A 57671-nucleotide genomic window follows, 5' to 3' on the forward strand; every position below is an offset into this window, starting at 1 on the left:
AGAAATAGAAACAACAAACTCTTGCGCTGTGGATGGGCCAGTGTCGTTGGTTAAAATGTTCCCTGATGGATTAACACCATTCACTAAGACAGTGTTGGTGTTTAAGTTGTCACCTTGTTCTACGGCTACGATAGTATCCGTTACACCCGTTGAATCATTTACCCCTGCACCATAAACATTGATAATCAGCTCTGCTTGGCTAGTTTCTCCAGCACTATCTCGCATGGTGTAGGTGAAGATATCCTGCACAACTTCGCCTTCCGCAATAGCGCTATTATCAGCATTTGGGGTGTATGTATATGAACCATCAGCACTCAAGAATAATTGCCCATGAGCCCCTTGGTAAAGAACATCGGGAGTTCCCTCGCCACCTGAAAATGTAAATGTTGTTCCATTAACGCTTGTGATCTGGTCACTACTAAGCGTGATACTGCTAACCAATCCCGAACTATAGGTAACATCTGTAACCGTAGTACCTGTTGGTACACCTTCGGCAATCACAGTCATTCCTATTCCGATGGTTCCGGTTAGATTAGAAAGTTCAGTTAATACAGTACCACCGGTTGTTGCACTTGATTGCAACATGGCTTGTGCACCTTGTGAGGAGTTTTCAATGCTCTTGGTCGAGTCTTCGAACGATACATACTGGTGAGTTTCCAAAAACGAAACAGGATCGTTGATTGCAACATATCCACTTCCATCCCAGTAGTAGTTGGGGATATGGCTTAAAGGAATACTGTAACCGTTAACAATAGTGACTGGGGAAGACGTTGCGTAGACTTGGGTGAACGTGCCACCATTATCTGCCGAGTAATACAAAGCATTGTATGAGACATTACCGCCGACATCAGTTAAATCTACATATAACTCATCACCATTCGTCACTTTATTAGCGAGAGACTGACCATTAGCGGAGCTAAATGTGAGTTGATAGCTACCGGTGTTTACCGTCACTACGCCAACTGCAGCTGTGCCTTGTGAAGAAAGTCCATCAATGCTTAAAACATCATGACTATCAACATCGTTATCATTATTTAATACATTTCCAGTAGCGTTATATCCACTGTAGTCAAAACCGGAACCCACAGTAGTAGTAGATTCCTTAGCACTATTGAAATCATCATTGGAGACTGGTGCATCATTACTACCTTGGATGTTAATCGTCAATCTGGCCGTCGCGAAGCCGCCCTTACCATCTGCTACGGTATAGGTAAATGTATCGGTGGCAGTTCCAGTTAATAACGCATCTACACTACTATTACTATTTTCGACAACGTAAGTGTAGTATCCATCTTGGTTGATATTTAAAGTACCGAACTGACCTATAATAACCGTAGTGCCGTTACTGCCGACGATGGTAGAACCGCCACGACCTGCAACAGACACATCCGTCACAATCAGGCTATCGTTATTCCCGTCAGTATCATTCGTTAGCACGTTGCCAGTTGCATTAACCGTAGGTGTTATCACTCTTACTGGAGTATCGTCCAGGTCTGTACCCAATTCTACAGCCATCGAGTTATTATCGTCATTTGCAGTAGGAACGATGTTTGCGGTTTGCTTATCGACTAACTCATTTAGCGCTGAATCCACTCGATCTGATGATGATTTAACATCCACCACACTGTATATGCCGGCTTCCGCACCAGTAGCAACAGTCAAATCGGTTTTAGTTAATCCATCAAAGTAGGCTTGGTCGACAACAAGAATGAAGCCTAGGTTATCACTCGAATCACTATCGCCGTCTTGGTTTCCGTCGGCTTGAGCGGTTTCAAAATCCACAAAATCTGTATCTGTCCAGAAATAGAAGGCCTTGACTTCGCCCTGAACTTTCAACGGACGACTAATCCAACCGTAGTAATCCGTTCCTCCGATATTAATACCTATAGCTGAAACGTCATTACCACTAAAATAATGGCTGTTGTAGTTAGAGTCGTCTACAGTAACAGGCCCTAAACCATTTGCGTAAGTTTCATCTGAGATAATAATGGTATGAGAAGACTGCTCTTTCTCTGCCCAGTTCTCAGTGTTATTTGCGATACCATCGCCGTTAATATCCCGCAACATTGCATAGGCATTTACGAAATCATATCTGGCCCATTCAACATCAATGTTTTCACCATTAACCGTCAAAACACCGTGGTCGTCATCGCTCGCAGCCTGGCCATCAGAAACAGTGTTATTAGTACCAAAAACCACGTCAGCAAAATGTTGCCCTTCATCACCGGCCGTGTCGTCACCATTATTGATAAGGCTATCCAGTGCATGGCCGAACTCTTCTACAAGCACCCTAGACGCTACATCAGCCCCAAATTGCAACAAATAGGATTCATTTAAATAAATGGTTGGCTGACCATTAGTACCGTTAGCACTAAATGCGCCTAGAGAGCCACCAAATGTCTGATTATCAAGTAGCTCCACCTTAACGTTGATTTCATTTGAAAAAATGCCCTGTCTAACCGCCTCTAAAGACTGTAGCCAAGCCATATCAATCTGTTCTTTTCCGCCATTGAATATCGAAAACAATTGCTCTACGGAAGCGGTTTCGAGAAAGGTTCTTATCTGTTCCGATGCCAGTTCAGTAGCCTGATTTGTAGACTCATGAGCTACCGCTGGTTCAAAAAAGCTGCTATCCATATCTTGCACAGATAAATCGATATCGTGAGACGACGTATCAGCATCACTCATCACATCCGCAGAGGTAGCAACAGCAGCACCATCGAACATAAAACGCTGCTCTAACTTCATCAATTCAGTTTCAGAAGAAAACTCTTGGGGAAATAAGGGTTGAGTCATTTTGATACTCCTCAGACTACTGACTGAAATTTGATGACGGCGAAGGGGCTTTGATATTGATTCGACCACTCATGCCGGGAAGAAGCTCTTTATGCGTGTCATTAAGAAGCGCGAACACTTTTATTGACTGACTGAGCGCATCAACTTTGCCAGATGTATAACCAATATTGGCTTGATAGATTTTCTTTGTATCAATCACGTAAATAGAGAGTGGATAACCTATTTTCAACCATGAAAGCCATGAAGAAGGAACGATAAACTCAACCATAACCGATTGATTATTTTGAATTTCAATTAATGGCTTGCCTGTTTCGACAAATTCATTTTCATTAACGAATTTATCAGAGATTGTTCCATCATAAGGCGCCGTAATCGTACAATTGCCAACAACCGCATCTAAAAGCTCGACTTGTGCCTTAGCTTTTTCAACTTCAAGCCTGCTATTTTCTAATTCCACAGTTCCCACAGCATCCATTTCCGCCATGCGTTTCGTTCCATTGAATTTGTTCTCAGCAATCTGAGTTTCTATTCGTGCTTGGCTTAAGCGAGCGTTTTCAGCGTCACACTTAAATTCAATGAGCTTCTGACCTGCGTGAACCAGAGTGCCCTCTCTCACTAACAACGAGAGAATCTTCCCTGTCATTTCTGCGCTCAATGTAGCGTGATGACTTGCTGTTATTTGTGCTCGCAACTCTTCGATTTCCAAAGAAGAATTAAGCTCTTCTGCAAAAGCTAAGCTATTGATAAATAGGCAAGCTAAACCACAAAAATGCTTGATATTGATGTCCATTTCACACCTAAACATCAGGTTCAACAGGCAGTTGGATACCATTAATATCCTGGGCAAGCCATTGCTTGATAATGGCGCCCAACTGCTCGAGATCCATATCATCTACACTATTGATTAGTGGTTCATGTCCAATACTAGAATCTAACAAGCCTACAGCCTCTGCGTACTTTGACATTGCTTCATAACGTCTTAATTCACTTAAAATAGTCGTAACATTTGCCGAAATTCGTCGCTGCTGCCCAGCCATATTGCCTTCAGTCTTACTGATTGCAATTTGCTCTAACTGATTATCAACGTTAAACAAATCGTCAGACCGCTGATATTGAAGCAGTGCATTCGTATATTGATGAACGGCTAAATGCACCTTAGCGATAGTGGTCATCTGAAGCGCGGCGCGTTTTAACTGTTCGATAGATTCAGTCTTTTCGGCCACCTCTTTCTTTGAAGAGTACGACAGCAAATTCATTAAATTAAAGCTCAGAGAAGTACCGGCTGAATTCCACGCATGATTTACCATGTAATAATCATTGTCATAATGAGTGCCCACCTTAAAGGTCAAGTTAGGGAACATTTTTAACAGCGTCTTGCGCGTTTCTAACGCAGCAATTCTCACATTAAAATACTGTTCTCTTAAGTCAGTGTTGTTAAATAGCGCATATTGCTCCAGCAATGCTACATCCACAGACAGAGGTGTAAACTCTTCAGATACTTCAGAAAGTTGGAACTCTGTGCCAGGCAAAACTCCCATCAATTTCGATAGTTCTATTTTTGCACCAGACAAATCTCGGTTAATACTCTCAAGTAAACGCAGATTTTCGAGAAGATTACGTTGATATCGCAAAGATTCTTCTGGAGAGGTTATTTTTTCAGATACCAAACTTCTGGATTTATCGAGCGCGGTCTCTGCTTCAGAGATTGCAACCGACACTTTGCTCGACAACTTCTGATTAGCCAACGCTTTCCAATAAGCAACACGCACATTTTGAATCAATAAATGCATTGCCCGTCGACGCTCTTCATTAGCAACCAGTAATCGATCAGCATTTTGCTTTGACGTGTAATAGCTCGCCCCAAAATCCAGTAGACTCCAAGACAGACCTAAATCATAAGTATTATGTTTGGGGTCAATAGATACATTTGTTTCTCTGTCACGATCGATGGCATATGGCGTGCTGTAATCAGCTTCATAACGACTAGAAAAATTATTTCGCCAATCATATCCAGCTTCAGCTAAGAGTTTAGGCAGCATGTCAAACTTGCCTGCTGCTAACTCACTCGAAGCAATCGATTGTTTGAACACCAAAACCCTTTGTTCCAAATTATTTTTTAACGCTCTTGAGATCGCTTCCGATAAAGAGATTGGCTGTGTAATTGGCTGACTAGCTGCAAGAATCATCGCTCTATCAGCTTGATATCCTTGTTCTAAATCTCTAAAAGACAAATCGTTAGGTGTGATCGTGCATCCTGAAATGCACAGTGCGGCTAAAGAGCTCCCGAAGAGCATGGTGATACGTTGCATTTAATGTCCTGAATACTGAAAGAAAGTGCCGTTTAATCCATTAAAAGCAGAGGTAGGATTTAGACATGTAGCCTATTTTAAAAGCGTCCTTTGCTTTTATACTTTCTGCGCCCATCAACCCCTAACAGATTATTGACAGAAATGCAGATTTTTTCAGAATTTATTTTTAGAAAATAATTACTTTAGAGAGTAACGATTTACACGAATTTAATCAACGGGTTATAAAAAGAAAGCTACAATTTTAGAGTTTTGGAGTTTGTCAGAATATTATCATCACTTAATAATAAAGCTTCTTATTTACAAGAAGCTTTATTTGACAAAAATATGCCGTGTAATGAAATGATAACTATTACTGATAGTATTTTTTATACCAATCTGCAAAAGCTTGTACACCTTCTTTGATACCGACTTTGGGTTTGTAGCCAATCGCCTTGAACAGATCTTCAGTATCGGCCCATGTGGCCTGCACATCACCGTCTTGCATATCCATCATGATTTTTTCTGCTTTTTTACCCAGCGCAGTCTCGAGTTCAGCAATAAAGTCCATCAGTTTTACCGGGCTGCCATTGCCAATGTTGTAAACACGGAACGGCGCCAAGCTGGTTGCTGGTGAGCCGGTTTCAACTGTCCAGTCACAGTTAGGTTCTGGGATATGTTCGGCGCAGCGGATCACCCCTTCTACGATATCGTCGATAAAAGTGAAATCACGGCTCATGTTTCCGTGGTTGAATACTTTAATTGGCTTATCTGCCGTGATTGCATTAGCAAACAACATCGGCGCCATGTCAGGGCGTCCCCAAGGGCCATAAACGGTAAAGAAACGCAGCCCTGTTGTTGGCAAACCGTACAAGTGGGCATAACTATGGGCCATCACCTCATTGGCTTTTTTAGTCGCGGCATAAAACGACACCGGATGGTCAACGGAATCACCGGTCGCAAATGGCATTTTACGATTTAAGCCATATACCGAGCTTGATGATGCATACACTAAATGCCCAACCTTGTTGTGACGGCAGCCTTCCAGAACGCAAAGCGTACCGATTAAATTGCTGTCAGCGTAAGCAAAGGGATTGGTTATCGAGTAACGCACACCCGCTTGTGCGCCCAAATGGATCACGCGCTCAAACTGTCCATCAGCAAACAACTGCGCCATGCCTTCACGGTCGGAAAGATCGAGTTGCTTGAAGGTAAACAGAGCTTCACCATCAAGCTTATTTAAACGGTCTTGTTTTAGACTGACATCGTAGTAATCATTGAGATTATCGATACCTACCACTTCATGCCCAGCTTCACACAGACGTTCAGCCACGCGAGAACCAATAAAACCAGCGGCTCCAGTTACCAAATACTTCATTTACGCCTCACAAATAAAAACGCCGTATCAAGTAGATACGGCGTCTTGGCATCAATGTCAGTGCAGCATCCACTCAAAATTTAGAGCAAATGCTATCATAAATAATTAATCGTGACCGAAGATATCGCGGGTGTAGACTTTTTCCGCCACGTCTTCTAAATCAGCTTCCATACGATTCGATAGAATCACATCAGACTGCGCTTTAAATTCATTCAAATCACGGATCACTTTTGAACGGAAGAATTCGTCTTCTTTCAGCACAGGCTCATACACCACAACTTCGATACCCTTGGCCTTAATACGCTTCATCACACCTTGAATAGCCGATGCGCGGAAGTTATCTGAACCACTCTTCATGATCAGACGATACACGCCCACCTTCTTCGGTTGCTTAGCGATAATCGAATCTGCGATAAAATCTTTACGAGTGCGGTTGGCATCCACAATCGCAGAGATCAAGTTGTTCGGCACTTGATTGTAGTTAGCCAGCAACTGCTTGGTGTCTTTCGGCAGACAGTAACCACCGTAACCAAAAGATGGGTTGTTATAGTGCGTACCAATACGTGGATCTAAACACACACCATCGATGATTTGACGAGTATCCAAGCCATTCATTTCGGCATAGCTGTCCAACTCGTTGAAGTAAGCAACACGCATCGCTAAGTAGGTGTTCGCAAACAACTTAATCGCCTCAGCTTCGGTGCTTTCAGTGAATAAGACAGGGATATTTTCTTTCAGCGCACAATTAGCCAAAAGACGAGCAAATGCTTCAGCACGTTCTGAACGCTCACCCACGATAATACGAGATGGATAAAGGTTATCGTACAAGGCCTTACCTTCACGCAAGAATTCAGGAGAGAAAATGATATTGTCTGAGTTCATCTCTTGCCGCAGGTTTTCGGTGTAACCCACAGGCACGGTCGATTTGATAATAATGCACGCGGTTGGGTTGAGTTTGACCACTGTCGCGACCACTTGCTCAACGGTGCTGGTGTTAAAGTAGTTAGTGGTCGGATCGTAATCAGTGGGCGTCGCAACAATCACGAAATCAGCATCTGCGTACGCATTGACATCTGTGGTAGCTGTTAAATTCAGCGTCTTAGAAGCCAGATAATCTTCAATCATCTCATCAACAATCGGTGACTTACGTTGGTTAACCAATTCAACGCGACTCGCCACAACATCGACTGCCATTACTTGATGCTGCTGAGCTAATAAAACAGCATTGGACAGACCTACATATCCGGTCCCTGCCACAACAATTTTCATGATAATCCCTAATTCATATAACTAATGGGCGCCATCGTGGCGCCCATTCTACCCCCAAACTATTGGCGATAATAAGTAATAACTGTTGAAATGAATTGAGATAGATCACTTACTGGCAAGGCATTAATGCCTGCGGCGGCCTCTCTTCCTCCCCCCGTTGCAAAGCTGCTGCAAATTTCACCAGCACCTTGACGATTAGCTAATGGCGCCCGCAATGAGACCATCAAACTACCATCAGCATTATGCGTCACCACAGCAATCACCCGCGAAGGATGTTGATTAGCAAGATCATTCCCCAACACGCCGCTGACGCGCTTTGCCCACGGTTCATCTGGCAATGTGAAAATCAACAAGGTCTCGTCATCATGAGTCGGTTGCTGCGCTGCGACATTTGCCATATCGGCTTGATAGGCGGCTCGTAACTGATAGAAAGGTGATGTTTTATCATCGCGCAACATAAAGGGCGATTCATACTTCACTAGCGCTTGGAATAACTTGGCGGGCGAAAAATGCAAATCGTCCAGATGAGCACCATAACCGTTGTAGTTTACTAACGTGCCAAGCTCGCATAAAAAGACACTATCAGCATCTGACAAACCACGCTGCTCAGCCAGCGCATCCGCTACCGCTATCATATTGTCGCCATAGGCTGCCGCAATAGCCCAATCTCGGTATTTGCCATTAAGTAATTTATCAACAATCAAAGCCGTACAGGTATCGGCCGCTGTATCAACATGTACCGTTAAGAGTGGATGTTGTGGGATTTTGCCAGCACGATGATGGTCAATATAAGTAACCGAAGCGCCATGAGCTAACGCCGACCGCAGCGCCTCAATATTCTTTTCCATCGAGATGTCTAGCACGAGCAACTCGTCATCAGCTTGAGCGTTCACTTGCTTTAGCAACGAGATATCACGCTTTACACCAGTAATGAGCTGCGATGTTTTGGGCACTGCCAAACGCATTTGTACTAATGAAATAATACCGTCAGCATCGCCATTAAAAATATCGTATTGCATCCCGTCACTACCGCTCATAGAACCGCTTATAGATAGCCATGCTGTTTGAGATAAGTGACAATTTGTTCAGCACATTCAACAACCGACTGACTGGCCGTATCAACGTGAATTTCAGCCTTTTCCGGCGCTTCATAGGCAGAGTCGATACCGGTAAAATGTTTAATCTCCCCAGCTCTCGCCTTTTTATATAAGCCTTTCGGATCTCGCCGTTCACAAACCGCCAGCGGCGTATCGATAAAGACCTCAATAAACTCTGAGGCTGAATGTAACGCTCTAACGAGCTGACGATCTTCTCGAAACGGCGAGATAAAAGCGGTGAGCACAATTAAGCCCGCATCCACAAATAACTTACTGACCTCACCAATGCGTCGAATGTTTTCAATTCGGTCTTGGTCGTTAAACCCAAGATCTTGATTCAGACCATGCCGAACGTTATCACCATCAAGCAAGTAACTGTGATATCCCTGAGAAAAAAGCAACTGCTCCACTGCGTTGGCAATCGTCGATTTTCCTGACCCACTGAGCCCGGTAAACCACAGCACCGCTGGGCGCTGGATCCCTTTTTGCTGGACTCTATCCAACTTTGACACTTGATGCTGATGCCAAACGACATTTGTCGCTGCTGATGAAGCCATCGCAATCTCACTCCGAATGAATTGCCCAAAAACAGTAGTAATGCGTAAGAGCCCAAATAGCCTGTAACAATGAAAGAGCTATTCGGCTCCTAGTTCAACGTAAAACGAGTTAGTCCTTACTAATGTCGCGTACGCCCCAGTGCGGGTATTGCTTGCGAATGAGCGCATTAAGCTCCAATTCAAAGCTTGAGTATTGAGCGGCTTTGCTTGCGACAGCATTCACCTCACGACTAATCATACCGGCAGCGACCGTAGCGTTGGTTAAACGGTCAATCACAATAAATGAGCCGGTGGTACGGTTTTGATCGTAAGCATCAAACTGAATTTTTTCATTCAACTGAAACCGACACTCACCCATTTCGTTGAGTGCGAGTTGCTGAGCATCTTCTCGTGCTAATGTGTTCACATTGACACGATAATTGACCGCTTGAACGTATCCCGAGGTCAGTTTGTTGCCTGCTTTAACTAAGTACTCGCGATCAAGCTGTAACGCTTCCTCTGCCATCCAAACCACGTCAGCATCAAAACTGTTATTGACGATACCATGGTCATTTGGCCGAACCAGGGTATCACCGCGGCTAATATCAATTTCATCTTCAAGAGTAATGGTCACGGCCATTGCGGCAGAAGCTTTCTCTAATTCACCATCAAAGGTCACAATGGATTTAACTCTGCTTTGTTTACCTGATGGTAAAGCCTCAACCGTATCACCGACACGAATTTCACCGGAAGCAACGGTACCGCAGAAGCCACGGAAATTGAGATTCGGGCGATTAACATACTGAACAGGGAAACGAAAGGCTGCCTGAGTTTGCTTATCTATTGTTACTGTATTCAATAATTTGAGCAGCGGAGAGCCTGGATACCAAGGCATGTTCTCACTCTCATTTACCACGTTGTCGCCTTTCAATGCTGAGATAGGAACGAAACGAATATCGGTAAACTTAAGTTGCGCGGCAAACTCGCGATAATCTTGCTTTATCTTTTGATAAATCGCTTGGTCATAACCCACGATATCCATCTTATTAATCGCAATAATCACATGCTTAATACCCAATTGCGAGCAGATGTAAGAATGGCGCCGCGTCTGAACTTGTACACCATAACGGGCATCAATCAGGATAATCGCCAAATCACAAGTAGATGCGCCTGTGGCCATATTACGGGTGTACTGCTCATGCCCTGGGGTATCGGCAATAATGAATTTACGCTGCTCAGTGGAAAAATAGCGATACGCCACATCAATGGTAATGCCCTGCTCGCGCTCAGACTGTAAACCGTCTACCAACAAAGCTAAGTCAAACGCTTCATCGGTTGTATTGAAACGTTTGGAGTCTTTTTCAATCGCCGCCATCTGATCTTCAAAGATCATCTTGCTGTCATACAGCAAACGACCGATTAATGTCGATTTGCCGTCATCCACACTGCCGCAGGTGAGAAACCGCAGCATGTCTTTGTTCTCATGAACCTTTAAATACCCTTCAATATCAGAAGCAATCAAATTTGAACTATGAGCCATTGTATTTTCCTCAAACTAAAACGAAGTGCTAAACCATGGAGTGAATTAGAAGTAACCTTCCATTTTTTTCTTCTCCATAGAGCCTGAGGAGTCATGGTCGATCACCCGCCCTTGACGCTCTGAGGTGGTTGATAACAGCATTTCTTGGATCACTTCGGGCAGAGTCTGTGCCACGGATTCCACGGCCCCAGTCAACGGATAACAACCTAATGTTCTAAAACGCACCATGCGCATTTCAGGCGTTTCGCCTTCTCGCAGCGGCATGCGCTCATCATCCACCATGATTAACGCTTCATCCCGTGCAACAACAGGACGAGGTTTAGCGAGGTAAAGTGAAGGAATTTCGATATTTTCTAAATAGATGTATTGCCAAATATCCAGTTCAGTCCAGTTAGATAATGGGAAAACGCGAATGCTTTCGCCTTTATTCACTTTACTGTTGTAAGTATTCCATAACTCTGGGCGCTGATTTTTAGGATCCCAACGATGTTTGCTATCACGGAACGAGTAAACCCGTTCTTTAGCACGAGACTTCTCTTCATCGCGTCGTGCCCCGCCAAAAGCCGCATCGAAACCATACTTATCGAGTGCTTGCTTTAGTGATTGCGTTTTCATGATGTCAGTATGTTTGGCACTGCCGTGATCGAAAGGGTTAATCCCCAAACGCTGGCCTTCTTCATTGATATGAACCAGCAGTTGAAACCCATGCTTCTTAGCCATGCGGTCACGAAACTCAATCATCTCGTGAAACTTCCATGTAGTATCAACGTGCAGCAACGGGAACGGGATTTTACCGGGGTAAAAAGCTTTGCGAGCTAAATGCAGCAGGACAGAAGAGTCTTTACCGATGGAATACAACATCACTGGATTATCAAACTCAGCCGCAACTTCACGCATGATGTAAATCGACTCGGCTTCCAGCGCTTTCAGGTGGGTCATTTTTTCTGGCGTAATCATCAATTATCTCGCTATTCCGGTTACCCCTTAACCACGACACAATCGTTGATAAGAGAGGTAAAGTAACCTGTGATTGAGCGGATAATAGCAGACGCTTATATAGCTTAAATGTTCGTTTTTGGAACTTTATATATCTAATGTGAATAATAATTTTTATTCGAAATGTTCGGATAGCCCTACGAAAGCGATTGAGTCGCTATGACTTAACCTAGTACCTGTCTATCTTCAAAGACACATACCATTGACCATCATCCATAATGAGCAGCGGCCTGCGCTTGAAGTGTTCAGGTAGTGTATTTGTGATGTCGAAACGCCAGTTAATCAACTCCGGACGCCAAAAGCTTTCGCTACTTGACGCATGGATGGTGACGAAAATCGTTCCAACTTGGGGACAATTGAGGGAAACAACCTCCTGACCACCGAGATATTTAGAAGAGAGATTAAATTGGTGTTCGCCTTCAGTAAGTTGAATCGCAATCAATGACTCAACCCAAGGTTTTTTCGTTGTTTCATCTGTTGGTTCAATGTCCTTGAGCCAACGGTCTCGCTCGCCTTCCTGGAACCAGTATGCCAATGACTGCCGTAACGGAAGTTTACTAACAGGCTTAGCATCCACAGAAACTTGATCCGGACATCCGTCATTGCCACATCCAAAAACAACCAAGCAAGAACGTTCCTCTGAAGCCGCGCTCAAATATGAATCACGTCGATGAGGTGTCGCAAGAAGATTTACTTGCCGATCTCCCTCGGGATCAACAAAGAACATTAACTCCGCAGCGCGAAGATGTAATGCCATAAAATTGTGCTGGATGGGGGATACCTTTCGCCAAGATGCAGGCCGTCGAAAAATACCTGTGGCGATGTCACTCACTTTATGATGAGAATCGTACGTCACCAGAGTATATCGTTGTAACTTATCAGTAAGATGAGCAATTGGAACAGGCCATGGAGTCACAGCATATAAAACATCTGTCTGCTCAATTTCCGCAATAAATAGCTCAAATCCCCAGTAAGCATTAGCAAGATGTGGCGTGCCCAGCACTTTATGGACAGCTTCTTCATCCATTTTACCCACGAATATTCCTGTAGATTTGTCTGGAATAAATTTACTTGGATTTAATGGAGAAACGGAGTCAGCAGCACAGCCGATGAGAAGCATGGTGCCCAAGAACACAATGAAGCGTTTTTTCATTCCGAACATGTTTGTCATCATCGGTTAATGTTGCTACTTGTGTAGCCTGCCAAGTGGCAGAGATACACTCCACATTAAGGATAGAAGTACAAATATGTTTGCTACAACTTTATGAAGGGGGCTTTGAAGCGGAATTGTTTATTGTGATTGCAAAGTGACATGGGTCAGCTGATTAGGTGACCGTCTCCCCTCTGAGCTGCTTTCTTGCGATCACATGAGGCCGAATTAACAGTGACCGCTGTTTGCTGGGCCAGCCTCGGCGTAGCAAACAGCAGTCAATATCACCACTACCACCAAACAGTATAGAAACAAATCAAAATCAAGGAGATAACCACTGCGTTGACACGATAACTCACATCAGTTGTAAAGTTGATGTCATTCAATGGAATGCTGTGCTCATGATCCTTTCCTTTGCCTTCGAACAATGAAATAACCACGGCCAGCACTAAGCATGTTAGGAATACATAGCCAACACGATCCATAAATGGCACATCAGGCAGCCAGAATTTGGCTGCTGCAGACAACGCAGCCGAACCGATAGCCGCAGCCAGCGCACCGTTAGCGGTGGTCTTTTTCCAGAACATCCCCAGCACAAATAACACCACAATCCCCGGAGTGAAGAACCCGGTGAACTCTTGAATAAATTGGAACGCCTGTTCAGCTTTACCCAGTAGTGGCTGAGCAGTGACCAATGCCACCAGCAACGCCAGCACACTGGCGATACGTCCAACTTTTACGTAGTGATGCTGTGTTTTATGACGACGCATCAGTGCATACAAATCCATGGTAAAAATGGTTGAAATACTGTTGGTCATCGACGCCAAGCTGGACAGAATTGCCGCGACTAATGCAGCAAAAATAAGCCCTTTCAAGCCCACAGGCATCAGTCCCATCAACTGTGGATAAGCTTGATCAGGTCGGTCAAGCGGTGGCAACAACACTACAGCCGCAATCCCGGGTAATACCACCAACACAGGCATCAACAACTTAAGGAAAGCTGCGAAGGCAATCCCCTTGCGCGCCTCTTTCAAGTCTTTTGCTGCCAGCGCCCGTTGAATAATGTATTGATTGAAGCCCCAATAGGACAAGTTCATTACCCACATACCGCCAACAAGTACCGAGATACCAGGTAAACTTGCGTAATTAGGACTATCAGCCGTAAGGATCATGTCAAACTTTTCAGGCAGCTTAGTCATCAAGATATCAAAGCCGGCAACAATACCTTTGCCATCGCTGACCAGTTGCAACGAGATATACGAGAGGAACAAACCACCCGCCACTAAGAGCAGTACTTGAATGATGTCGGTCAATGCCACAACCTTCAAGCCGCCATAGAGCGAGTATGCCAGTGACAGTGCCGCCAACAGCACTAAACTAGCGGTAATGTTTAGTCCAGTGAGCGTGTTAATAGCTAACGCGCCCAGCCACAACACGGCCGTCAAGTTAACAAACACGTACACCGCCAACCAGAACAGTGCCATCGTCAGTCGTACACGATTATCATAGCGGTGCAGCAAAAATTGCGGCATGGTGTAAATCTTACGTTTTAGGAAAATCGGTAGGAACCAAGCACCTACGATAATCAGCGTCAATGCGCCCATCCACTCATAAGATGCAATGGCTAGGCCGATGGCGTACCCAGAACCGGACATACCGATCACTTGCTCAGCAGAAATATTCGATGCCACCAGCGAGGCGCCAATCGCCCACCAAGGTAGACTATTGCCCGCTAAAAAATAATCATTGGTATTTTTATCGTGCCCTGGTTTATCTCGAGATACCCACCAAGCCAGACCTAGTAAGATGACCACATACGCGGCAAGGATTGCAAAATCCAATGGGGCTAACAACATACTGCGTTCTCCTTGGAGTTTTTAAGATTGGGCTACAATCTCGGCACCGGCCGAAGGCTGACAAACAAACACATCCGCCACTAACCCTGTTTGCTCCGGATAGTTGGCGGCGATCTGCGCTTTAACTTCGGCAACCATATCGTGTGGTACCAACGCCACCACGCACCCACCGAAACCGCCACCGGTCATGCGGACTCCGCCGCGATTGCCGATAATGCTATGCACCAGAGACACCAAGTAATCGATTGGTGGAACGGTGATTTCAAAATCATCACGCATCGACGCGTGAGATTCAGCCATTAATTGGCTGAGGGTTGTAATGTCATCATTTGCCAATGCCTCTGCTGCCGCGAGCGTACGCGCATTTTCGGTCACAACATGGCGAACGCGACGTGCGGTCACATCGTCGAGCTCAGCAAAGATATTGCCTATGGCATCGATGTCTAAGTCGCGCAGCGCCTTAACACCATAATGTTCGGCACCAGCTTCACATTGTTTACGGCGGGTGTTGTATTCACTGCCAACCAAGCCACGTTTAACGTTGGAGTTAATGATCACTACGGCCAGTTCTTGCGGCATAGCAAATGCCTTGCACTCTAATGAGCGACAATCGATCAACACCGCGTTACCTTGTTGCCCCTGAGCTGAAATCAACTGATCCATGATACCGCTGTTACAGCCAACAAAATGGTTCTCAGCTTGCTGCCCAGTAAGCGCAATCTGAGCAAGGCTCATCGGCTGTTCGGCCAGCGTTGTGAGGGTCAATCCGAGAGACACTTCCAGTGCAGCAGATGAGCTAAGACCTGCACCCTGAGGCACGTTACCGCTAATTGCCAGATCGCAACCAACCAGCGCGATATTTTGCCGCTGTAAACTCAGCACCACGCCACGGACATAATTGGCCCATTGATAATCAGCGTGATGTTCAATGCCAGTCTCTAACGAGATCTCATCCAACTGATTATTGTAATCAGCTGCAATCACTCGAATAACATTGAGGCCATTCTTACGTGCCAGGACATGGGTATCGAAGTCGATAGCACATGGCAGCACGAAGCCATCGTTATAATCCGTATGCTCGCCTATCAAATTTACTCGGCCTGGGGCACGGAAATGGTAATCGGCAGTGGCCTTGAAATGTGCAGAAAATAGCTGATTGAGTTCAGCGACTGTCAGACTCATACGTCACCTTTTTGTACTGATTTGTAATGAATTGGAGACTGTTGACGCAAGCGTTCAGCCGCTTGCTCTGGCGTCATGTCACGTTGGGTTTCTGCCATCATTTCATAACCCACCATAAATTTTTTCACGGTAGCGGAACGCAGTAATGGCGGATAAAAATGGCAATGCATTAGCCAATGTGCCCGCGCTGATTCATCTTGATATTGCGCAGAATAAGGCGCGACGTGCCATCCCATCGAATAGGGAAAAGCGCACTGAAATAAATTGTCATAACGGATGGTGATTTGTTTGAGAATATCGGCCAGCGTTTGCTGTTGGGACGACGATAACTCTTCCATGCGCGTCACATGTGTTTTGGGCAGTAGCAAAGTTTCAAACGGCCACGATGCCCAATAAGGCACAACAACTAGCCAGTGTTCGTTTTCTACGACGGTGCGAGCGCCATCTGCAAGTTCACGCTCAACATATGCCTGAAGCAGATTTTTACCATGCTGAGCTAAATATTGGCGCTGTGATTCATCGGTTTTTGCCGGCAGAGTTGGCACCGAGGTACACGCCCAAATTTGTCCATGTGGATGAGGATTGGAGCAGCCATTAATGGCGCCTTTATTTTCAAACACCTGCACCCAAGCATACTGCTGTGATAACTCACGATACTGCGCAATCCACTCTTGGATCACCGCAGCAATTTGCTCATTAGATAATTCAGGCATGGTCAAACTGTGATCTGGCGAGTAACACACCACACGGCTCGTACCTCGCTCAGATTCCATCACGAACAAGCCATCATCATTACGGATTGCGGCTGGAGTGTCTTGATGTAACGCAGCAAAATCATTGGTAAATACAAAAGGTTTACTGTAGTTAGGGTTAATATCACCTGTGATACGCTTGTTGCTCGGGCATAAAAAACAACTGCTATCGTAGTGGGGAATATCATCCGTCGCGGGGGCTTCAACCTGTCCCTGCCATGGTCGTTTTGCACGATGCGGCGACACCAACACCCAATCCCCTGTTAGCGGATTATAACGACGATGGGGGTGCTCTTTTACATCAAACTCTGACATTACAAACCTCAACTTCTGTCAATCTGTAGTACTGCTATAACCTTACGGACTCTTTAGTCATTGGCCGCCAACTTGCTGCCCATATCGTGGCATGGTCATCCTTGAATGGATGACCAATACGGAGCCACAAGGCGACTTGTTCCGTACAGTTGACCATTGGCTTCTGGTTAAATATCTCAATATCGTCACCAGAAGTTGCTGCCAATTGGATGACCTAGTTGCACAATAAATTTGCGGCATTATCTAGCAATTGCGCGCAAACAAATAGTAGGCATTGTTTCAAAATCGAATTAAAGCAAAGGAGTTTTACTAATCGACTAATTTTCAAACAACATATTAAAATAATGAAAAATCGAGCTCGGCATACTTATTTAACGCCTTAAGGGTTTCATAGGTTTCCCTTAGGTTAGCGCTTTAATTTCAAATCCTAACGTGCAAACTTTCAGTCATTTAATTCTTAACATGGTGTTTTTTATGATTCGCCAATTCTGGTAAAGATGCCGCCTCTATATTGTTTATTTAAAGCATAAAGCGGTTACCAAATAACAGTTAAAATCATGTATATCCTTGTTTCTCATCAATCCTAAAAGTCAGCAATTCAAGATGACTTAGGGCTTGGTTATCATTGATTCTTTTATAGCAAGGTTTTAGCTAAGTTGATGAAGGCGTCAATGAGAGATGTCGATCAGAACTGTAATTAACGTTTCATTTAACCAATTTAGGACTCTAATCCATTTGCCACCCATACTATTCGCAAAAATTATTATTTCAACCTATTTAGTAAATAAATCCATTAGAAACCATCTGGTCTAAGCGGTTAGCTAGCAGAAACAGCTGAACCAATCCGCAGCATCTCTCGCCACACAAGGCTATTAGCCAAAAGTATTAGTTCTAACAGTTGACTATTCGTAGGAATAATACAAAACCGTAATCTAAACAAAAAACATAAAATAATCCATTTTCTTTCCTTTATTCCTCCATGTTAAGAAGATGTTGGCCACGTTAGGATTTGCGAACATTTTCTCTACACCAGCCAAATGACCAATAGTGCTGCTGAATTTGAGAATGTTACATAAATCTTTCATTTGCTCGTGCAGCAATGGTTAGCCGAGTTTTCCATTTGGGGGGAACATCTGAATGAAAAGAATTACGCATAAGAAAACCGTTTTAGCGTTATTGATTGGGGCATCGCTTAACGTCTCTGTTAATGCACAAGAAAATACATCAACAACCAAAGAAACTGCTGATACAGACAATATTGAAGTTATTCAAGTTACAGGTTTGCGTGGTAGCAACCTGCGTGCTTTAAATAACAAACGTTATTCTGCAACCGTCGTTGACGGTATTTCCAGTGAAGAACTGGGTAAATTCCCTGACCAGAACGTTGCTGAATCTTTGCAGCGTATTACGGGTATTTCCATCGATCGTAGCGGTGGTGAAGGTCGTTTCATCACAGTTCGTGGTCTTGGCCCAGAGTTTAACTCTGTTTTATATAATGGCCGTATTCTAGCAACTGAGAACTCTGGCCGTGAATTCAGCTTCGACATTCTGGCGGCAGAAGCGATCAGTGGTGCGGATGCCTACAAATCGTCAACCTCTGACCTATTAACGGGTGGTATCGGTGCGACGGTTAACCTGACTACAGCTAAACCTATGGACACCCTTGGAACTCAGGCAGCGATTAGTGCTAAGAGTACCTACGACACTCTGGCAGAGGATTACTCACCACAGATTTCAGGTGTGTACAGCTACTCAAATGAGACCTTCGGTGCACTGGTGTCGTTGAACTATGTAAACCGAAACTACCGCATACAAGAAGCTGCCATTGACGGTTGGATGGAGCGTGATTTCAGCTACATTCCTAACAAGAGTGGCCCGGGCGATTTTGCGCACGTTATGGCACCACGTAACATCGACTTCCGTGACGACCAAGGTGATCGTGAGCGTATTGGTGGGACAGTCGTTATTCAGGCTCGTCCTAATGAAAATGTATTGCTGACCGCCGATCTTCTTTACTCAAAGTTCACTGTTGATTCATCCGTTATGACTGCGGCAAGCTGGACCCACGACTGGGTAGAAGGTTTTGATTCTGCCTATGTAGACGAAAACAACACTATGCTGGCGTACTCCTACGCTAACGATGTTGCAGGTCTGTCTTCCGACTTTGTACAGCAAGCGTTTAACCGTCCAACTGAAACACGTCAAGTGGGTCTGAACATGGAATGGTTTGTTAACGACGCGCTGCAAGTCACTGCTGACGTATCCTACTCTGATGCAGTTAACGATGCAGGCGGTACCGGTCAGTTCGTTATTGCTGGCGTACCTAACGCTAACCCACGTTATGATTACACCCATGGCGGCGATTACGGCAGTCTGACTTATGATAATCCGATGGGTGCAGATTTAATGCGCAGCCACTCATTGTATTTCAGCGGTCAGGATGTCAGTGACCAAATCACTCAGTATCGTCTGGATGGTAAATACACATTAGGCTATGAATTCGCTGAAGTAGTTCACTTCGGTATCTATGGTTCAAGCCGAACTAAAGATCGTCAAAGCTATGATAACGGTACAAACGGAAACGTATTCTCTGGTTACGGCTTCGACGTACCAGATGAATTATTCCAATCTGTTGACCAAAGCGATTTCCTCAGCGGTGGCGCACCGGCAACTTGGTTTACTTTCGACCCATTTGCATACGCCGATTACCTGTGGTCAGAATCTAACATCCGCGAAAACATCATCAATGCTGGCAATGGTTATGCCGACAGCATCATGCTGCGTCGTGAACTAGGCGGTCCATACGCTCGCCCAAATCGCAACACGATTGCAAAAGTATCTGAAGACGTGTTCGAAGCATACGCTCGTTTAGACTTCAACACTGAGATGTTCGACATGCCGCTGTCTGGTAACGTAGGTCTGCGTTATTCGAAAACCGATATTGAAGCAGCAGGTTACAGTGCATTGGTCACCGACATCTATCCTGTAGTAGGCGATGACACGCTACTCAACCTGACCTTGAGCGACACAATGCGCTTGGTTGAGAAGAACGATTACGATTACTTCCTGCCTTCTTTAAACCTGAAGCTGGATGCTACTGATGACCAAGTAATCCGTTTTTCTGCCACTAAATCGATTGCCCGTCCTACGTTGACTCGTATGACTCCAGGTATGAGCGGATACAGCGGTCGTCTAAATGCGTCAACTGCCTACGGTGGTAACCCGCAACTATTGCCTTACGAGTCTGTGAACTTCGATTTGGCATGGAACTGGTACTACGGCGAAGCAAGCTACGTCGGTGTAACTGCATTCCACAAGCGTGTTGATAACTTCATTTCGTCAGTAACACTGCCGGAAGTCATTCTGGAAGGTAATCAATACGGTGAGTTCCTCGTAACCCGTGAACGCAACGCAGAAGCTGCGAACATCAAAGGTCTCGAACTGGCACTGCTACATACTTTTGATAGTGGTTTTGGTTTTCAGGCAAACTACACCTTTGTTGACTCGGATGACGATTTCGATCCAACCGACAACACGAATACGTTTGCACTGGAAGGTTTGTCAGACTCTTACAACCTGATTGGTTTCTACGAAAAGGATGACCTTCAAGTACGTATCGCCTATAACTGGCGTGACGAATATCTTGCCCAAGCAGTTGGTGGTTACAGCCAACCAGTCATGGTCGAAGCATATGGTCAGCTCGATTTCACAGCGACGTACAATGTGACTGAAAACCTGTCGGTATTCCTTGACGGAACTAACGTACTGGACAACGAAGGCAGAAGATTCTCTATCTATGAAGAACGTCTACTGAACTTCAACAAAAGTGGTGCCCGCTTCTCATTAGGTGCTCGTTACACCTTCTAAGCAGCACGTAGAACTAAGTCACCCCAGTCTGTACTGGGGTGACTTATTGCCAGAACGATACTCAGTACATCTCAATGATCAAGCTGAACGCCTTGCGATAAATTTTTGGCGACACTTGATTATGACGTTTAAACAATCGGGAAAAATAAAACGCATCGTTGTAGCCCAGTGATGCAGCGATTGTCTGAATAGGTTCATTGGTAAGTTTGAGTTTGTCGCAGGCTGACTGCATCTTTAGACGAGTAAAAAACTCCAGTGGCGGAACATTCATTTTAGCTTTGAAGAGCGCAGAGTAATGGGTGGGTGACCAACCAGAAATTTCTGCTAGTTGCTCCAACGTCAGCAACCGGTGCAGACTTTTTTTCATGACATCCACTGTTTTCTCAATGCGTTCTTCTACGCCCTGCTGACTCGCCTTAATAGAGCGCTGATACAACTTACAGATCCCTAAAAAGTGCGCCAGACTGGTAGATAAGCATAACAAACTGGTGTGAGTGAATCCGCTTTCAGTATGTTGATAAACATCCTCAAAAGCATCCATTAGCCCAGCAATGTTCGGAATGTTAATGATGGGTTCGTGTTCAGTGATTTGAAGCTCTTCCAGATAATGAGAAAACATATTTCCGCGAACATGAAACCAGAATATTGTCCAAGGATTATCATTATTTGCTTCATAAGAGTGTTCACATTCTTTCGGTATCACAATCATATGCCCGGGCTTCAGATGCCACTCATTGCCATTAAAACTGCATGTCCCACCACCGGCCAGACAAACAATGATTATCGATTCAGGCACACCCTCACGACGCTTTACATAATGGCCTTTTACCGACTGAAACATACCAATGTGAGTGGGGAATAAACTGGCACAAACTGGCTTTTGAAATGCCGTTTCAACAATAGCGGGCGGGACCACAATTAAACGTTGTCCAGGGAACCCTTCTGACATTCTTTGCATAGGTTATCCACCAAGTACGAAAATCATAAAATAGTACATGCTATACGACTTTTTATCCATTTTTAAATTGGCTTAACAACACTATAGTCGGTAGCAATTTAAGAAATAAATTGCAGTAGAACTGCATGCAGGAAACAGGTAATTCATTATGGGTCAAAGATTACTCGACAAAGTCGCCATCGTTACTGGTGCGGCTATGGGAATTGGCGCTGAAGTCGCCCGAACATTCGCCAAAGAAGGCGCTAAACTTGCTTTATTCGATACTCAATACGGCACTCTGGAAGCATTAAAAGAAGAGCTGATTACCCAGTACGGATGTCAAATCAACATTTACAAAGTCGATGTCGGCAATGAAGAAGTCGTCAATGCAGCCATTGCTGATGTTATCGCAACTTACGGCCAAATCGATGTGCTGGTAAACAACGCAGGCACCAACGTGTTTAACACGATTTTAGACCTGTCGCCGGAAGATTGGCAGCGTTGTATCTCGGTGAATCTGATGGGTGCGATTAACTGTAGCCGAGCCGCCATCCGTCACATGCTGGCTAAGAACTACGGTAACATTGTCAACATTGCTTCCGTACACGGCCATAAAATTGTCAGAGGTGCTTTCCCTTACACAATTTCCAAACATGCCATTATCGGTATGTCCCGTTCACTGGCCATCGAATATGCAGATAAAGGCATTCGCGTGAACTCTATCTCTCCGGGCCTTATCGAGACGCCGCTGGCACAGAGCTTCTTCGACAGCTGCGAGGATGAAGCTGCTGAGCGCGAAAAGCAACGTCAGATCATCCCTGTTAAGCGCTTCGGCCAGCCAGAAGAAGTCGCGGCCACCGCGCTATTTCTAAGTACTGACGAGGCTCGTTTTATCAATGCCACCGACATTTTGATCGATGGCGGTCGCAGTCAGGTTTACTGCGACTAACACATAGTAAGTAAAACTACTGCGATTAACGAATACAGATTTGGGTATTTTTATGAGTTATCAGGATATGCAAAGCCCTAAAATCAATACCGCGTTTATCTGGCTGATCAGCATGACAGCCGCCTGTGGCGGTTTACTCTTTGGTTATGACTGGGTGGTCATTGGTGGTGCCAAGCCATTTTACGAAGTGTATTTCAATGTTGATTCACCTACCTTGTCAGGTTGGCTGATGTCCTCTGCACTGATTGGCTGTATCTTTGGAGCCATGTGTGCCGGTGTACTGGCTGATAAGCTAGGCCGTAAATACGCACTCATTATTTCCGCACTGTTGTTTATCGTTTCTGCCGCGGGAACCGCTTTGGCAGATAGCATCACGCCATTCGTGCTGTACCGTATTCTTGGTGGTGTAGGCATTGGTTTAGCATCCACAGTGTCGCCCATGTATATCTCTGAGATCAGTCCCGCTGATCGCAGAGGGAAACTAATTTCTCTGAACCAGCTGACTATTGTGATCGGTGTACTAGCTGCACAACTCATCAACCTGATGATTGCTGAGCCAGTAGACGGCGATATCGCGCTGGATTCTTGGAACGTAGTAGAAGGCTGGCGATATATGTTTGGCGCCGAACTGATCCCTGCCGCATTATTCTTTGTGCTGATGTTTCTCGTCCCTGAATCACCACGCTGGCTGGTGAAAGCCGGTCGTCATCAGGAAGCGGGTAACGTACTGGGTAAGATTGGTTCCGGCGACTATTCAGCTAACAGTCTTGCTGACATTCAGGCAAGCTTTACCCAGGAAACCACTAAGTTTTCATTATCCGATCTTAAGTCAGTTAAGCCGCTGCTAATCATCGGTGTTGTATTAGCCTCGTTCCAGCAATGGTGCGGCATTAACGTTATCTTTAACTATGCTCAGGAAATTTTCGCTTCTGCAGGTTTTGACGTTAACGATACGCTGAAGTCCATCGTCGCCACCGGCATTATCAACCTAGTGTTCACTATTCTGGCACTGCCAATGGTAGAAAAAATGGGCCGTCGTACCTTGATGATTATCGGTTCAGCGGGGCTGGGTGTTATTTACCTTATCATCTCTGGTATGTATATGATGGGCATCGATGGTCTGCCATTGCTGGCCATGGTGTTGGTTGGTATTGCTACTTATGCAATGACACTGGCGCCGGTTACATGGGTACTGCTGGCGGAGATATTCCCTAACCGCGTACGCAGCGGTGCGATGTCGGTGTGTACGCTAGCATTGTGGCTAGCATCGTTTGGCCTAACATTCACCTTCCCGTTCCTGATAGAAGCGTTTGCCGCCTCAGGCAGCTTCCTGTTCTATGCGCTGATTTGTTTCGTTTCCTTCCGCTTTATCTGGCTTTACGTGCCGGAAACAAAAAAGCTGACCTTAGAACAAATCGAGAAAAATCTGGCCGGTGACAAACTGGTCTGTCAAAACCGCTAACAAGAACATCCATCATGAAAATTAAACAATTACGCCTTTACCCTGTTGCACCTCGCTGGTGTTTCCTAGCGGTTGATACCGACGAAGGTGTTACTGGCTGGGGCGAGCCAATTATCGAAGGTAAAGTTGAGACCGTGATGGCTGCGGTCAAAGAGCTTGAGTTCTATCTCATTGATAAAGATCCAGCGCAGATCAACGACCTGTGGCAACTGCTTTACCGTGGTGGTTTCTACCGTGGTGGTCCTATTCTGATGTCAGCTATTGCCGGTATCGAACAAGCACTGTGGGACATCAAAGGCAAGGTCATGGGCCAGCCTGTGCACCAGCTGTTAGGCGGTCGCGTGCGCGATAAAATGAAAGTTTATTCTTGGGTGGGCGGCGATGATCCTGCCGATGAAATTGCCCAGATAAAGGCGCAGCAGAAGCTTGGTCGCAGCACCTTCAAACTGAACGGGTGCGGCAAGATGGCGTTGGTGGACACCCACAAAGCTGTGGACGACGTCATTGAGCGCATCGGACTTATCCGCAGTACTTTCGGTAACACCGTCGACTTCGGTCTAGATTTCCATGGTCGCGTGTCAGTCCCAATGGCCAAAGTTCTGCTTAGAGAGCTGGAGCCATTCCGCCCTCTGTTTGTCGAGGAACCCGTGCTGGCTGAACAGTACGAACAATATTCTGTGCTGAGTAGCAGTACATCCATCGTGCTTGCGGCAGGTGAACGTATGTATACCCGCGCCGAGTTCAAACGTGTGTTATCACGCGGTGGCCTTGGCATTCTGCAGCCAGACGTTTCTCACGCCGGCGGTATTCTGGAAACCGTGAAAATAGCAGCAATGGCTGAAGCATACGATGTCACCCTTGCACCGCACTGCCCTCTTGGTCCTATTGCCTTCTCGGCGTGCCTTGCCGTTGACTTTGTCTCCTACAACGCTGTTCTGCAGGAAACGTCTTTGGGCATGCACTACAACACCGGCGCCGACCTGCTCGACTATGTGAACAACAAAGACGATTTCACCATTACCGACGGTTTCATCAATCCACTGACCAAACCGGGCTTAGGTGTAGAACTCAACGAAGACGCAATTTATCAAGCTGCTGAACAGCACACAGGGTGGCGTAACCCGGTGTGGCGTCACCAAGACGGCTCAGTGGCTGAGTGGTAAGGAATACGATGATGTTTGAATTAGTCGATACGATTGACGTAAAAAACTACCTCGGTGAAGGGGTGACCTGGGATAGTGAAACCCAGACTGTGTGGTGGACAGATATCGAAGAAAAGCAGCTGTTTTCCTATCAGTTAGATCAGCGAAAACTTACCACTTTCGATACACCATACCGCGTTTGCGGTTTTGCGCTGACCCAACAAACCGATGTGATGTTGGCAGCTTTTGACTGCGGTATAGCCCTTTATCATCTCGTATCAGGCAATACCGAGTGGTTGTTCCAATTCCCCGAGGGTGCCACCGTACGCTTTAATGAAGGCCGCACGGATGCCAAAGGCCGCTTCTGGGTCGGCACAATGAACGAAAATGGCGACAAAACTGGCAGCTCCGGCCTTTACCGAGTAGACACCGACCTGTCAGTAACCAAAATGGAAGCTGATGTGGGTATTTGTAACGGCTTGGCGTGGAACGCTGATGCCAGCCGTTTTTACATGGCAGACTCGTCAAAACAAATTATTTATAAGTATGATTTCGACATCGATGGTGGTGATATTTCTGCCAAATCCACCTTTGTCCAACTGCCAGCCCACACTTCACCAGACGGCGCAATGATGGACGGAGAAGGCTACCTATGGAGCGCCCTGTGGGGTGGCAGCTGTGTCGCCCGTTTCAGTCCAACGGGTGAACAACAGAATTTTGCGGTACCAGTTGAACAACCCACCTGTGTTGCATTTGGTGGTGAACACAACGATTTGCTGTTTGTGACCTCAGCCTGCTATCAGCTGTCCGATGAAGCGCTGACCGCGGCGCCTAAAACCGGCAGTCTGTTTATCTACCGCACTAACGTTTCTAGCACGCCACGTCCTCGCTTCTCAGGAGATTTCAACCATGGCTAATCAACCTGTCAGTATTTTGGTTGACTGGGGTACTACCAATTTCCGCGCCTACCTGCTTGACGAAAACGGCGTTTGTTTGAAGGAAACCAGCGCGCCGTCGGGTATCTCACAAATAAACGGCGAGTTCGAAGCAACCCTGAACGCCAACATTGGCGACTGGCTAAAAGCCCACGACAACCTGACCGTGGTGTTGGCAGGTATGATTGGCAGCCAGATAGGCTGGAAAAATACGCCTTACGTGGACTGTCCGGCGCTGATCACTGGGTATGGCCAATACGGCGTGCAAGTACCTGAATTCAATCACGGCAATTGCTGGATCATCCCAGGTATGAAGCAGGAAACTGCAGATGGCAAAGTGGATGTCATGCGTGGTGAAGAACTTCAGGTGATCGGTGCCAGTTTATTGTCTGGTGATACCGACGAAGCGTCCTATTGCTGTCCCGGCACTCATACCAAGTGGGTAAAGGTTAAAAATCAGCAAATCCAAACCATCACTACGGCGATGACCGGCGAAACGTTCTCTCTGTTGTCAAAGCATTCCATTCTGGCCCATTCGCTGGATATGAATGCACCGCAGGATGACGACGCATTCATGAAAGGCTTGCAGTACAGTCAGCAACCTGGCGGCCTGCTGAACCATATTTTCAGTGTGCGCACCCTGTTCGTTACTGGCAAACAGGAAAAATCTGCCGGAGCTGGTTACCTTTCTGGCCTACTAATTGGCCACGAGATCCGTGCGTTTGTAGAAGCCAACGGCGCAGAGTCTGTTGGTACCTGCCACATTATTGGTAGCTCGTCACTGAACAAACTTTATCAGACTGCGATGAACCACTTCGGGATCAGCACTGCGCTGATTGCAGACAAAGACGCCAGCATCGCCGGCGCTAATTCACTTATTCAGATGTTAAGGGATAAATTATGACACAACTGAGCAACTACATGACCACACCGCTAATCGCGATCCTTCGAGGTGTGACCAACGAGGAAGTAGTCGAAGTGACCGGCGCACTGATCGAAGAAGGCTTCACCATGATTGAGGTACCGCTGAACTCGCCAAACGCCGTGGAAAGTATCCGCCGCATTGTTGAAGCATACGGTGATAAAGCGCTGATTGGTGCAGGTACTGTGCTCACTGTTGAACAGGCGGAAGCTGTTGCGGCTGTAGGCGGTAAACTTATTGTCTCTCCGAACATGAATCCTGCGGTAATCAAACGCACCAAGGAACTGGACATGATTTCCGCTCCGGGTGTAGCGACGCCGACAGAACTGTTTGCCGCCATTGAAGCCGGCGCAGATGCCGCGAAGGCTTTCCCTGCGGATGCGATACCACCATCAACAATAAAAGCGTGGACCTCAGTAGCGCCGAAAGGCTACCCAATTCTGGCCGTTGGCGGTATTCACGCCGGTAACATGGCCGATTACCTCAGTGCCGGAGCGGTGGGCTTCGGTATTGGCAGCAACCTTTACAAGCCGGGTAAAACCGTTGCAGAGGTGCGCGCCGTTGCAAAAGAAATGATTCAGACCATCTCTGCCCTCTAAAGACACGAGAATACTAATGAAAGCAAAATATAATGCAATATTCAGCGCGCTGATTGCGCTTGGCCTGACTGCTTGTAGCGGTTCAGACTCGCCCTCTTCAAATACGCAGCAGACGCTGTCACTTGCCGGTGACTGGCAGGTAAAACTCGACCCACAAAATACAGGCGTCAGTGAAAAATGGGCGCAAAATGGATTTGATGGGCAGAAAATCACCCTGCCTGGTACGCTTGACGATGCCAAACTCGGTACTAAGAGCACCATGAAGCCAGAGATCAATAATGATGTTATGGCGCATCTAAATCGTGAGTATGAATACATTGGTGCAGCATGGTACCAGAAAGACGTCACCATTCCTGAAGATTGGAAAGGCGACACCGTTGCGTTGGAACTCGAACGTGTCATTTGGGAATCAGAGGTGTTTGTAGACGGGAAATCCGTTGGCACACGAAACAGTCTGGTAGCTTCTCACAACTATGACCTGACTTCGTTCCTTAGCCCAGGCAAACACCGTATTACGGTACGCATCGACAACGGTGACAAGTTTCCGGGTATCAACATCACCAGCGACAAGTATCCTCGTGAATCCAGTCAGCAGATGGCTCACTCCTACACCAACCATACCCAAATCAAGTGGAACGGTATGCTAGGTGATATCAATCTGACAGCATCTTCTGCAAACATGGCTGATGATGTGCAGGTTTATCCAAGTCTCGCAAACAACAGCATCACGGTAACGTTCGAGCAGAAAGCCCCAGCGCCAGGCAATGTGGCCTACACCATCAGTAAACCTGATGGCACACTGGTCGCGGAAGGTGAAGCGAAAAACGCCGAAGTCAAAAACGGCAAAGTTACGTTCACTATTGCCAAGCCTGACGGCGTGACATTGTGGGATGAATTCAACCCAAATGTTTATCAACTGGCAGTAAATCCAACCAACAGCGGTACCGACACGTCAGCAACCGCCACCTTTGGTTTCCGAGAAATCAGCGAAGCTAGCGGCGATCTGCTACTGAACGGTCAACGTATCTTTTTGCGTGGTAATCTGGACGCGGCAATCTTCCCATTGACGGGGCATCCGCCAATGGAAAAACAAGGCTGGTTGGAAATCCTCAAGCAAGCGAAAGCATACGGCCTGAACCATTTCCGTTTCCACTCTTGGGCGCCACCAGCAGCAGCATTTGAAGCCGCTGATGAAGTTGGTTTCTATTATCAAATCGAACTGCCACATTGGAGCCTTCATGTGGGGGCGGATGAAGCGACGACTAACTTCTTACGCGCAGAAGGTCAGCGTATTATTGATGAATACGGCAATCATCCGTCATTTATCATGATGGCCATGGGTAACGAGCTGGAAGGCGATTTGGACACCCTGCGCAGTCTGGTCAACGACTACAAAGCTCAGGATAGCCGCCACCTGTATGCATCAACAGCTTTCTCTTTCCAGAAGCCAAGTGAGCAATGGCCACTGGACGTCGATGATTTCTACATCACCCAGTGGACAAAGAAAGGTTGGGTTCGTGGTCAAGGTATTTTCAATACCAACGCACCAAGCTTTGATAAAGACTACACCGAGAACGCAGAATATATCGATATCCCACTGGTTTCTCACGAAATTGGTCAGTATTCAGTGTATCCAGACATGAGCGAAATTCCGAAGTACACCGGCGTGCTTAAGCCGCTCAACTTCATCGCTATCAAGGAACAGCTTGAACAGAAGGGCCTAATCGATCTGGCTGACGAATTTACCTACTCATCTGGTAAGCTGGCGGCCATTCTCTATAAAGAAGAAATCGAACGTGCGCTGAAAACGCCAAGTTTTGATGGATTCCAACTGTTGCAGCTGCAGGACTTCCCAGGGCAAGGTACCGCACTGGTTGGTTTGCTGAATGCATTCTGGGGCTCAAAAGGCGTGATAAGCGCTGAAGAATTCCGTGAATTTAACAGTGAACTAGTGCCACTAATCCGCTATAGCAAAGCGGTTTACGAAAGTGGTGAAACGTTTGAAGCCTCTATTGAAGTGGCGAACTTCTTCAAAGATCTCAAAAGCCAGACACTCCACTGGTCTGTCACTGACAACACTGGCACCGTGGTAGCGCAGAATGACATTAGCAATGTTGACCTGACCATTGGTAACAACGTAGCGCTTGGCAATATCTCGCTCGCGCTGGATGTTAAAGAAGCCCGTCAGATGACTGTTCGCGTGGCCCTTGACGGTACTAACTACAAAAACACGTGGTCATTCTGGGTATACCCGCAGGAGGTAACCACTCAATCTGGTGCTGTGGTATCTACCACCTCATTTGACGAAGCGGAAGCCGCACTGAAACAAGGAAAAACCGTATTCCTGAATCCAGATTACAACGGTCTGGCGGGTACCGATGGTCGCTTTGTACCGGTATTTTGGAGCCCGGTTCACTTCCCAAATCAGCCAAGCACTATGGGCCTATTAATGGACCCTAAACACCCTGCGCTGGCTGCGTTCCCAACCAGTTCGCACACTGACTGGCAGTGGTGGGATATGACCATCAAATCCAAGTCTATCGAAGTGGATGAGTCTCAAGTGACGCCTATCATCCGTGTCATCGACAACTTCGTGACCAACCGTCATCTTGCTAACGTGGTGGAAGCGAAAGTGGGTAACGGTAAATTGGTGTTTTCATCGATCGATTTGACCAATGATCTGCAACACCGCCCTGCCGCACGCCAACTGAAGCACAGCCTGCTTAAATACATGCAGAGCGATGCGTTTGCACCAGAGAAAACGGTTACGATTGACGTTTTGAAATCACTGCAAACGGCCAATGAGCAGAAGTCTTTCAAAACCAATGATATTTATGACTAACAGACAATAGTCTGAAAAAAGCCGGAGCGATGTGACTTCGGCTTTTTTGCATTAAGGCCTATTCCTTTGTGCATCTGCACTTTACCAACCAAACAAAGGTAACCTATGGACAGACAACAACTTAATGCGGCCGCACTATCGCTCGCCATTGGGGGCACCCTGCTGATCGCGGGGATTGCGAACGCCGCTGAAGACTGGCGTAACCCAGAAGTTTTCCGCATCAACAAAGAGCCGGCACGCAGTTTCTTTTACAGCTTTGAAAGCCAGCAAGATATCAACACCGAATCACCTTGGAACGCGGCTAACTATCAACTACTCAATGGACAATGGAAATTCAACTGGGTTGATACGCCATCGAAAAAGCCAGAAGGGTTCTTTGCACCGGATTTCGATGATACACGCTGGGACACTATTGCGGTTCCTGCTAACTGGGAATTGAACGGCTACGGCACACCGTTTTATGACAGCCACGCCTGTTTTAATGACGATCTCAGCTTTATGGAAGGTGACAAACTTAACTACTCCATGAGCTTTATCAAAGGCAAAACAAACTACAACCCAGTAGGCTCTTACCGTCAAAACTTCACTATTGACGACAGCTGGAACGGCAAGCAGATTTTCTTGCATTTCGGTGCAGTCAAATCGGCGTTTTACGTTTGGATAAACGGCAAGAAAGTGGGTTATTCCCAAGATTCGAAAACCGACGCTGAATTCGATATCACCCCGTACATAAAAGCGGGTAAAAACACCCTCGCGATGGAAGTGTACCGCTATTCCGACGGCAGTTATTTTGAATGTCAGGACATGTGGCGCATGAGCGGTATTGAACGCGACGTCTATGTGTTCGCCACCCCGAAAGTTGCTGTGCGCGATTTCCACGCCTACACCACGCTCGATGATAATTATCAAAACGCCCTGCTGCGCTTTGACGCCGACATAGACAACCGTGGCGAGCAAAATGCGAAAACAGTTCGTCTGCAAGCGCAAATCACCGATGCCAAAGGCAAAGCAATTTTCAGCAAAACACTGGATGTCGGCGCTTTGGCAAGTAAGTCAGCAACCAACGTCAGTTTTGAAGCGAAAATAACTTCACCGCAGCTGTGGAGTGCAGAGTCCCCGACGCTGTACAACTTGCAACTGGCTCTGACTGATGACAATGGTGATACTCAGTACATCCGTCGTCACGTTGGTTTCCGCTCTACAGAATACAAAGACGGCAACATTCTGGTGAATGGTAAGCCGGTACTGTTCAAAGGTGTGAACCGCCACGAACACGATCCGAAAACCGGACACGTCATCTCCCGTAAATCCATGCTCGCGGATATCAAACTGATGAAGGAGTTTAATATCAACGCGGTGCGCATGTCTCACTACCCTAACGATCCGTATTTCTACGATCTAGCTGACCAATATGGCCTCTATATCATGGATGAGGCGAACACCGAATCCCATGGATTAGGCGCAGCCAATCAGGGCGACTACGATCCAAACAAACACATCGTCAACAAACCAGAGTGGCAGGCGGCGTATCTTGATCGGATATCGAACATGTACGAGCGCAGCAAGAACAACCCCTCTGTGATCATGCGTTCGCTGGGTAATGAGTCCGGTGACGGCAAAAACATCGAAGTGACATACGACTGGTTGAAAGCACAGGAGCCGTCTCCGGTGATTTCTGAACAGGCACAGCTGCGCCGTCATACCGATACCTACAGCCAGATGTATGCCCCAATCAGTGATATCATCCGCTATGCTGAGACCCAACACGATGAGCGCCCGGTGCTGCTGATTGAATATGAACACGCCATGGGTAACTCGCTGGGTAACTTTCAGGATTACTGGGATGCTTTTGAGAAATACCGCGCTCTGCAGGGCGGTTTTATCTGGGACTGGGTTGACCAGACCTTTGAGAAAACTAACCAAAACGGTGATTTCTTCTGGGCTTACGGTGGCGACATGGAACCGGCTGGCACACCTAACAGCGACAGCTTCTGTGCCAACGGCCTAGTATTTGGGGATCGCACGCCATATCCATATCTATATGAGGTGAAAAAAGTACAGCAGAACATAGGCTTCGCCTTTGCCGATGACGATTTCCGCTCACTGAAAGTCAGCAACAAGTTCTTCTTCCGTGATTTGTCTGCCTACACGCTGAGCTGGCAACTGCTGGAAAACGGTAAAATAGTGCAGTCCGATAACAGTATCGACCTGAAAGCCAAAGCCGGTGATGCCCAATTTATCAAACTTCCCAAGCTTAAAATGGCCGCTGGCAATGAGTATTTTGTGAATGTACAGGTGGCGTTGAAACAAGATGAATTGCTGCTCACAAAAGGTCACATCGTGGCAGAAGAGCAACTGTCGCTGCCGTTTACAACCGTGGCTCAGCAAGCAGCTAACGCTGACACAACCTCGCTGGCAATGCAGGAGACCGCCACCGTTCTCACCTTATCAAGTGAGCGCTTCAATCTGGTGCTTAACCGTGAAAGCGGTCTGCTCACTCAGCTTAGCTACAACGGTAAAGACCTGCTGAAAGCACCGTCTCACCCGTCGTTCTGGCGTGCCCCTGTGTACAACGATCTGGAAGTGAAAAGCTTTGAGAGCAAAATGGGCGTGTATCAGAAGCTGGGCAGAAATACCGTACTGACGTCAATGGCGATAACTCGCAAGTCAGACGCTCAAGTAGAAATTAAACTGGAACACTCACTACCTGCCATTGAGAGCCGCTACTTCACCACCTTTACAGTAAACGGTAACGGCACCATTGATGTGGATATCTGGTTCTATGCCGCACCGCACAAGAAATTTGGTGAACTGCCACGCATCGGCACCCTGTTCGCGCTGGACACCCCATTCAGTAACGTCAGCTACTATGGTCGTGGCCCACACGAAAACTACGTAGATCGCAAGTCGTCGGCCTTTGTCGGCCTTTACAACACCACTGTCGATGACATGTACGTGCCATATGTCACGCCGTCTGAAAACGGTCACCGCACCGATGTGCGCTTTGTAGACTTCACAGATGCCAGCGGCAATGGTGTGCGTTTCTCTTCAGCACAGAAACTGGGCTTTAATGCTGAGTACTATAACACTGACGATTATGATGCCAGCAAAGCCGACCATTTCGCCCGCAATCTGCACCCAGCAGACTTGGTGAAGCAAGATCGCATATTTGTTCACATCGACCACAAAATGCGTGGTGTCGGCGGTACTAACTCCTGGGGTGAAGCGCCGCTGAACAAATACATCCTGCCATGGCTCGATTATCACTACGGCTACCGCATCGAACCGGTGAGCGCCAAATGATGAACTAAGCTGAATGAAAGATGAGGCGTATACGCCTCATCTTTTTTCCTGTTCCCTGCAGATAACCCTAGCACCAACCTTTCCAGCCTGCGGTCAATCAAACATTGTCATCTGCCCGCCTAATCAAGCCAGTCGAATCGCAGCTTTCTGCACAGCGAATGACTTAAGATAGTTCCCTTATAGCGCTAGCGTCGCTTCCTGAACCGAATAACCGGTAGGCCGGAAAATTTCCGCTCGAATTCGAGCCGCAGTTTCGGTCAAAGACGGTAGCACTTCCTTATAGCTATCACCCGGCGCTAACTTTGGTAAAAGACGTTTACCAGATTGCACTGGTAATCCCGCGTCATCGTAGGCTGTCCAGATAAGTGTGTACTCATTCAATGTATAAGCCGGAATATCTTTTAGTGAACGACTCTGAATAGCCACGGCAAAGTGATTGTCCTTACTGCGGACCACAGAAAAATGACTAAGAGGAGAGGCTGTCTCGCGAAATGCCTGCCAAGAGGGCTTCTTATTACCATAAATATCAACGATACCGTGAACGCGACTTTGAAAACTATTCTCACCTACATCCCCCATATGGGTACGATAGTCGTTATAGCTGAAGAAAATCGCGCCAGCGACATTCTCCGCCTTTTTGTATTCACTGGTATGAGAGGAAAGTGCCTCAATACGAAATTGGTCGCCTTTTTCAAACTTGGGATCACACTCGCACAGACCGAACTCAGATATCACTACCGATTTATGCGGGTAGACTTCACTCAGCAGATTTAAGGTAGGAAGAATATTGGCCGTGCTGCCCTCATGCCATGTGCCGTAGTATTCGTTATATTCAATAAAGTCCGGAATATCTGATGCTGACGCTCTCGCTTGTTGTTCTGACAAAATTAACTGCAATTTATTCGATGCGTATACACTCAACCTACTGCTATCGAGATCGGCAATAATATCCGCTCCAGCTTTGACGAATTGCGCAGCCTGAGGACTCTCACTCATTTCATTTCCTATCCCCCAAGCGTAAATTGATGGGTGATTGAAATGTGAGAAGATCATCGACTTAAATTGATTTTTCTGGGTTAAAGCGACGTTATCATCGGAGGGCAATCGTTGCCATGCCGGAATTTCCTCTTGAACTAACATGCCCTCGTCATCCATGAAATCGAAGACGTCATCGCTTTGTTGCCAATGGAAGCGAGTGATTATCACATTCAGCGCTTTTAAATCCCTTAAGATCTGCTGCACAAATGGCTTAGATGACGCCATACCATAAAGTGGATGACTGCCCGGCATCCATTCTATCCCCATAAGCCTCATAGGTTCGTTGTTCAAAAAATAGAAACCATCTCTCAGGCGCAATGATCGAATGCCGAATTGCATTTCATATTGATCGGTTAGTTCCCCCCCATCACTCACACTGGCAATAACACGATATTGCTTAGGATGATCGAAGTGCCAGAGTACTGGGTTATCAACCTTTGCTTCGATTCTGACAACGGGGAATTTGCTCACATGCTGAGCATCATGCCTCAGTGGGCTGTCGTAGGATAAAATATCGTCACCAATCACCTGTTTTACATAACTGACAACGTTGTCATTTGGATCCAAAAAAGTAAATGTCAACGTCTTACCAGATAACTCATCAGGTGACACATACGCATCAACAGTAACGGTAGCACTGCTGAGATCGTCAGTAAGTTTGCTATCAACCAATACTTTGCCGATGTAATTTTCAGGTTTTGTCACAAGACGTACATCACGGGTAATACCACCGTCATTTGCCCAGTCAAACGACTCATCAATGGGCAGTGCTCGTGGTGAAAAATCGTTATTCACTTCAACCACAATTGTATTGGTACTGTCGCGGCGCCACACATGTTCAACAGGCACGCTAAACTGCGTATAGCCACTGTCATTATGTTGGCTCACCAAATGTCCATTCACCCAAACTTTGCTATCACGGTATACGCCATCGAATTCCAAAGAAATATGTTTGTCATTCGATACCAGAGGACCTTGGACCGTTCTCGCATACCATGCAGTACCCTTATAGGTTTCGCTGCCAGTATCAACATTCCACGTGTGAGGCACACTAACGCCAACCCATTGACTTGTCGCTACATCCTCTTTAAACCAGCCACTATCTTCACCAATATTTTCCTTGTCGATTCTGAATTTCCAGTTTCCATTCAACGATAATGTATCCGCGCAAACACCAAAGGTCCCTAGAACCAATAAAATCGCTGCTGTTAGTAATTTCATGAGTGTTTCATTCCCTTCTCTGACCACTTTTTTCGTTATTTGAAAAACCATACTAAATAATTGTGTCAGCAACGAAAATAGACATTAACTGGATGTACATGGATTAAGTGACGAAAAAACAAGCATTAGTCGATGCGCCAGAAAATGAATATGACACTTAAAGAAATAGGTTAAGTCGAGCCCTTAAGTCGACAACGGAGAAAATTACCCATGGACGTCCACCATATTCCACCAAAATCTTCTTCAATCTAATGCGCCTTTAAGTCTTGCATCTACAAGCATATCCACTACATGGCGTATTTTAGGCAACATTTGCCTATTTTTAGGCCACAGAGCATGAATTGGCATCTCGCCGCCAGAGTGTCCATGTAACACTTCACAAATTTTACCTTGGCGCAGATCTTCGCCCACCAGCCAGAGTGGCAACTGTGATAATCCACATCCAGCCAAGACAGCAGATAACATTGCATCACCGTCTGATAATTCATGTGTTGGTGGAGGCGTGTAACGCGTTATCTCTCCACTTTGCTGCTTCAGTAACCACGAAATAGGTTGGCCGCGGCGAAAGCCAACAATACATTGATGCTTTTGCAGCTCTTCTGGGGTTTCTGGCGTACCAAAACGTTTCAGATATGCTGGTGAAGCACAAATCACCAGCTTTTGCGCAGTAAGTTTACGGGCAACTAAACCGCTACTGTCTGCGAGTTCACCAATACGAACTACGAGGTCTATGCCCTCTTCTATCAAATCAACAAAACGTTCGCTAAAGGTCACAGTTAAGTTCAAATCAGGATATTGCTGCGCCATATCCAACAGCAATGGCAAAATGCGTTTGCGACCATAGGCCGCTGGTAAATCGATACGTAGGCGACCTGAAGGTGTTGTAATATGTGAGGTCAATTCAGCTTCTGCCTGCTCCAGAATCTCCAGTGCGCTCAGACAACTGTCCAGATAGCGTTCTCCATCTGGGGTTAAACTCAACCTTCTAGTGGACCGCTGAAAAAGTGTCAGTCCCAGTCTCTCTTCAAGTCGAGCCACACTCTTCCCCACGGCGGATTTCGTCAGTCCCAAGCGTTCGGCCGCTGCAGTAAAGCTGCCTTGTTGTGCGGTCATTACAAACGCATTGATACCACCCATATGATCATTACTTCGCATGACATTGCCTCTTAGTTTGCCTGTCTAACTAACCGTCTACGTTATACAGGTAACGTTTCTAGGGTAGAGTCCACTAGATTCTGCGAGCTTCATACCTGCGGCATTCATTTCCGAATCAAGTACTTTGAGCGTGGTGCTACCCCAGATACCTAACGAATAGAACGAATCATGTGTGATCAACAGCAGAGGCTTCTCTACACATCACATCGCTTTATTGTAGAAATATATTCTCAACTTAGTCGAAATCAAGCCTGTTTATTCACTTATTTATTCCTTTGATAATACTGTCCAAGCAATTCAGTGCTCTGGGTTGAACCAATATGAGGTATGAAATGAACAAAAGTGACATCAAATTATCATTGCTCGATCTCGTCACCATTGGTGAAGGCGCCACCGTCAGTGAGGCCATCCACAGCAGTACTGAGTTAGCCATTGCAGCCGAGAATGCCGGTTTTCACCGTTTTTGGGTGGCAGAGCACCATAACCTAAAAGATATTGGCAGTGCAGCTACCTCGGTTATTTTGAGCCACATTGGCGCCAAGACTCAACGCATTCGGCTGGGCTCTGGCGGCATTATGTTGCCGAACCACGCGCCGCTAATGGTGGCGGAGCAGTTTGGTACTTTGGAAGCGCTGTATCCAAACCGTATTGATTTAGGCCTAGGCCGTGCGCCGGGCACCGATGCAGAAACCATGCATGCTTTGCGGCGCGATACTCGCAGCAATGGGATGGATTTCCCCGAAATGGTCACTGAGCTGCAAACGTATTTTGACGATATCAAGCCGGGCCAGCGGATTAAAGCGATCCCCGGTGCCGGTATGCATCTGCCGTTGTATCTGCTCGGCTCTAGCACTTACAGCGCGCAATTGGCGGCAGCACGCGGGTTGGGGTTTGCCTTTGCTTCGCACTTTGCTCCCGATGCAATGCAGTCTGCAATTGAGTTGTATCGGCAAAACTTTAAACCATCTGCCCAGTTAGATAAGCCGTATGTGATTATCTGCGTTAATGCGGTGGTGGCAGATTCACAACAGCAGGCTGAATATCTGGCCACTACTGAACTGCAAAAATTCCGCAACCTCGGTCGTGGTATCGAAACCTTGCTGCCAAAACCGGTAGACAATATGGATACCGTGTGGAATCCCTATGAAAAACAACGCATTTTAACCCAATTGCGTGAATCGTTATGGGGCACGCCGGGCGTAGTTCGTCAAGGTTTGCTGTCGCTAGCGGAGCGTACTGGCGCCGATGAAATCATGCTCAACTCGTGGATCCATGACCCCGCAGCACGCATTAAATCCCACCAGCTGATTGCGAAAGCGTGGTTCTAGGAGGCGTTATGCAGTTACTTCAAGCTTATGAATTAGCTGGGCTGCCATTAGCCAATCGCATTGCGATGGCGCCAATGACCCGTGCCCGTGCCGCCAATGGCAAGCCCGATGCGCTCACCGCCGAATATTATGCTCAGCGCGCCAGTGCTGGTTTGCTGATCACTGAAGGTGTGCCCATTTCGGCGCAGGGGACCGGCTACCTGTATACCCCCGGTATTTATACCACCGAGCAAGTGGCGGCGTGGCGCAATGTCACCAGCGCGGTGCATCAACAAGGCGGCAAAATTTTTGCGCAGCTGTGGCATGTGGGCCGTGTATCTCATCGCAGTATTCAGCCAAATAACGCCGCGCCGGTAAGTTCATCCTCTCAAGCGGGTGGTCAAGCTTTTGCTTACAACGAGTTAGGCAATCCTGCCAATGTGCCTGCCAGCCAACCTCAAGCGTTGACTCTAGAAGGCATAGCTGCGGTGATTAACGATTTTCGCCAAGCAGCAGCGAACGCGATTGAAGCGGGCTTTGACGGGGTTGAGTTGCATGCGGCCAATGGCTATTTAATCGAGCAATTTATCAACCCGGTAGTGAATAACCGCGATGATCTTTACGGTGGTAGCACCTTAGAAAACCGCAGCCGCTTGTTGCTGGAAGTGGTCGATGCGCTAGTGCAACAAGTTGGCGCCCATAAAGTCGGCGTGCGTCTGTCGCCATTTAATCAAATTGGCGATATGCCGCTGTACGACGACATGGCTGAGACTTACCTGCACCTGGTCAAAGAACTAGACCACTATGCGCTCAGTTATCTGCATCTGGCGCTTACGCCACAAACCCTGAACAGCGGTTTGTTGGAGCAAATACGTCAGCAATGGCATGGCAGCTTAATGATTGCAGGTGGCATCAATGCTGCGCAGGCGGAGCAATTTATTGCGGATAATCGCGCCGATGTTATCGCCTTTGGCAGCGCCTTTATTGCCAATCCAGATTTAGTTGCACGCATCGCCAACGGCTGGCCACTGGCAGAGGTGCAACGCAGTTCATTTTATGGTGGTGGCGCTGCCGGTTACACCGACTATCCCCGTTACCAGCCCCGCGATAAATTAACAGTTGAATAGGAATCCCCATGACTGAAATAAACGGTTTTAAACACGTTGGCCTGATCACCAAACACGCCGACCAAAGCTTTGAAGAATTTGTTGATTACTGGCTCAAGGTGCACTCAGAGTTGGCGATCCATGTGCCCGGTTTACGTAAATACACAGTGAACCCCATTGACCGTCGCTTGTACCCTGATTCGCCTATCGATGGCTTTTCTGAGCTGTGGTTTGACTCACTTGAAGAAGCCAAAGCGGCATTTGAATCGGAAGCAGCGCAAAAGACCTTTGCCGATGTACCGAACTTTGCCGCCAACGTCGCGGTGACTTATTTGACGGAGATCCAGAAGAAATAACCTGTAGCACTCTTTCGCACTTCCTCGAAATGAATCCCGGAATTGACCAGTTATGTTACGGCATAGCTGGTCAATTTCGTTTTGGGGAAAGCAAATTAAGCAATCGCTTAATTACAAAAGTAATCCCGCACGCTTATTTGTACTAATGCTGCTGCACTGCGCGCACTGAATATCACGCGCCAGCAGCTAAAAGAGGAAATGACCATGCATTACACCGGTCCTGTTGTTCGTCCGCCCCATGAGGCTAATAGCATTTTGCTCGAAGTGACCGTTGGTTGTACCCATAACCACTGCACCTTTTGCACCTTTTATCACGATACGCCTTATCGCTTAGCGCCGAAAAGCCAAATTGAAGCTGACTTGCAAGAAGCTAAGTTTTATCGGCCGGATGCCAAGCGGTTGTTTGCCGTGGGTGGTGATCCCTTTAGCTTGCGCACCGCCAAGTTGGTAGCGCTGGCAGAGCAGATCCATCAGTACTTCCCAAATATCAACATCGCCATGTATGCCCGCATTAGCAGCATGTTTAACAAATCCCTCGACGAGTTAAAACAGCTGCGAGCGCTCGGCATCAACGACTTGGTGATTGGCGTTGAGAGTGGCGATGATGAAGTGCTGGCTTATACCAACAAAGGCTATAACCGCGCCGATATTTTGCGGGAATGCCAAAAATTGGAAGCGGCAGATATCAGTTATCGAGTGATTTTCTTAGGCGGCCTAGCTGGTAAGGGCAATGGTTTGCGCAATGCTGACAATATGGCGAGCCTGCTGAATCAGCTGCATCCTACGCATATGTATATGACCTCGGTTGCCATTCAGCCGGAGTCGCCAATGTATCAAGATGTACGCGACGGAAAATTTATCGAAGCCAGTGAGCAAGAGCGCATTGAAGAAACACTATCCTTGGTCGCGCAGCTTGAGCACCCAATCACGCTGCTAGGACAAAGTGTTGCCAACCCGGTCAACTTTATCGCGACCTTGCCGGAGCAGAAAGCCGAGTTAGTCGGTGAATTACACCAAGTACTGCAGCAGTTCTCTGACCAAGATGAAGCGCATCTACGTCGGCAGCGGGAGCAATTGCGTAATATTTAGTGAGTTTGTCTATCCTGCCACTGAGTCCATTCCGCGACGAGTTTCGGTCGCGGAATACCCGCCAGAGTCAATCTGTAATGCTCAATGTTGTCACTCGTTAACAAAGAAAAAAGACCTGCTGTTATAACTGCAGGTCTTTTCGTTTTTGTCGTGTGGCAACCACGGGCTCAGCGCTTACCGCGCCAACAGCTGGAAGTTACGCGGTGGCATTGCCAATATCAAATGCGGGCAGCTCGTTTTCGCTAAACCAGCCGGGGCGATAGTCGGTCCAGCAGAATTGCCATTGACCGCTGGGTTGACGGCGGGCGCGTAGTTGATAGTGAGCACCGTAAAGCTTGTTGCCGTATTGGTCGATTGATCGCTCTGGAATAATGCGCGCCACAATCAATTTCACATGTTGACCGTCGCCTTCATCTTCAAATTTCACCACTTCAGCAAAGTGCTGCCAAAGCGTGGCAAGGTGGCGAAAACTCTTCAACGTGCCAATCACTTGGTCGCGGCCGGATAAATTGCCCACAGGTGCAAAGCCGCCAGAAATATCTTCGCTATAGCTTTTGGCCAGCAAGCTCATGTCGTTTTGGTCGACTGAAAAGGCATAGCGGTAATACAACTCGGCCAGGGCTTCGTCGAGTGACTCGGGTACTGGCGCGTTTGGCAAAAGGGTCCATGGTGAGTGCAGTTCGCTGACGATGACCGGTGCTTCGTCGCCCATCTGCCAGCCATTTTGGCCGGGTGGTTGGCGCCAATGCGGTACAAAGTTATTGTTGCCGTGGTTCCAGTTGACTTGTAAACGTAACTCGTCAAACGACCATGTTTGTGCACGCAGACTGGCGCGAAACACTAAGGTGGCGCCAAAGATAAAAAAGTCACTGCCACTACGCTGCATGATGCCAAACACATAACAGCTCGCCGCGGCTTGGTCGCCATCAATGGCGACATAACGGTTGGTCATTTGGCCATAGATTGGGCCATGCTGGCTGTCTTGTCCCAGCCGTTGCGTGATGGCAGCAGCACCAGTGGCACTGCCATGTTGGCTGCTTAGCAGTTGGCTATCAGCATGAAATAGCGTGGTTAGTGGATCTGTTTGGCCGCTCAGCCAGCTTTCGCTAAAGCGCGCTAACATGGCGCTCACGCTCTGCTTCGCTGTGAGAGCGGTTGTTTCGGGGGCGATATTCATAACGATTTTGCTCTTTTTGTATGCGTATTACATGTCCTATGCGGTAGGGCTTATTTCAGTGCTGGCAGGACATAGTTGCCGAGTTCTTCAATCACCGCTTCAGCGGGGCGTGAAGATGGCTTCAGGTTGAGCGCAACGTGCTGCACGCCTAAATCGCGATGGCGTTGTAACCGCTCAATTAACGCATTACGGCCAATGCGTACCACGTTATAAAAACGCTGGTATGGCGCGTGTGGGTTGTCATCCAGATCGAAAAAGGTCGAATAACCATAGGCGGGGGCTGGGTGACCCGCAGCGGCGCGTTCGAGTGAGGCGAGAATATCGCTAATGGCGTTGTCATCATCCACCGACCAGATCCACGCATCGACATTTTCTGCCAGCCATTCAATCGGTTGGCGTGAGCGACCCACGGCCATAATCGGTAACCGTTGGGGCATTTTCGGATACAGATCTAAATTGCCAGTCAGTTTGCCGTAGTGGCTGGTTTGCACTCGTGGAAACGATTGCTGCTGCAGATAACGAATGTATTCAATGCCTTCACGATACAACTCGCCGCGAGATTCAAAATCGACACCAAAGGCGGGATATTCCACCGGGCGGTCACCGGTTGATAGACCGAGCACAAAGCGCTGGTTACTGAGCAAATCAAGTGATGCCGCTTGTTTGGCAACTGAGATCGGCTCACGCAGCGGCAGCACAATACCGGCGGTACCGAGGGTAATTTCTGATGTGGCGGCTGCGAGAAAACCCGCGTAAACCAAAGGGTCGAGCATCTGCGCCGCATCACCAAAATTAGGGTCATAAAATGGCACATCTCTAAGCCAGATGCTGGCGATACCGGCATCTTCGGTCAATTTGGCGAGCCGTTGGTGATCGGCCAGTGTTGGAAATGGCGAGTCTGGGTAGGCTTCCAGCGGGGTTAACAGGCCAATGCTGAGTTGCCCAGGCGTAAATACGCGGCTAAAACTCGCTGGCGCTTCACTTAAGTTGGCGTACATAGCGCCTCCTTACTTATCTGAATCGGCGTGGGGCCACACGACGTCTAACGCGGTTTTGGCAATGCGCCATTCGCCATTTACCCGTACATATTCATCTTCATACCGGCCCAGCAGCAAAAATGGGTGCTGCGTACTTTGGCGGTCAGTGACTAAGTCCAACAGATAACAGCTACCCACGGCAGTATTTTCGCCAGTAATGGTCACGTTGTGGTTGGTGACGGCGTGCATAAATGGAAAGTGTGCGCGCTGCTGAGTATCAAACTGTTGGTAGGCATCCGCGAGGCTTTGCTTTATGGCAGCTAAGCCTTTCATTGAGCCGACGGTAACCACCACTTCGGCATCTTCAGTAAACACTTCGTCCATGCGCCCTGCGTTATTGCTGTCGAGCAGTTGGCTGTAGTGTTGGCGCAGATTGCGGATCTCTTCGCGGTCGAGCAGGGCTAGCACGCGTTGATTGAATTGGCTATCGGTTGAATTTGACATAAATACTCCAATGAGGTGTTAAGCCCGCGACAGTAGTTGCAGGCTGACTAACGAATGGAGTTATTTTATTAGTTTGCCAATTGAAGATAATCAGGCTAAATGTCGTTTCATTGAAGCCTAAATATCTACAATTAACAAACGAGTGATTACTGGCGAAACGTTTCAACAGCTAATTGATAACGTTTTACCTTGTTGTAGAGGCCGCTGCGGGAAATACCAAGTTGCTTGGCCGCCTCGCGTAAATTGCCGTGAGTGGCGTTCAATGCCGCAATAATGGTGTCGTATTCACTCGCTTGCAGTTGGCCACTGGCAGGAAAATACGGCGCGATGTCGGAAAGTAGCACCTTGTCTGAATATGACCCTACCGCGCTAGCAAACACTGAGGGTTGCGCTGCCGGTTGCAGAGCCGCGCGTGCTGCAACATCATTTGGCATACTTGCCACAAACGTCGGATCAAGCTGAATATCTTCCGCCTCAATGACTGCCGATCTCGACAGGTTTATTGCCCGTTCAATCACATTTTCCAGCTCACGCACATTGCCCGGCCACGGATAGTGGGTTAACCGCTGCAGCGCGCTGTGCGACAGTGCTTTTGCGGGTTGCTGCAAGCCGTTGGCGCAATGGGTAATAAATGCGTTGGCTAAGTGTTCAATATCACCCGTGCGTTCACGCAGTGGCGGCACGTTAATCGCTAACACATTGATACGGTAAAACAGATCGGCGCGAAACTGCTGTTGTTGCACCGCCAGGCTGAGGTTCTTATTGGTCGCGGTAATGACGCGAACATCGACCACTTGGCGGTTTTGGCCACCCACGCGTACCACCTCTTTCTCTTGCAGAAACCGTAACAGGCTAACTTGTGCAGCAAGCGGCATTTCGCCAATTTCATCAAGAAAGATGGTGCCGCCATCGGCTAACTCGAACTTACCTGCGGCGCCGCCACGTAGTGCGCCCGTGTAGGCACCAGCTTCATAACCAAATAATTCACTTTGGATCAGATCCCGCGGAATCGCGCCACAGTTAACCACAATAAATGGGCCTTTGGCACGGCGACTGGCGTTGTGAATCGATTGGGCAATCAACTCTTTGCCTGTCCCGCTTTCTCCCCAAATCAGCGCCGTGGCATCACTCTGGCTGACTTGTCTGGCTTGAAAAATCGCTTTATTGATCGCAGTTGACTGACCGAGGATATTGTCAAAAGTATAGGTAGCCTTAGCACCGATGGCACGACGGGTAATGGCACGAGTTCGGCAATTATCCCGCACCGAAATGATTTTATGGCCTTCTGCAGTCATGGTTACTGAGCAAGTGAGCGTAACCCAACGGCTGTCTCGTCGCTGACCACGCACCTCGAGATCTTGGCAACTCTTATTGCTGGCCAAGATCGTACTCAGTGCTTCATCAGGCGCAACGACCATTGCCAGTGGTTGGCCCACAACATCACTCACCACATTAAAGATATTGCGGGCATAGCGATTAATCGAATAGACGCGGTCGTGACGATCAAGAATAAGCACCCCTTCATTCAGCACTTCCATTAAGGTTTGCTGTTCTTGGAGTAACTCCGACAACATTAGCTGCTTTGAAATCGTTGCTGCGGCTGCCTCTAGCATTCCCAGTGAATGCGAATGTGCACTTGTTCTAGGTACAGCTAAACTCATCACCCCCATCAATTCCTTGCGCGCATTAAAAATCGGCACGGCGGAGCAATGGCTATGATGAAGTTGCCGCAGGTAATGTTCTGGCCCCATGACGTAGATCGGCTTTTGTTCCACTAAGCAAGTACCCACACCATTGGTGCCAAGCATTTCCTCCGTGAGTACGCTGCCTATCGGCGTAAGATTTCTACCTGCTGCATACAGCACCACACCATGTTTATCCGCTAGAATGATATGGCTATTAGCGTGCTGAGTGTAAATCAATAGGTTATTAATGGTTGATGTCGCGGCTTCTATCAGTAATCGATTTTTCGCTAATACAGTAGTCAAACACTCTTGATCAATACAATAATATTGTGCCAGTTCAGTTGATACTACAGCATCTTTGCAGCGCTGCCATGAATGTAAAATCATGGTTCTGACAGATTCACTAGCAACCTGGTTATCATTAATAAAATTATTCCACTGCTCCTCAATATCTTTGGCAATTAAATTAACGCTCTCAGTTAATTGAAATAGTGGATTGCTTTTTTGGCCATTATTTTCGACAGAAGCTATCGTCTGATACCAACGGTGATCTATCTGATTTAACGGTTTATTTCGATGATTTTCTAAACTGTTCATTTGGATTTAATAAACTCATGTTATCTTCAAAAAATAAACCATCCATGTGCACAATTTGGACATGTCGTAAAACATGTTCAAAAAATATGTCCATAATCTGTTCACGACCTAGACAGTTTAAAACAATCTGAGTTTCATTAATTTCCGCTCTATGTAGACATAATTTCTACAATAAAGATAATAAACGCTGATGACTTGCTAAAAATTTCGCCTTAAAGGCATTTGAATCTACAATAAAAACCAAACATCGATCACACCAATAACCTCGAACAACGTATTTAACATGATCAAAATCACTCTTTAATCAGATAAAAATCACCGACATCAAAATAAAATATCTACGCCACTATCAAACTGCATTTTTATAAACGCTCACGTCAACCAGCTCATTAAATTTGTGATATCAAACATGAAATTATGAGTTGCAAATTCCGATATTGTGATTTTATTCAAATAAAGTTAAAGCCAACAACAGAAAAGCATTATTTAACCATCAGCTAAATAAGCGAACACGGTTATTTAGTGAAATTTTTGATGGCCTGCTATTTGCCTTTTAGGAGTGAATGTTATTCAAAGCGCATTGGAATAACACTAAGGGGAAAGGCGATATCACTGTTCTAAGCAAGTAGTGCCTATATTACTTTGCCGACAATAGGCAATGCGCTTTCAAGACGATACAGCTTATCCCCAATAACTCATAAACAAATCAATGGGAGAACCTTGATGAGGCGATTTAACAAAGCAGCTATCGTGCTGGCCATCGGCGCTACGATGACTCAGCTCAGCGGTTGTGGCGGTGACGATGGGGATAACATCACTTACGTTCAAGCCGCAGAGGGCACAGTATCAGGCGTAGTACAGGATGCGAAAGGGCTGCCAGTTCCGGCAGCTGTTGTATCAGCAGAAGATACAGGTGGTGCATTACTCCAAACTGTGACAACTGACGCTAACGGCGCCTATTCACTAACATTACCTGTAGGCCAAGTAGTACTAAAGGTCAGCAACGCATCCTATGCTAGCCCTGATGCACAAGATGTCGGCGTACTATCAAATCACACTGTTAGTGCCAATTTCACTATGAATGCAGCCTCGCAGTTCTTAGTACAGTTTACTGAACAAGTTGATCCGATCCAGCCAGTTAACGAAGGTTGGACAAGTCCAGGCTGGGCTGTTTACGATAACCAAGGCTATGGTACATCAGCAACCGTTGGCGCTCTGGTTACTGGTAAAATCGACGATATGCCTATCGAATACACATGGGAAAACCGTTTGAACCTGTGGGACCCTTGGCATACCGAAAAGGCGGGAACGGTCGAAGGTAATGATGATACGGCGCTCGTCACTTTCTCTGAGATGATGAAGAATTTTGAGTCTCGAGTTGACCCAATCCGTGGTACAGAGATGGCGGAGTATAAAATTCCTAATCGTCTAGGACCATTAACTATTTCTCAAGACCGTCGAGGCTTAATCGCTGTGCGCGTACAAGCGAACGATGCTCACGGTCAGCAAGCCTCAATTCACGGTGAAATTCACGCGACTAACCGTTTGCTCGGTATTCGCAACGTAGCGCTGGGAGAACGTATCTACCTGAACCGCGGCAACGACGACGATTCACAAGTCTGGTCAATGGTATCTCAACCGACCGGCTCCACCGCTGAACTGGTAGACGCAAACTCAAGACTCCCCTATTTCTTCCCAGATAAAACAGGTGAATATGATTTTGTTGTTAATGGCCAAACGCTGAAAATTTTTGCCGGTAAATATATGGGGGTTATTACTGGTATTGATGAAGAAGGCAATCCAGAGAGCGATGCTACCTGTACCACCTGTCACCAAGGTGGTATTGCCGGTGATCAATTCACGCCATGGTCTACTACCATGCATGCCAATATTTTCCGTCAGGATGTCGCAATTTCTCCTGCTGAGGAAAGCATGTTCTGTGGTCAATGTCATGCCGTAGGTGGTGACATCCAATCTGCCCCTATGAACAATGGCTTGGCATACGTAGCGGAGCAAGAAGGATACAAATTTAGCCGCATTGAGGCACTGGCAAATCCTCGCACTGATGCATGGCCGGATATGGTGAAGAACTTCCCTAAAACCGCTCGCATGATGAATATTCAATGTGAGAGTTGCCACGGTCCACAAAACTCACCGGCGCACGGCATGTACGACATGGTAGATGGTAAAACCCCTAACCCATATACCAGTCCACGTACGTCATTCTCTGCGGAACTGTGTAGTAACTGTCACTACGAGCGCATTCAATGGACTGCATCTAAGACTGTAAGTCCTACCTCTGGCCAAAGCCATATGAACGAACAGCGCGCACTGGAACTGGGTACCGATGCTGATTGTGGTCGTTGTCACTCAGCACAAGGCTTCGTCGCATATGAGAAGCAACTGCAACAAGGGAACGTTGGTAAGATTGACGATCCACTATGGTCTTCAGTGACTGCAGACAACGTTGAACCTGTGACTTGTACCGCTTGTCACGACCCACACGGTAATGGCAATGATCTGCAAGTTCGTATTGATGGTGATACCCCTGCACTACCCGCTGGCTTTAGCATGGCAGGTGTTGGCCAAGGCGCTACATGTATCGCATGTCATAACACTGCTCAAGGTGTGATGACTGATGACAGTGGCGTTTGGCTGCACGAAGACAACGATGAACCTGCACCTGAACAGCAAAACTACAGTATCGCCCACGGTTCACAAGGCGATGTATTTGCTGGTCGTAACGCTTGGTTTATGGGTAACCAATTACCTATGGTAGCCAAACACGCGGTGATTGAAGACTCATGCGTCAAATGTCACCAGCTGTATAATCCAACGATTAAAGATACACCTGCATTTGGCAAGTTGACCCGTACCCACCAATTCTGGATCGAAGAGGATAAGCTGGATCAACAATGTAACTATTGTCACGGCAGTACCATTGATCCAAACACCCCAGTTGATGGCGTACAGCATAACTCAGTGCCTGGTGATGCCGTTGATGCTGGTGCCATCACTGCATCGGTTGCAGCTGGCTTAAACAACTTAGCCGAAAAACTGCAAAACGCTGCATTTAGTCGCTTAACGTCCTTCGATAACTTAGTGATTAACTACGGTGAAGCGACTGTGGCAGGTAATCAAATTTCGGCAGTAGCATTAGCAAATGTCGGCAACAAGATTGGCCTGAAACTGACGTTGAGCAGTCCAACTGTTATCGGAGGAGAGTCAGTTTCTGAACTGACTGTATCCTTGGATAAATTGGCTGATGCAGCCACAGGTGAAGTAGTTTATCTACCAAACAGCAACTTTGTGAAAGGTGCTTGGAACTACTTCCTGATCAACAACGATCGAAGCAAAGGTATCCACAACTTGAGCTTCTCTCAATCGGTGATCAACAACACGGTTGGCCAAGCGTTCTAATGGACAAATAAGATAGATTGCAAACAAGGATTACGTGCTACCAATATCACTAGACGTTAAACGATTGGATTGCGTCCCAGATGAAATAATGTTGAAGGATATTGGCTAGCACATTCCTGTTTCATACCAAGAAAAAGCCCGAGTCACATTTGAATTAAATGCCTCGGGCTTTTTCTTCAACTACTTAACCCGATAAATCTCGCCAGATGGACTATAAGTTAGAGGTAAATAAAGTATTGAACGCTTGTGATCGCCACCACCTTGCTTAGCGTTATCATGATAAAAAATATACGACTTATCACCATCCTGTAATATCGCATGATGATTAGTACTGATATCGAGATAATCGATGATAACACCTTGATATTGGAATGGACCTAATGGTGAATCGCCAGTAGCGTATACGATTTGTCCAGGCCATCCGGTTGAAAATGAAAAGTAATAGATCCCATTATGTTCGTGCAGATATGGTGCTTCACCATATTTTTTCTTCTTATCACTCTCAGGAAAACCATTGATGACAACTTCGAGTATTTGACCTTCAGTCGTCAGCATATCTTTCCCGAGCTTTACAACCTTAGGAACTCGAGTACCAAAGTACATATATGCTTGCCCGTCAGCGTCAATAAAGATTGCAGGGTCGATAGGTTCATCACCCGCATTTGCATCTCTAGGCGACTCAACGAGTGCTTTACCGATAGGGTCGACAAATGGTCCTTCGGGTGAGTCACTTACAGCCACACCTATCTGCTTTCCACCAACCGGAGCATAAAAATAGTACTTACCATTTCGTGCATAAGCCGCTGGAGCCCATGCCTTAGCATTAGTATCAGCCCAGGTAAAAACACTGGCGTTTAAAAAGGAACCTACGTCTTGCCACGAAGTTAAGTCATTTGATTTAAACAGACGCCAATCGGTCGAGTCCCAATATTCACCTGAGTTATCCTGATCATTTGTCGCATAAACATAATAGACATTATTAAATTTATGGACTGATGGATCAGCACAGAATCTTTCAGAAATTAGATCTGATGCATTTGCCGAATTAACAATTAATAAAGCAGCACCGAATACCCAACGATATACTCTGCCCATTCATATTTCCTTATCGAATGAAGGGGGCTTATGCCCCCTTGAGTTAATTAGTGATAGTTGTAGTTGCCAATTTTTTGATAACTCGCTGCATCGTCATGCTCATCAGAGGATGGTACTAACGAAAAGCCAAACGAGTAGTTCGCAGGTGGAATTTGATACTGGGGTAAAGGCTTAGCCCCCCAACTCGTATCGCCGCCCAAACCCGACTGTAAGTAATCAACATTAACCTCAACTAAATCATGGGACTTAACATCATGGATGTGACGTTGTGCTTTTTTATCCCCAGGGTCTAGCTCGCTTTCAGGATAATTTCGTGCTGAAAATCCGAAGTTATGGTTCCCCTTCACAGTAAATCCAGTACCGGCATTATCAACAAGCTTTAGCCAGCGAATGTCTGATCTGTAACCATTTTCCTGAGGACGAATGTAATCAAATTCGAGATCGTTTACCTCGCCATGATATAAACCGACTAAGGATGCTGATTTTCTATCTGGGTAGTTTTCAAACGGCCCGCGACCATAATATTTGACCGCCTGATAGCTAGAAGGCATCTGAAATTTCAACCCAATGCGAGGCAGTTCACTTAGCGAATCATCACCTCTGAACTTGAATTGGACATTGACACTAAGTACACCGGTAGATGCGATAACATATTGGACGGATGCCGTTGAATTCACCTCTTTTAACTCTATCAATTGCGCCAACTCCACAGCCTTCTTCGACTGACGAACGATTTTGACTCCCTTGCCAACTTGATTGTCAGTCGCAAGACGCCAACTTTTAGCTCGAATAGGCAATTGATTGCCAAAATCATTATCTGTTGGTGCGCGCCAAAAATTCAGCTTAAGCGGTGCACTTAATAATTGCTGTCCATTAAGTTGGTAAGAGGTTAAGAATCCCTGCTCATCAAAAGACAGCCGAGCGTCCTTGGCGAGTATCTCTAGCACGCCCCCCATGTCCACAACCTGAAGATCGACAGAGCTATGATCATCACTCAATAGATTTGACTGCATGTTGTCGTTAGCACTTAACGGCAATTGCTCGACAGCAATCAAATGGCCTTTTGGAACCGCTAACGAAGCACTTTTAGTACGCACATAAAAGTTTATGAAATACTCAGCGCCAGCGTCCAACTTACCGATATTGTTCGGCAGGCTAAAACGGTGTTTTTCTTGAGGGGCGACATCTAAGTTTAATTTGCCCTCTTTGATAACCACCCCATCTTTGAGCAATGTCCAGTTTACAGAGAGCTCTTTAAGTGAGGTAAAGAACTGCTCGTTGAACACTTCAAACTCACCGTCTGATACTTGGCTAAAATGAACATCTTGATAGATTTTTTTTACTTCAAATAAGCCAGGGTGTGGTGTTCTATCTGGATTCACCAATCCATTAAGACAAAAATTTGCATCGTTATGGACATGTGAGGGTTCAAAATCACCACCATAAGCCCAAAACTCGTTACCTTCCTTGTCGCGCTTAATAAGTCCTTGATCAACCCAATCCCAGATAAAGCCGCCTTGCATCTGGCGTTCAGATCTGACCAAATCCCACAGCTCTTTCAGGTTCCCAGTGCTGTTGCCCATAGCATGGGCATATTCCGCCCAAATAAAGGGTCTGAATGGATCTTTTCCGAGAAAATCTCGTTTGATTTCCTCCATTGATGCATACATCCAACCAACAGCATCGGTGTGGTATTCGCTGAACCCTGAGCGCGGATTTTCAGCCTTTTCATAGAAGGCCAATCTGGAGTTATCTCTAAACTTCGTCCAGTGATAAGCATCCTTAAAATTAGGGCCATCACCCGCTTCATTCCCCATAGACCAAAAGATAATCGAAGGATGGTTTTTATCACGCTCCACCATTCTTTTGATGCGGTTCATGTGAACATCATGAAATTCAGGTTTATTCGCTGGGGTTTTATCAGGCTCAAAAGTAAAGCCGTGAGTTTCGATGTTGGCTTCATCTATAATATAAAGACCATATTTATCAGCTAGATGATAGAAATAAGGGTCATTCGGATAATGGGAAGTTCGAACTGCATTGATATTGTTCTGCTTCATCAGCTGCACGTCTAACAACATTGATTCACGCGAAACTACGTGGCCAGTGCGCTCATCATGTTCATGACGGTTAACCCCTTTAAATAAAATCGGTTGTCCGTTTACCAGCACTTGTTCATCTTCGAGTTCAATACGCCTAAATCCAATTTCTGTACCAATAAAATCCGACGGTTGACCATCTTGGTAATCAGTTTTAATTCGTAACTGATAGAGGTTCGGTGACTCAGCAGACCAAGTTTTAACGTTCGCGACATTAAAACTTTGCTTCACCGTTAGCTTTTGTCCCGCAGCTATCATCACGCTTCGTTGCTGAGAACTAACCAATTTACCATTTTGATCTAATATCTCTGTCGTTAAGGTCAGACTTTGAGGCGCTGGTTTACTATTGTTAGCCTCGATTTCCAACCCGAGAACGCCATCTTTGTAGTCATCAGATAGCGTCGTTTTAGCAAAAAAGTCGCTCACAAAAACTTGAGGTGTCGCGTATAGATATACGTCCCGTTCGATCCCACTGAGGCGCCAAAAATCTTGATCTTCGAGGTAACTGCCATCACTGAAGCGTATAACCTTAGCGGCCAACACGTTCTTACCAGCAGTTAAGTATTGGGAGATATCAAACTCAACAGGTGTTTTACTGCCTTCGCTGTACCCAACCTGATGGCCATTTATCCATAGATAGAACGCTGATTTAACCGCACCAAAATGCAAAACTACGCGTTTACCCTGCCATGCTTTATCGACATAGAAAGCCTGTCGGTAATGCCCTGTCGGATTGTCTTCCTTAGGCACAAAGGGTGGGTTCACCTCAAATGGATAATCAATATTGGTATAGATTGGATAGTCGTATCCATGCATCTGCCAATTACTCGGTACCGGGATGTTATCCCATTCACCGTCATTAAAGTCGGTGTTATAAAAATTGTCCGTATAGGTAAATGGATTTTTTGCCCACTTAAATTTCCATGTTCCATTTAGAGATTGAAAATAAGGCGATGTTTTGTAGTCGTCATTTACTAACTTTTGAGGTGAATCATATCGCATGAATGTGGCATGAGGAGGCAAGGTATTCACTTGGAATACGCTGAGATCTTCCCACTCTGGTCTATCTGCAATCTCAGCCTTTTCAGGAAGCGCAATTGCTTGATTCATCCAAGATCCGAATGTGAGCAATAGTGCCCCACATAAGAACTTCAACTGTATTTTTTCTGGCATAGGAAATGTCCTTTATCTCGATATGAGCTAAATCGATAAAAATTCAATCAGCCGGATAACATGAAGATTTAGCAAAATCGACCCAATAACGGTCTAAAAACAGGGTGTAATCATCGAGCCAAAAAACAGTAGCAGCACTAACCATTTCTTCAGCTCGATGATTTAAAGGGTTACTTAACTGCACCCGCCATAAGCGGGGTTTGGGCCATTAATGCTTTAATGGTGGCAAGCGGATCGGATGGAATAGACAACTTCACCTCCTCGGTACTTGATACCCACTCATTTTCCCAAGTGATGAGCTGTTGCTGAACAGCTTGCTCATCAAACGGTACGCCTGATACAGCAGATTGCTTTAATGCTGCTAAATAAATTTGCCACCGAGGAAGATAAAAACCTGCATACATCCCTTGCCATGCCTTAGATGCGTAATCTTTCAACTTAGGCCCGCCCCATACGGTGATCTGCTGTTTAGCATTACCGACATAGAGCAATTCTTCACTTGAAGACTCCGCATAGCTTCGAGCGTCATTAACCCAACTGTGAAGGGATTCTTGATGTAACCCCATGAGGTCATCCAAGGTCTTGGTTAATGTGGTAATTTTTGCGACTAATTGGTCACCCGCAGCGATATCTCGCTGTTGGTAGGCAAGCATAGCCCTCTGCAACGCTTTATCGATATGCTGCGATACAGAATGCTTGGTAAAATCAACGAGGTCGTACATGTAAAGTGATGATGACTTATTAGCTTCAGCAACACTCACTAGCAAATCAATTGCTTCATCAAGCGCTTTAAGATCACCTGGGTGTTCTTCAAAACGAAGCAACTCAATCGTTGGGCGTTTGAATAAAAGGTATGCCCCAGCAGAGCCTTCCCACCATCGTGTAGTCCAATACGGTGTTGAAAATACCGATTTATCCAACAGTGACCACGCGCGATCTACTTCTTCACTCTCAAAACCATAACGCGCTTTGGTGTAGGTAGGTAACCATGACGCAGTATTCTGAGTCGTGGCTTTCCAAGGAAGATCAAACATGTATTCGTAAGCAACGGAATCGCTATGAAGTCCTTCAGGGAAAACCCCGAAGCCTGTCAGTTGCCCAGCGTTGCTAGAGGCAAGCAGGTCTTTTACTTGTTGGCTGTAGAAGTCAAACGCGCCGTAAACGGGATCACTGCCACCGTAGTTGTGAATGAAACCGAAAATCCATGGCGTAGAGAAGAACCCATTTGCTCGTTGCCAAACATGAAAGCGGTCGTTACCAATATCATGGATCATCACCTTATCGGATGGCACATTACTCAAGAAGGCTTTGATTGACTCAAGATCCCAAAACTCTTCGTCGGCACCAAACATCCATCCCTGCATTACCCAAGTCGCATTAGGCACCACCTGGTGGATTGACTCATAGATACTCTTTCCATATGCCGCAAGGTCTTCCGCACGGTGATCTTTCGAAACTGGAGGCAACATTTCATTAAAAGAATCAGAGAGGTAATACTGCTGCTCACCATATTCAGCGTTATATAATTCAATGAATCGTTTAGCAATTTTGGCAAACAAAGGATCTGCAGGATCTAGCCAATATGTTTCCTGTTCAAATCCAGTCCATTTTGGCATCGCTGATATTTTTGCATCAGGAAACATCGACACAAACTTCTTAGGCACATAGCCACCAAAAGCGGGAACCACTGGGTGCATTCCAAGTGATTTCATTCGAGTAATAATCTGCTTTTGGAGTTGATGCTTTTTGTTAATCCAAGATTGAGGCAAAGGTCCTTTATGGCCTTCGATATTTCCCATCCGTTGCCATGGGGTGAAAGCTGGGCCAGAAAAGTAATGTTGGAGCTCTTCATCACTTACGCCGAATTCATTCCATAACTTTTGCCAAACATACTCTTGCCCTTCCATTGCAACAGGATTGTTGACCCCGTGAAGCGCCATCCAATCTAATTCTTTTTCCCAACGGTCCCAATTCCACCACGGCATGGTGTAACCATAGGCGCACACATTGAGATAGGCTCTTTGTAAGAAAAGAGATGTAACCTTTTCACCATGATAATCATCAAATTTTTCTGGAAGTGCTACACGGCTGCCTTCCCAGCTTACCGACATTGCACCGATGCTCCGCAAATACTGGTAAGCGCCATAACTTAACGCCGTTGGTACGTTTGCAGTAACCGTTAGTTCACCATTCAGTGCTGAAATCTGGTACCAATCCTGCTGCTGATCTTTAACTAAAACGAAATGGATATTGTTAAGAGGATGATGACTAATACGTTCAAAAACATCGCGTACCGATGCGATATCATCTGGAATTACAGAAATTTGTGAGGACTGACTTGTAGAAGATTGTTGAGGCTGAACAGAAGAAACCGAAGAAGATTGGTCACATGCGGCTAATAAAAACACGGACAAAAAAAGAGTCTTCAGAGCTAACGGTTTTAGCGGAAAATTACGCATCAAAGAGGCCCTCAAATATACACCAGTTACTATCTTTGGGTTTGTAGAAATAGCCAAGATTAAATAAGGGTCCACAGTCAGATGACGTACTGGGACCCTCTCTATTTAATGGCGGTTATTAGAACGAGTATGTTGCATTCAGATAGTAGCTACGGCCAATAACACTGGTCGTTTGCCATACATGAGCACTGTCTGAGCGAAATGCGGTTTCATCATTACCGGTAATGTTCAACGCACCTAAGCGAACACTGAGGTTATCAGTCGCATTCCAGCCCAATAACATATCGATCTGATTACGACCATCGACTACACGACCTTCCCGAGCAAAGAATGAGTCAGTGTTGTCTTGGACATATGGACTACGATGGTTCAAAGAAACTCGAGCACTAAAGGCTTCATTTTCCCAATACCCAGTTAAGTTCCAAGTTTGTTCAGATGAGTTTGTTAAGGTGTAACCTTCACTATCACCAACATAAATGCGAGTGTAGTTAGCACTGATACCGAAACCTTCTAGCGGCAAAAATTGGTCTAAACCTTGGTTCCAAGCGACTTCATAACCTTTAATGTTCAGCGTTGAATCATCGTTATAGGTGGTCATGATTTCATAGATGTTGCCAGAGGCATCTACACAGTTTTCACCGTTATTACTTAACGGTGTGCCGTTGTAATCAGCAGGACAGGTATATTCTGAAACTGTACCGTTACGGATCCCTTTCCAGAAACCACTGATAGTAAGTGAATCACCTTCTCCGTAGTACCATTCCCAGCCCAAATCCACTTGGTTCGCGGTCATCGCTTTCATATCGGGTTGTCCCAAATTAATCGCGTATGTACGAGTACCTTCCGAGTTAGCGCCAGAACTTTCAGACGCCGCGAGCTGGGTATCACCGGTGATGATAGGTCTAACAAGCACTTTTGCGGCAGCGAAGCGAATGAGCATCTCTTCATTCAACTCCATAGACACGTTTAAGCTAGGCAGGAAATTGCTGTAATCATAGCTTGTAGTGTACGAGCCCAAAACTTCGCGAATGTCTTCGTTGGTTGGGTGCTGCTCGCCGGTCAAGAATGTATTGAGATCTCGACTCGTTCTTTCATAACGACCA

The 57671-nt window shown here is 46.5% G+C and carries 38 protein-coding genes (2 of these 38 running past the window's edge); 14 read left to right on the forward strand and 24 right to left on the reverse strand.

Going from position 1 to position 57671, the window contains the following annotated elements; all coding sequences use genetic code 11:
* The 13 genes from JYB87_RS12845 to JYB87_RS12905 all read right to left on the reverse strand — a co-directional run.
* Window positions 1-2796, reverse strand: partial view of a VCBS domain-containing protein gene (locus JYB87_RS12845; RefSeq protein ID WP_207353876.1) — the 5' portion only. Its footprint begins 69 nt before the window's first position; the window shows 2796 of its 2865 coding nt (coding positions 1-2796); its start codon is at window positions 2794-2796; the stop codon falls past the left edge of the window.
* Window positions 2797-2812: 16 nt separating this feature from the next.
* On the reverse strand, window positions 2813-3586 hold the full coding sequence (locus JYB87_RS12850; protein WP_207353877.1) for an efflux RND transporter periplasmic adaptor subunit: 774 nt from the start codon (window positions 3584-3586) through the stop codon (window positions 2813-2815).
* Between the two features lie 7 nt (window positions 3587-3593).
* Window positions 3594-5105, reverse strand: coding sequence for a TolC family protein (locus JYB87_RS12855; protein ID WP_207353878.1), 1512 nt, complete (start codon window positions 5103-5105; stop codon window positions 3594-3596).
* 349 nt (window positions 5106-5454) lie between these two features.
* Window positions 5455-6459: an NAD-dependent epimerase gene (locus JYB87_RS12860; RefSeq protein WP_207353879.1), complete on the reverse strand. Its 1005-nt coding sequence runs from the start codon at window positions 6457-6459 to the stop codon at window positions 5455-5457.
* A gap of 105 nt (window positions 6460-6564) precedes the next feature.
* On the reverse strand, window positions 6565-7728 hold the full coding sequence (locus tag JYB87_RS12865) for a nucleotide sugar dehydrogenase (protein WP_207353880.1): 1164 nt from the start codon (window positions 7726-7728) through the stop codon (window positions 6565-6567).
* 59 nt (window positions 7729-7787) lie between these two features.
* Window positions 7788-8747, reverse strand: coding sequence for a DHH family phosphoesterase (locus JYB87_RS12870; RefSeq protein ID WP_207356698.1), 960 nt, complete (start codon window positions 8745-8747; stop codon window positions 7788-7790).
* 26 nt (window positions 8748-8773) lie between these two features.
* Window positions 8774-9382, reverse strand: a complete 609-nt coding sequence (cysC, locus tag JYB87_RS12875; protein ID WP_207353881.1) for an adenylyl-sulfate kinase — start codon at window positions 9380-9382, stop codon at window positions 8774-8776.
* Window positions 9383-9491: 109 nt separating this feature from the next.
* Entirely contained in the window at window positions 9492-10901 is a 1410-nt protein-coding gene (gene cysN / locus JYB87_RS12880; RefSeq protein ID WP_207353882.1) for a sulfate adenylyltransferase subunit CysN, read from the reverse strand.
* 45 nt (window positions 10902-10946) lie between these two features.
* Window positions 10947-11858 carry a sulfate adenylyltransferase subunit CysD gene (gene cysD, locus JYB87_RS12885; RefSeq protein ID WP_207353883.1) on the reverse strand — a complete coding sequence of 304 codons (912 nt, stop codon included), beginning with the start codon at window positions 11856-11858 and terminating at the stop codon, window positions 10947-10949.
* A 208-nt stretch (window positions 11859-12066) separates the two neighbouring features.
* Window positions 12067-13071 (reverse strand): hypothetical protein, encoded by a 1005-nt coding sequence (locus JYB87_RS12890; protein ID WP_207353884.1) that lies wholly within the window; start codon window positions 13069-13071, stop codon window positions 12067-12069.
* 266 nt (window positions 13072-13337) lie between these two features.
* On the reverse strand, window positions 13338-14903 hold the full coding sequence (locus tag JYB87_RS12895) for a sodium/sugar symporter (RefSeq protein ID WP_207353885.1): 1566 nt from the start codon (window positions 14901-14903) through the stop codon (window positions 13338-13340).
* 21 nt (window positions 14904-14924) lie between these two features.
* A complete protein-coding gene (galK, locus tag JYB87_RS12900; protein WP_207353886.1) occupies window positions 14925-16085 on the reverse strand; it encodes a galactokinase in 1161 nt (386 codons plus the stop codon).
* Complete coding sequence (locus JYB87_RS12905) at window positions 16082-17152, reverse strand: UDP-glucose--hexose-1-phosphate uridylyltransferase (RefSeq protein WP_207353887.1); 1071 nt, start codon at window positions 17150-17152, stop codon at window positions 16082-16084. The genes galK and JYB87_RS12905 overlap by 4 nt, the downstream gene beginning before the upstream one ends.
* 1137 nt (window positions 17153-18289) lie before the next feature.
* Here JYB87_RS12905 and JYB87_RS12910 point away from each other — a divergent pair.
* Entirely contained in the window at window positions 18290-21019 is a 2730-nt protein-coding gene (locus JYB87_RS12910; protein ID WP_207353888.1) for a TonB-dependent receptor, read from the forward strand.
* Between the two features lie 61 nt (window positions 21020-21080).
* Here the strand turns inward: JYB87_RS12910 and JYB87_RS12915 are convergent, their stop codons facing one another.
* A complete protein-coding gene (locus JYB87_RS12915) occupies window positions 21081-21977 on the reverse strand; it encodes an AraC family transcriptional regulator (RefSeq protein ID WP_207353889.1) in 897 nt (298 codons plus the stop codon).
* A gap of 148 nt (window positions 21978-22125) precedes the next feature.
* Between JYB87_RS12915 and JYB87_RS12920 the strand changes: the two genes are divergently transcribed.
* The 8 genes from JYB87_RS12920 to JYB87_RS12955 all read left to right on the forward strand — a co-directional run bounded on the left by JYB87_RS12920 (window position 22126) and on the right by JYB87_RS12955 (window position 34110).
* Window positions 22126-22905 (forward strand): SDR family oxidoreductase, encoded by a 780-nt coding sequence (locus JYB87_RS12920; protein ID WP_207353890.1) that lies wholly within the window; start codon window positions 22126-22128, stop codon window positions 22903-22905.
* A gap of 52 nt (window positions 22906-22957) precedes the next feature.
* On the forward strand, window positions 22958-24367 hold the full coding sequence (locus tag JYB87_RS12925; RefSeq protein WP_207353891.1) for a sugar porter family MFS transporter: 1410 nt from the start codon (window positions 22958-22960) through the stop codon (window positions 24365-24367).
* Window positions 24368-24381: 14 nt separating this feature from the next.
* On the forward strand, window positions 24382-25530 hold the full coding sequence (gene dgoD / locus JYB87_RS12930) for a galactonate dehydratase (protein ID WP_207353892.1): 1149 nt from the start codon (window positions 24382-24384) through the stop codon (window positions 25528-25530).
* An 8-nt stretch (window positions 25531-25538) separates the two neighbouring features.
* Complete coding sequence (locus JYB87_RS12935) at window positions 25539-26426, forward strand: SMP-30/gluconolactonase/LRE family protein (protein ID WP_207353893.1); 888 nt, start codon at window positions 25539-25541, stop codon at window positions 26424-26426.
* On the forward strand, window positions 26419-27348 hold the full coding sequence (locus tag JYB87_RS12940; protein ID WP_207353894.1) for a 2-dehydro-3-deoxygalactonokinase: 930 nt from the start codon (window positions 26419-26421) through the stop codon (window positions 27346-27348). The genes JYB87_RS12935 and JYB87_RS12940 overlap by 8 nt, the downstream gene beginning before the upstream one ends.
* A complete protein-coding gene (locus tag JYB87_RS12945; protein ID WP_228729865.1) occupies window positions 27345-27965 on the forward strand; it encodes a 2-dehydro-3-deoxy-6-phosphogalactonate aldolase in 621 nt (206 codons plus the stop codon). The genes JYB87_RS12940 and JYB87_RS12945 overlap by 4 nt, the downstream gene beginning before the upstream one ends.
* 16 nt (window positions 27966-27981) lie before the next feature.
* Entirely contained in the window at window positions 27982-30807 is a 2826-nt protein-coding gene (locus JYB87_RS12950) for a sugar-binding domain-containing protein (protein WP_207353895.1), read from the forward strand.
* A gap of 105 nt (window positions 30808-30912) precedes the next feature.
* Complete coding sequence (locus tag JYB87_RS12955) at window positions 30913-34110, forward strand: glycoside hydrolase family 2 TIM barrel-domain containing protein (protein ID WP_207353896.1); 3198 nt, start codon at window positions 30913-30915, stop codon at window positions 34108-34110.
* A gap of 177 nt (window positions 34111-34287) precedes the next feature.
* Here the strand turns inward: JYB87_RS12955 and JYB87_RS12960 are convergent, their stop codons facing one another.
* Complete coding sequence (locus JYB87_RS12960; RefSeq protein WP_207353897.1) at window positions 34288-36369, reverse strand: glycoside hydrolase family 2 protein; 2082 nt, start codon at window positions 36367-36369, stop codon at window positions 34288-34290.
* A 243-nt stretch (window positions 36370-36612) separates the two neighbouring features.
* Window positions 36613-37524, reverse strand: a complete 912-nt coding sequence (locus JYB87_RS12965; protein ID WP_228729866.1) for a LysR family transcriptional regulator — start codon at window positions 37522-37524, stop codon at window positions 36613-36615.
* 332 nt (window positions 37525-37856) lie between these two features.
* On the opposite strand from JYB87_RS12965, the gene JYB87_RS12970 reads away from it, so the two are divergent.
* From JYB87_RS12970 to JYB87_RS12985, 4 genes are all read left to right on the forward strand, one after another.
* Window positions 37857-38852 carry an LLM class flavin-dependent oxidoreductase gene (locus tag JYB87_RS12970; RefSeq protein WP_207353898.1) on the forward strand — a complete coding sequence of 332 codons (996 nt, stop codon included), beginning with the start codon at window positions 37857-37859 and terminating at the stop codon, window positions 38850-38852.
* An 8-nt stretch (window positions 38853-38860) separates the two neighbouring features.
* On the forward strand, window positions 38861-39958 hold the full coding sequence (locus tag JYB87_RS12975; RefSeq protein WP_207353899.1) for an alkene reductase: 1098 nt from the start codon (window positions 38861-38863) through the stop codon (window positions 39956-39958).
* Window positions 39959-39966: 8 nt separating this feature from the next.
* Complete coding sequence (locus tag JYB87_RS12980) at window positions 39967-40293, forward strand: EthD family reductase (RefSeq protein ID WP_207353900.1); 327 nt, start codon at window positions 39967-39969, stop codon at window positions 40291-40293.
* Window positions 40294-40497: 204 nt separating this feature from the next.
* Window positions 40498-41382 (forward strand): radical SAM protein, encoded by an 885-nt coding sequence (locus JYB87_RS12985; RefSeq protein ID WP_207353901.1) that lies wholly within the window; start codon window positions 40498-40500, stop codon window positions 41380-41382.
* A gap of 196 nt (window positions 41383-41578) precedes the next feature.
* On the opposite strand, the gene JYB87_RS12990 is transcribed toward JYB87_RS12985, so the two are convergent.
* From JYB87_RS12990 to JYB87_RS13005, 4 genes are all read right to left on the reverse strand, one after another.
* The gene (locus JYB87_RS12990; protein WP_207353902.1) at window positions 41579-42559 is read right to left on the reverse strand and encodes a nuclear transport factor 2 family protein; all 981 of its coding nucleotides are present in this window, start codon (window positions 42557-42559) and stop codon (window positions 41579-41581) included.
* Window positions 42560-42609: 50 nt separating this feature from the next.
* Entirely contained in the window at window positions 42610-43557 is a 948-nt protein-coding gene (locus tag JYB87_RS12995) for a TIGR03571 family LLM class oxidoreductase (protein WP_207353903.1), read from the reverse strand.
* A 9-nt stretch (window positions 43558-43566) separates the two neighbouring features.
* Window positions 43567-44040, reverse strand: coding sequence for a nuclear transport factor 2 family protein (locus JYB87_RS13000; RefSeq protein WP_207353904.1), 474 nt, complete (start codon window positions 44038-44040; stop codon window positions 43567-43569).
* A 146-nt stretch (window positions 44041-44186) separates the two neighbouring features.
* The gene (locus tag JYB87_RS13005; protein WP_207353905.1) at window positions 44187-46112 is read right to left on the reverse strand and encodes a sigma-54-dependent Fis family transcriptional regulator; all 1926 of its coding nucleotides are present in this window, start codon (window positions 46110-46112) and stop codon (window positions 44187-44189) included.
* Window positions 46113-47045: 933 nt separating this feature from the next.
* Between JYB87_RS13005 and JYB87_RS13010 the strand changes: the two genes are divergently transcribed.
* On the forward strand, window positions 47046-49742 hold the full coding sequence (locus tag JYB87_RS13010; protein WP_207353906.1) for a carboxypeptidase regulatory-like domain-containing protein: 2697 nt from the start codon (window positions 47046-47048) through the stop codon (window positions 49740-49742).
* A 180-nt stretch (window positions 49743-49922) separates the two neighbouring features.
* Here the strand turns inward: JYB87_RS13010 and JYB87_RS13015 are convergent, their stop codons facing one another.
* The 4 genes from JYB87_RS13015 to JYB87_RS13030 form a co-directional block, all read right to left on the reverse strand.
* Complete coding sequence (locus JYB87_RS13015) at window positions 49923-50837, reverse strand: family 43 glycosylhydrolase (protein WP_207353907.1); 915 nt, start codon at window positions 50835-50837, stop codon at window positions 49923-49925.
* Between the two features lie 47 nt (window positions 50838-50884).
* Window positions 50885-54046, reverse strand: a complete 3162-nt coding sequence (locus JYB87_RS13020; protein ID WP_207353908.1) for a glycoside hydrolase family 2 TIM barrel-domain containing protein — start codon at window positions 54044-54046, stop codon at window positions 50885-50887.
* 233 nt (window positions 54047-54279) lie between these two features.
* Window positions 54280-56568 (reverse strand): alpha-N-acetylglucosaminidase, encoded by a 2289-nt coding sequence (locus JYB87_RS13025; RefSeq protein WP_207353909.1) that lies wholly within the window; start codon window positions 56566-56568, stop codon window positions 54280-54282.
* 118 nt (window positions 56569-56686) lie between these two features.
* A protein-coding gene (locus JYB87_RS13030; protein ID WP_207353910.1) for a TonB-dependent receptor crosses the window boundary here: on the reverse strand, window positions 56687-57671 show its final stretch. 1679 nt of this gene lie beyond the right edge of the window; the window shows 985 of its 2664 coding nt (coding positions 1680-2664); its start codon lies beyond the right edge, outside the window; its stop codon occupies window positions 56687-56689.

Origin of the sequence: Shewanella avicenniae (assembly GCF_017354945.1) — a bacterium.
GTDB lineage: Bacteria > Pseudomonadota > Gammaproteobacteria > Enterobacterales > Shewanellaceae > Shewanella > Shewanella avicenniae.

Coding starts and splice junctions, on each gene's coding strand:
- JYB87_RS12940 (WP_207353894.1), top strand. CDS start 26,419: ATGGCTAATCAACCTGTCAGTATTTTGGTTGACTGGGGTACTACCAAT.
- JYB87_RS12855 (WP_207353878.1), bottom strand. CDS start 5,105: ATGCAACGTATCACCATGCTCTTCGGGAGCTCTTTAGCCGCACTGTGC.
- JYB87_RS12860 (WP_207353879.1), bottom strand. CDS start 6,459: ATGAAGTATTTGGTAACTGGAGCCGCTGGTTTTATTGGTTCTCGCGTG.
- JYB87_RS12850 (WP_207353877.1), bottom strand. CDS start 3,586: ATGGACATCAATATCAAGCATTTTTGTGGTTTAGCTTGCCTATTTATC.
- JYB87_RS12990 (WP_207353902.1), bottom strand. CDS start 42,559: ATGAATATCGCCCCCGAAACAACCGCTCTCACAGCGAAGCAGAGCGTG.
- JYB87_RS12895 (WP_207353885.1), bottom strand. CDS start 14,903: ATGTTGTTAGCCCCATTGGATTTTGCAATCCTTGCCGCGTATGTGGTC.
- JYB87_RS13010 (WP_207353906.1), top strand. CDS start 47,046: ATGAGGCGATTTAACAAAGCAGCTATCGTGCTGGCCATCGGCGCTACG.
- JYB87_RS12995 (WP_207353903.1), bottom strand. CDS start 43,557: ATGTACGCCAACTTAAGTGAAGCGCCAGCGAGTTTTAGCCGCGTATTT.
- JYB87_RS12945 (WP_228729865.1), top strand. CDS start 27,345: ATGACACAACTGAGCAACTACATGACCACACCGCTAATCGCGATCCTT.
- JYB87_RS12960 (WP_207353897.1), bottom strand. CDS start 36,369: ATGAAATTACTAACAGCAGCGATTTTATTGGTTCTAGGGACCTTTGGT.
- JYB87_RS12935 (WP_207353893.1), top strand. CDS start 25,539: ATGATGTTTGAATTAGTCGATACGATTGACGTAAAAAACTACCTCGGT.
- JYB87_RS12965 (WP_228729866.1), bottom strand. CDS start 37,524: ATGCGAAGTAATGATCATATGGGTGGTATCAATGCGTTTGTAATGACC.
- galK (WP_207353886.1), bottom strand. CDS start 16,085: ATGAGTCTGACAGTCGCTGAACTCAATCAGCTATTTTCTGCACATTTC.
- JYB87_RS12870 (WP_207356698.1), bottom strand. CDS start 8,747: ATGCAATACGATATTTTTAATGGCGATGCTGACGGTATTATTTCATTA.
- JYB87_RS13005 (WP_207353905.1), bottom strand. CDS start 46,112: ATGATTTTACATTCATGGCAGCGCTGCAAAGATGCTGTAGTATCAACT.
- JYB87_RS12910 (WP_207353888.1), top strand. CDS start 18,290: ATGAAAAGAATTACGCATAAGAAAACCGTTTTAGCGTTATTGATTGGG.
- cysD (WP_207353883.1), bottom strand. CDS start 11,858: ATGATTACGCCAGAAAAAATGACCCACCTGAAAGCGCTGGAAGCCGAG.
- dgoD (WP_207353892.1), top strand. CDS start 24,382: ATGAAAATTAAACAATTACGCCTTTACCCTGTTGCACCTCGCTGGTGT.
- JYB87_RS12955 (WP_207353896.1), top strand. CDS start 30,913: ATGGACAGACAACAACTTAATGCGGCCGCACTATCGCTCGCCATTGGG.
- JYB87_RS12905 (WP_207353887.1), bottom strand. CDS start 17,152: ATGTCAGAGTTTGATGTAAAAGAGCACCCCCATCGTCGTTATAATCCG.
- JYB87_RS12890 (WP_207353884.1), bottom strand. CDS start 13,071: ATGATGACAAACATGTTCGGAATGAAAAAACGCTTCATTGTGTTCTTG.
- JYB87_RS13025 (WP_207353909.1), bottom strand. CDS start 56,568: ATGCGTAATTTTCCGCTAAAACCGTTAGCTCTGAAGACTCTTTTTTTG.
- JYB87_RS12925 (WP_207353891.1), top strand. CDS start 22,958: ATGAGTTATCAGGATATGCAAAGCCCTAAAATCAATACCGCGTTTATC.
- JYB87_RS12865 (WP_207353880.1), bottom strand. CDS start 7,728: ATGAAAATTGTTGTGGCAGGGACCGGATATGTAGGTCTGTCCAATGCT.
- JYB87_RS12985 (WP_207353901.1), top strand. CDS start 40,498: ATGCATTACACCGGTCCTGTTGTTCGTCCGCCCCATGAGGCTAATAGC.
- JYB87_RS12980 (WP_207353900.1), top strand. CDS start 39,967: ATGACTGAAATAAACGGTTTTAAACACGTTGGCCTGATCACCAAACAC.
- JYB87_RS12970 (WP_207353898.1), top strand. CDS start 37,857: ATGAACAAAAGTGACATCAAATTATCATTGCTCGATCTCGTCACCATT.
- JYB87_RS13015 (WP_207353907.1), bottom strand. CDS start 50,837: ATGGGCAGAGTATATCGTTGGGTATTCGGTGCTGCTTTATTAATTGTT.
- JYB87_RS12915 (WP_207353889.1), bottom strand. CDS start 21,977: ATGCAAAGAATGTCAGAAGGGTTCCCTGGACAACGTTTAATTGTGGTC.
- JYB87_RS13020 (WP_207353908.1), bottom strand. CDS start 54,046: ATGAATCAAGCAATTGCGCTTCCTGAAAAGGCTGAGATTGCAGATAGA.
- JYB87_RS13000 (WP_207353904.1), bottom strand. CDS start 44,040: ATGTCAAATTCAACCGATAGCCAATTCAATCAACGCGTGCTAGCCCTG.
- cysN (WP_207353882.1), bottom strand. CDS start 10,901: ATGGCTCATAGTTCAAATTTGATTGCTTCTGATATTGAAGGGTATTTA.
- JYB87_RS12950 (WP_207353895.1), top strand. CDS start 27,982: ATGAAAGCAAAATATAATGCAATATTCAGCGCGCTGATTGCGCTTGGC.
- JYB87_RS12920 (WP_207353890.1), top strand. CDS start 22,126: ATGGGTCAAAGATTACTCGACAAAGTCGCCATCGTTACTGGTGCGGCT.
- JYB87_RS12975 (WP_207353899.1), top strand. CDS start 38,861: ATGCAGTTACTTCAAGCTTATGAATTAGCTGGGCTGCCATTAGCCAAT.
- cysC (WP_207353881.1), bottom strand. CDS start 9,382: ATGGCTTCATCAGCAGCGACAAATGTCGTTTGGCATCAGCATCAAGTG.